The organism is Pseudomonas sp. FG98, assembly GCF_057808595.1.
This window is the reverse complement of the sequence record NZ_JBMDIJ010000033.1, coordinates 1-56190: the sequence shown is the minus strand read 5'-3', so window position 1 is coordinate 56190 and position 56190 is coordinate 1. Positions and strand designations below refer to the sequence as shown.

At 64.1% G+C, this 56190-nt stretch carries 52 protein-coding genes and 2 pseudogenes (1 of these 54 only partly in view); 26 read left to right on the top strand and 28 right to left on the bottom strand.

Annotation, left to right across the window (positions count from 1 at the left end):
* A protein-coding gene (locus ACODSK_RS19030; RefSeq protein WP_489018218.1) for a type I secretion system permease/ATPase crosses the window boundary here: on the top strand, window positions 1–588 show its 3' end. 1566 nt of this gene lie to the left of the window's left edge; 588 of the gene's 2154 nt are visible here — the last part of the coding sequence; the start codon falls outside the window, past its left edge; the stop codon is at window positions 586–588.
* A gap of 123 nt (window positions 589–711) precedes the next feature.
* Complete coding sequence (locus tag ACODSK_RS19025) at window positions 712–2058, top strand: HlyD family type I secretion periplasmic adaptor subunit (protein ID WP_489018217.1); 1347 nt, start codon at window positions 712–714, stop codon at window positions 2056–2058.
* A 110-nt stretch (window positions 2059–2168) separates the two neighbouring features.
* Here ACODSK_RS19025 and ACODSK_RS19020 read toward each other — a convergent pair whose 3' ends face one another.
* From ACODSK_RS19020 to ACODSK_RS19005, 4 genes and pseudogenes are all read right to left on the bottom strand, one after another.
* On the bottom strand, window positions 2169–2768 hold the full coding sequence (locus ACODSK_RS19020; RefSeq protein ID WP_489018216.1) for a tRNA-uridine aminocarboxypropyltransferase: 600 nt from the start codon (window positions 2766–2768) through the stop codon (window positions 2169–2171).
* A gap of 76 nt (window positions 2769–2844) precedes the next feature.
* Window positions 2845–3819, bottom strand: a pseudogene (locus tag ACODSK_RS19015) (methyl-accepting chemotaxis protein); the annotation flags it as partial.
* A gap of 309 nt (window positions 3820–4128) precedes the next feature.
* Window positions 4129–4410: pseudogene (locus ACODSK_RS19010) on the bottom strand (PAS domain-containing protein); the annotation flags it as partial.
* A 136-nt stretch (window positions 4411–4546) separates the two neighbouring features.
* Entirely contained in the window at window positions 4547–5440 is an 894-nt protein-coding gene (locus ACODSK_RS19005; RefSeq protein ID WP_489018215.1) for a LysR family transcriptional regulator, read from the bottom strand.
* Between the two features lie 224 nt (window positions 5441–5664).
* Here ACODSK_RS19005 and speB point away from each other — a divergent pair, with 224 nt between their 5' ends.
* Window positions 5665–6615, top strand: coding sequence for an agmatinase (gene speB / locus ACODSK_RS19000; protein WP_489018214.1), 951 nt, complete (start codon window positions 5665–5667; stop codon window positions 6613–6615).
* Between the two features lie 142 nt (window positions 6616–6757).
* The gene (locus ACODSK_RS18995) at window positions 6758–8137 is read left to right on the top strand and encodes a sodium:solute symporter family protein (protein WP_489018213.1); all 1380 of its coding nucleotides are present in this window, start codon (window positions 6758–6760) and stop codon (window positions 8135–8137) included.
* Between the two features lie 169 nt (window positions 8138–8306).
* On the opposite strand, the gene ACODSK_RS18990 is transcribed toward ACODSK_RS18995, so the two are convergent.
* The gene (locus tag ACODSK_RS18990) at window positions 8307–8429 is read right to left on the bottom strand and encodes a PA1414 family protein (protein WP_489018212.1); all 123 of its coding nucleotides are present in this window, start codon (window positions 8427–8429) and stop codon (window positions 8307–8309) included.
* A gap of 115 nt (window positions 8430–8544) precedes the next feature.
* The gene (ptrR, locus tag ACODSK_RS18985; protein WP_489018211.1) at window positions 8545–9438 is read right to left on the bottom strand and encodes a putrescine utilization regulator PtrR; all 894 of its coding nucleotides are present in this window, start codon (window positions 9436–9438) and stop codon (window positions 8545–8547) included.
* Between the two features lie 109 nt (window positions 9439–9547).
* On the opposite strand from ptrR, the gene ACODSK_RS18980 reads away from it, so the two are divergent.
* Complete coding sequence (locus tag ACODSK_RS18980) at window positions 9548–10729, top strand: MFS transporter (protein WP_489018209.1); 1182 nt, start codon at window positions 9548–9550, stop codon at window positions 10727–10729.
* Here ACODSK_RS18980 and ACODSK_RS18975 read toward each other — a convergent pair.
* Window positions 10674–11606 carry a DMT family transporter gene (locus tag ACODSK_RS18975; protein ID WP_489018207.1) on the bottom strand — a complete coding sequence of 311 codons (933 nt, stop codon included), beginning with the start codon at window positions 11604–11606 and terminating at the stop codon, window positions 10674–10676. The two genes, ACODSK_RS18980 and ACODSK_RS18975, sit on opposite strands and share 56 nt — an antisense overlap.
* Window positions 11607–11715: 109 nt before the next feature.
* Window positions 11716–12111: a transcriptional regulator gene (locus ACODSK_RS18970; RefSeq protein WP_489018206.1), complete on the bottom strand. Its 396-nt coding sequence runs from the start codon at window positions 12109–12111 to the stop codon at window positions 11716–11718.
* 118 nt (window positions 12112–12229) lie between these two features.
* Here ACODSK_RS18970 and ACODSK_RS18965 point away from each other — a divergent pair, with 118 nt between their 5' ends.
* On the top strand, window positions 12230–12499 hold the full coding sequence (locus ACODSK_RS18965) for a hypothetical protein (RefSeq protein WP_489018205.1): 270 nt from the start codon (window positions 12230–12232) through the stop codon (window positions 12497–12499).
* 120 nt (window positions 12500–12619) lie between these two features.
* On the opposite strand, the gene ACODSK_RS18960 is transcribed toward ACODSK_RS18965, so the two are convergent.
* Window positions 12620–13945, bottom strand: coding sequence for a DEAD/DEAH box helicase (locus ACODSK_RS18960; RefSeq protein WP_489018204.1), 1326 nt, complete (start codon window positions 13943–13945; stop codon window positions 12620–12622).
* A gap of 147 nt (window positions 13946–14092) precedes the next feature.
* On the opposite strand from ACODSK_RS18960, the gene ACODSK_RS18955 reads away from it, so the two are divergent.
* Window positions 14093–15403: a mechanosensitive ion channel family protein gene (locus tag ACODSK_RS18955; protein ID WP_489018203.1), complete on the top strand. Its 1311-nt coding sequence runs from the start codon at window positions 14093–14095 to the stop codon at window positions 15401–15403.
* Here ACODSK_RS18955 and ACODSK_RS18950 read toward each other — a convergent pair.
* From ACODSK_RS18950 to ACODSK_RS18940, 3 genes are all read right to left on the bottom strand, one after another.
* Window positions 15341–16219, bottom strand: coding sequence for a carboxylate/amino acid/amine transporter (locus ACODSK_RS18950; RefSeq protein ID WP_489018201.1), 879 nt, complete (start codon window positions 16217–16219; stop codon window positions 15341–15343). The genes ACODSK_RS18955 and ACODSK_RS18950 overlap by 63 nt on opposite strands.
* A 267-nt stretch (window positions 16220–16486) precedes the next feature.
* Window positions 16487–17086, bottom strand: coding sequence for an FMN-dependent NADH-azoreductase (locus ACODSK_RS18945; protein WP_489018200.1), 600 nt, complete (start codon window positions 17084–17086; stop codon window positions 16487–16489).
* A gap of 100 nt (window positions 17087–17186) precedes the next feature.
* Window positions 17187–17516 (bottom strand): 3-phosphoglycerate kinase, encoded by a 330-nt coding sequence (locus tag ACODSK_RS18940; protein WP_489018198.1) that lies wholly within the window; start codon window positions 17514–17516, stop codon window positions 17187–17189.
* A 50-nt stretch (window positions 17517–17566) separates the two neighbouring features.
* Here ACODSK_RS18940 and ACODSK_RS18935 point away from each other — a divergent pair, with 50 nt between their 5' ends.
* From ACODSK_RS18935 to ACODSK_RS18920, 4 genes are all read left to right on the top strand, one after another.
* Complete coding sequence (locus tag ACODSK_RS18935; RefSeq protein ID WP_316918629.1) at window positions 17567–18490, top strand: PA3225 family LysR-type transcriptional regulator; 924 nt, start codon at window positions 17567–17569, stop codon at window positions 18488–18490.
* A 12-nt stretch (window positions 18491–18502) separates the two neighbouring features.
* Window positions 18503–19318: an alpha/beta fold hydrolase gene (locus tag ACODSK_RS18930; RefSeq protein WP_489018196.1), complete on the top strand. Its 816-nt coding sequence runs from the start codon at window positions 18503–18505 to the stop codon at window positions 19316–19318.
* Window positions 19312–19869, top strand: coding sequence for a peptidylprolyl isomerase (locus ACODSK_RS18925; protein WP_489018194.1), 558 nt, complete (start codon window positions 19312–19314; stop codon window positions 19867–19869). The genes ACODSK_RS18930 and ACODSK_RS18925 overlap by 7 nt, the downstream gene beginning before the upstream one ends.
* Window positions 19870–19936: 67 nt before the next feature.
* Window positions 19937–21772, top strand: a complete 1836-nt coding sequence (locus ACODSK_RS18920) for an ABC transporter ATP-binding protein (RefSeq protein WP_489018193.1) — start codon at window positions 19937–19939, stop codon at window positions 21770–21772.
* Window positions 21773–21781: 9 nt separating this feature from the next.
* Here the strand turns inward: ACODSK_RS18920 and ACODSK_RS18915 are convergent, their stop codons facing one another.
* Window positions 21782–22906 carry a GNAT family N-acetyltransferase gene (locus tag ACODSK_RS18915; RefSeq protein ID WP_489018191.1) on the bottom strand — a complete coding sequence of 375 codons (1125 nt, stop codon included), beginning with the start codon at window positions 22904–22906 and terminating at the stop codon, window positions 21782–21784.
* A 324-nt stretch (window positions 22907–23230) separates the two neighbouring features.
* Between ACODSK_RS18915 and ACODSK_RS18910 the strand changes: the two genes are divergently transcribed.
* The gene (locus ACODSK_RS18910) at window positions 23231–24292 is read left to right on the top strand and encodes an Abi family protein (protein ID WP_489018190.1); all 1062 of its coding nucleotides are present in this window, start codon (window positions 23231–23233) and stop codon (window positions 24290–24292) included.
* A gap of 70 nt (window positions 24293–24362) precedes the next feature.
* Here the strand turns inward: ACODSK_RS18910 and ACODSK_RS18905 are convergent, their stop codons facing one another.
* Window positions 24363–25676 (bottom strand): OprO/OprP family phosphate-selective porin, encoded by a 1314-nt coding sequence (locus ACODSK_RS18905; protein ID WP_489018188.1) that lies wholly within the window; start codon window positions 25674–25676, stop codon window positions 24363–24365.
* Window positions 25677–26141: 465 nt separating this feature from the next.
* On the opposite strand from ACODSK_RS18905, the gene ACODSK_RS18900 reads away from it, so the two are divergent.
* The 7 genes from ACODSK_RS18900 to ACODSK_RS18870 all read left to right on the top strand — a co-directional run bounded on the left by ACODSK_RS18900 (window position 26142) and on the right by ACODSK_RS18870 (window position 32065).
* A complete protein-coding gene (locus ACODSK_RS18900) occupies window positions 26142–26882 on the top strand; it encodes an SDR family NAD(P)-dependent oxidoreductase (RefSeq protein ID WP_489018187.1) in 741 nt (246 codons plus the stop codon).
* Window positions 26883–27147: 265 nt separating this feature from the next.
* A complete protein-coding gene (locus ACODSK_RS18895; protein ID WP_489018186.1) occupies window positions 27148–28086 on the top strand; it encodes a hypothetical protein in 939 nt (312 codons plus the stop codon).
* The gene (locus ACODSK_RS18890; protein ID WP_489018185.1) at window positions 28086–29315 is read left to right on the top strand and encodes a hypothetical protein; all 1230 of its coding nucleotides are present in this window, start codon (window positions 28086–28088) and stop codon (window positions 29313–29315) included. Before ACODSK_RS18895 ends, ACODSK_RS18890 begins: the two co-directional genes overlap by 1 nt.
* A 2-nt stretch (window positions 29316–29317) precedes the next feature.
* The gene (locus tag ACODSK_RS18885) at window positions 29318–29941 is read left to right on the top strand and encodes a 2OG-Fe(II) oxygenase (RefSeq protein WP_489018184.1); all 624 of its coding nucleotides are present in this window, start codon (window positions 29318–29320) and stop codon (window positions 29939–29941) included.
* A 65-nt stretch (window positions 29942–30006) separates the two neighbouring features.
* Window positions 30007–30906 carry a DMT family transporter gene (locus ACODSK_RS18880; protein WP_489018182.1) on the top strand — a complete coding sequence of 300 codons (900 nt, stop codon included), beginning with the start codon at window positions 30007–30009 and terminating at the stop codon, window positions 30904–30906.
* Window positions 30907–30970: 64 nt separating this feature from the next.
* Window positions 30971–31732, top strand: a complete 762-nt coding sequence (locus ACODSK_RS18875; protein ID WP_489018181.1) for a class I SAM-dependent methyltransferase — start codon at window positions 30971–30973, stop codon at window positions 31730–31732.
* A gap of 42 nt (window positions 31733–31774) precedes the next feature.
* Entirely contained in the window at window positions 31775–32065 is a 291-nt protein-coding gene (locus ACODSK_RS18870; protein ID WP_489018179.1) for a hypothetical protein, read from the top strand.
* Here the strand turns inward: ACODSK_RS18870 and ACODSK_RS18865 are convergent.
* From ACODSK_RS18865 to hrpA, 3 genes are all read right to left on the bottom strand, one after another.
* Entirely contained in the window at window positions 32016–33428 is a 1413-nt protein-coding gene (locus ACODSK_RS18865; RefSeq protein WP_489018178.1) for an aminotransferase-like domain-containing protein, read from the bottom strand. The two genes, ACODSK_RS18870 and ACODSK_RS18865, sit on opposite strands and share 50 nt — an antisense overlap.
* 232 nt (window positions 33429–33660) lie before the next feature.
* Window positions 33661–34782, bottom strand: a complete 1122-nt coding sequence (locus ACODSK_RS18860; protein WP_489018177.1) for a beta-ketoacyl-ACP synthase III — start codon at window positions 34780–34782, stop codon at window positions 33661–33663.
* 194 nt (window positions 34783–34976) lie between these two features.
* Window positions 34977–38888: an ATP-dependent RNA helicase HrpA gene (hrpA, locus tag ACODSK_RS18855; RefSeq protein WP_489018176.1), complete on the bottom strand. Its 3912-nt coding sequence runs from the start codon at window positions 38886–38888 to the stop codon at window positions 34977–34979.
* A gap of 524 nt (window positions 38889–39412) precedes the next feature.
* On the opposite strand from hrpA, the gene ACODSK_RS18850 reads away from it, so the two are divergent.
* Both ACODSK_RS18850 and ACODSK_RS18845 read left to right on the top strand, forming a co-directional pair.
* Window positions 39413–40777, top strand: coding sequence for a glutamine synthetase family protein (locus ACODSK_RS18850; protein WP_489018175.1), 1365 nt, complete (start codon window positions 39413–39415; stop codon window positions 40775–40777).
* Window positions 40778–40811: 34 nt separating this feature from the next.
* Window positions 40812–42119: an NAD(P)/FAD-dependent oxidoreductase gene (locus ACODSK_RS18845; RefSeq protein WP_489018174.1), complete on the top strand. Its 1308-nt coding sequence runs from the start codon at window positions 40812–40814 to the stop codon at window positions 42117–42119.
* A gap of 102 nt (window positions 42120–42221) precedes the next feature.
* Here the strand turns inward: ACODSK_RS18845 and fadD1 are convergent, their stop codons facing one another.
* Window positions 42222–43919, bottom strand: a complete 1698-nt coding sequence (gene fadD1 / locus ACODSK_RS18840; RefSeq protein WP_489018173.1) for a long-chain-fatty-acid--CoA ligase FadD1 — start codon at window positions 43917–43919, stop codon at window positions 42222–42224.
* A gap of 298 nt (window positions 43920–44217) precedes the next feature.
* Window positions 44218–45906 carry a long-chain-fatty-acid--CoA ligase FadD2 gene (gene fadD2 / locus ACODSK_RS18835; protein WP_489018171.1) on the bottom strand — a complete coding sequence of 563 codons (1689 nt, stop codon included), beginning with the start codon at window positions 45904–45906 and terminating at the stop codon, window positions 44218–44220.
* A 201-nt stretch (window positions 45907–46107) separates the two neighbouring features.
* On the opposite strand from fadD2, the gene ACODSK_RS18830 reads away from it, so the two are divergent.
* Complete coding sequence (locus ACODSK_RS18830; RefSeq protein WP_489018170.1) at window positions 46108–47052, top strand: alpha/beta hydrolase; 945 nt, start codon at window positions 46108–46110, stop codon at window positions 47050–47052.
* Between the two features lie 37 nt (window positions 47053–47089).
* A complete protein-coding gene (locus ACODSK_RS18825) occupies window positions 47090–47560 on the top strand; it encodes a MaoC family dehydratase (RefSeq protein WP_095153881.1) in 471 nt (156 codons plus the stop codon).
* Between the two features lie 3 nt (window positions 47561–47563).
* On the opposite strand, the gene ACODSK_RS18820 is transcribed toward ACODSK_RS18825, so the two are convergent.
* The 5 genes from ACODSK_RS18820 to ACODSK_RS18800 form a co-directional block, all read right to left on the bottom strand.
* A complete protein-coding gene (locus ACODSK_RS18820) occupies window positions 47564–48799 on the bottom strand; it encodes an RNA polymerase sigma factor (protein ID WP_489018168.1) in 1236 nt (411 codons plus the stop codon).
* The gene (locus ACODSK_RS18815; protein WP_489018166.1) at window positions 48799–49290 is read right to left on the bottom strand and encodes an SRPBCC family protein; all 492 of its coding nucleotides are present in this window, start codon (window positions 49288–49290) and stop codon (window positions 48799–48801) included. The genes ACODSK_RS18820 and ACODSK_RS18815 overlap by 1 nt, the downstream gene beginning before the upstream one ends.
* A gap of 18 nt (window positions 49291–49308) precedes the next feature.
* A complete protein-coding gene (locus ACODSK_RS18810; RefSeq protein WP_489018164.1) occupies window positions 49309–49653 on the bottom strand; it encodes a YciI family protein in 345 nt (114 codons plus the stop codon).
* A gap of 19 nt (window positions 49654–49672) precedes the next feature.
* Window positions 49673–50098, bottom strand: a complete 426-nt coding sequence (locus tag ACODSK_RS18805; RefSeq protein WP_489018163.1) for a YybH family protein — start codon at window positions 50096–50098, stop codon at window positions 49673–49675.
* A gap of 100 nt (window positions 50099–50198) precedes the next feature.
* A complete protein-coding gene (locus ACODSK_RS18800) occupies window positions 50199–50687 on the bottom strand; it encodes a GyrI-like domain-containing protein (protein WP_489018161.1) in 489 nt (162 codons plus the stop codon).
* Window positions 50688–50801: 114 nt separating this feature from the next.
* Between ACODSK_RS18800 and ACODSK_RS18795 the strand changes: the two genes are divergently transcribed.
* The gene (locus ACODSK_RS18795) at window positions 50802–51608 is read left to right on the top strand and encodes an AraC family transcriptional regulator (RefSeq protein WP_489018159.1); all 807 of its coding nucleotides are present in this window, start codon (window positions 50802–50804) and stop codon (window positions 51606–51608) included.
* Here ACODSK_RS18795 and ACODSK_RS18790 read toward each other — a convergent pair.
* The 4 genes from ACODSK_RS18790 to ACODSK_RS18775 all read right to left on the bottom strand — a co-directional run bounded on the left by ACODSK_RS18790 (window position 51586) and on the right by ACODSK_RS18775 (window position 53912).
* Window positions 51586–52230, bottom strand: coding sequence for a LysE family translocator (locus tag ACODSK_RS18790; protein WP_489018157.1), 645 nt, complete (start codon window positions 52228–52230; stop codon window positions 51586–51588). The genes ACODSK_RS18795 and ACODSK_RS18790 overlap by 23 nt on opposite strands.
* Before the next feature lie 84 nt (window positions 52231–52314).
* Window positions 52315–52647, bottom strand: a complete 333-nt coding sequence (locus ACODSK_RS18785; RefSeq protein ID WP_489018155.1) for a type II toxin-antitoxin system HicB family antitoxin — start codon at window positions 52645–52647, stop codon at window positions 52315–52317.
* On the bottom strand, window positions 52644–52835 hold the full coding sequence (locus tag ACODSK_RS18780; protein ID WP_489018153.1) for a type II toxin-antitoxin system HicA family toxin: 192 nt from the start codon (window positions 52833–52835) through the stop codon (window positions 52644–52646). The genes ACODSK_RS18785 and ACODSK_RS18780 overlap by 4 nt, the downstream gene beginning before the upstream one ends.
* Before the next feature lie 120 nt (window positions 52836–52955).
* Entirely contained in the window at window positions 52956–53912 is a 957-nt protein-coding gene (locus tag ACODSK_RS18775; RefSeq protein ID WP_489018151.1) for a threonine dehydratase, read from the bottom strand.
* A gap of 90 nt (window positions 53913–54002) precedes the next feature.
* On the opposite strand from ACODSK_RS18775, the gene ACODSK_RS18770 reads away from it, so the two are divergent.
* Window positions 54003–55364 (top strand): aminotransferase-like domain-containing protein, encoded by a 1362-nt coding sequence (locus ACODSK_RS18770; RefSeq protein WP_489018149.1) that lies wholly within the window; start codon window positions 54003–54005, stop codon window positions 55362–55364.
* A gap of 51 nt (window positions 55365–55415) precedes the next feature.
* Window positions 55416–56042 carry a DNA-3-methyladenine glycosylase family protein gene (locus ACODSK_RS18765; RefSeq protein WP_489018148.1) on the top strand — a complete coding sequence of 209 codons (627 nt, stop codon included), beginning with the start codon at window positions 55416–55418 and terminating at the stop codon, window positions 56040–56042.
* The last annotated feature ends 148 nt before the right edge of the window (window positions 56043–56190 follow it).

Genomic DNA, 56190 nt, shown 5'->3' with positions numbered 1-56190 from the left:
AGCACCCTGGCGCGCATGGTCATGGGCTTCTATGAACCGGACGATGGCCAGGTCCTGCTCGACAACCTCGACCTGCGCCAACTGGATATCACCGACCTGCGCCAGCAACTGGGCTACGTTGCCCACGACCTGCCGCTGCTGGCCGGCAGCCTGCGCGACAACCTGACCCTCGGCGCCCGCTATGTCAGCGATACGCGGATGCTCGAAGTCGCCGAACTGACCGGCGTCAGCGAGTTGGCCAAGCAGCACCCACGGGGCTTCGACCGGCCCCTCGGCGAGCGCGGCCAACTGCTCTCGGGCGGTCAACGCCAGGCCGTGCTGCTGGCCCGGGCGATGCTGCTGGAGCCGCCGATCGTGATCCTCGACGAACCCACCAGCCATATGGACAACAGCAGCGAAGAACAACTGCGCCAGCGTCTGCACGGCTGGATCGGAGGCAAGACCCTGCTGCTGGTGACCCACCGCACCTCGATGCTCAGCCTGGTGGACCGCCTGCTGGTGCTGGACAACGGCAAGATCGTTGCCGACGGGGCCAAGGATGCGGTCATCGATGCCCTGCGCAAGGGCCGGATCGGCCAGGCACTCTAAAAAAAGCACGACGCGGTCCCTGTGGGAGCTGGCTTGCAAGCGATTGCAATAGGGGATACACCACCGCTATCGCTGGCAAGCCAGCTCCCACAGGGACCGTGCTAGATGGGAGGCGCAAGCACCATGTCCTCGCTACGCAGCTACTTCAACAGCTTCAACAAGACCGCCGAACGCGACTATCTGCCGGACCTGGCCAAGGCCACCCTGCAGGACTCGCCACGCCTGTCGCGGCTCACCGTGTGGCTGGCAGCAGCGCTGCTGCTGGTGGCGCTGGTGTGGGCCAAATTCGCCGTGCTCGATGAAGTGACCACCGGCGAAGGCAAGGCAATCCCGTCGAGCAAGGTCCAGGTCATCCAGAACCTAGAGGGCGGCATCGTCACCGAGATCTTCGTCCGCGAAGGGCAGATGGTGAACAAGGGCGATACCCTGCTGCGTCTCGACGACACGCGCTTTCGCTCGAACAAGGGCGAGAGCGAAGCCGACCGCTATGCCCTCACCGCCCAGGTCGATCGCCTGGCGGCAGAGGCCGAGGGCAAGCCGTTCCAGGTCTCGGCCGAGGTGCGCAGCAAGGCGCCGCAGGTCGCAGAGGACGAGATGGCCCTGTATCAATCGCGGCAGCGCCGCCTGGGCAGCGAGAAACAGACCCTGAACGAACAACTGCGGCAGAAGACCCAGGAACTGGCGGAGTTCCGCTCCAAGCTGGAGCAGTACCGTTCCGGCCTGGCCCTGCTGCAACAGGAACTGGACATGTCGACCCCGTTGGTCAAGACCGGCGCTATCTCGCCGGTGGAGATCCTCCGTCTCAAGCGCAACGCCGTGGAAGCCCGCGGCTCGATGAACGCCACCAGCCTGGCGATCCCCCGGGCCGAGGCGGCGGTGGCGGAGATCAGGAGCAAGATCGAGGAAACCGACGCCAGCTTCCGCTCCGAAGCGGCCAAGGAACTCAACGAAAAACGCACCGACCTGTCGAAGATCACCGCCACCAGCGTCGCCATCGATGACCGGGTCAACCGCACCACGGTGGTTTCGCCGGTGCACGGCATCATCAAGCTGCTCAAGGTCAACACCATTGGCGGCGTGGTCCAGCCGGGCAGCGACATGGTGGAAATCGTGCCGGTGGAGGACAACCTGCTGATCGAGGCCCGGGTGCGGCCGCAGGACGTGGCCTTCCTGCATCCGGGGCAAAGCGCGATGGTCAAGTTCAGCGCCTACGACTACTCCATCTACGGCGGCCTGAAGGCCAGGCTGGAACTGATCGGCGCCGACACCATCACCGACGACAAGGGCAATGCCTTCTACATGATCCAGGTGCGCACGGAAAAGAATCACCTGGGCGGGGACAACAAGCCGCTGCTGATCATCCCGGGGATGGTGGCGACGGTGGATATCATCACCGGCGAGAAGAGCGTGCTGGACTACCTGCTCAAGCCGGTGCTCAAGGCGCGTACCGAGGCCTTGCGGGAAAGGTGAAGGCTGACGGCCTCATCGCCGGCAACGCCGGCTCCCACAGGTATTGCGTGCACCGCAAACCCTGTGGGAGCTGGCATTGCCAGCGATGAGGCCCGCAAAATCACCACCATTTACCGAAGGTGATTACGCTCGAACGTCTCCCGCCCCATCGCCTCGATCTGCGCCTCGATCAGCCTGTCGAACGGCCGCAACAGCTCATCGAATCGCCCTTCCCCCTCCAGCACATTCAAGGCCTGGGTGACTGCCTCGATGGTCGCCAGAGCTCCTTCTTCCGGCGCCTTGCGCAGCCGGTAGCGCGACGGCCGCACCTCGGCCAGGGTCACCCGCGGCAGCCCCTCCAGCAGCGGATTGAGATAGAGCAGCTTGCGCGCCTTGCGCCAGGTGCCGTCGGGCACGATCAGCAACCAGGGACGCGAATCCGCGTCTTCACCATAGGCCTGCAACGGCTGCGCTTCCTCGCCCGGAAACAGCAAGGCCACCCGGTAGCCGGGCGTGGCGATCAGTTGCGCAAGGTCGTCGAACACCTCCCCCACCCGCAGTTCGGCATTTCGCAGCCCCAGCGCCGCCAGTCGCGCCGTGTTCAGCGCATGACGCACTTCATCGGGATGCTGCAACAGCACCACCCGGGTACGACTTTCCAGCGACGGGATCGACGGGCAAAGGCAATGGCTTTGTGGGCGCAGGCAGCGCTCGCAGTGGATTCTGGACATCGGGTTCTCCTGGGGCGGAGAAGTGTGCCACAGCAGTCCCGGAAAGCACCCACATCCTTGTGGGCCGGCGATGAAGCTAACGGTTGAAGCGTTCGGCGAGGTCGTGCAGGTAACCGGCCATGCGCTCCAGTTCCAGGCTGATCTCAGCACCCTGCCGGGCCTGGCCGGCGCTGTGGTCGCAAAGCTGGGCAATGCGCACGATCTGCTGGTTGATGTCTTCCACCACATGACTCTGCTGCTCGGAGGCCGTGGCGATCTGCTGGCTCATGCCGGTGATGCGACTGACCGCCTCGCTGATCCCGCCAAGCGCCTGCTGCACCGCTTCGACACTGTGCACGCTGTCGCGGGAGATCTGCTCGCCCTTGCTGGCACTGCTCACCGCCCGGTCGGCACCGGCACGCAGCGAGGCGATGATCTGGTGGATCTCCTCGGTCGAGGCCCGGGTGCGCTGTGCCAGGGAACGGACTTCGTCGGCCACCACGGCAAAACCCCGGCCCTGCTCGCCCGCTCGTGCGGCTTCGATAGCCGCGTTGAGGGCCAGCAGGTTGGTCTGCTCGGCAATCGAGGTGATCACGTCCACCACGCTGCCAATGGACTGGGTCTGCTCGGCCAGGGCGTTGACCGCCTGGCCGATCTCGTGCACCGCCTCGGTCATGCTGCCCATCGCCTTCAGGCTCTGCTGCGCCAGGCTGCTGCCCTGGCGGGTCAGCTCATCGGCGTCGGACGCGGCATGGGCGGTGTTCTGCACGTTCTGGGTGACCTGCTGGATGGTCGCCGCCATCTGCGCCACCGCCGTGGCCGACTGGTCGGTTTCGCTGCGCTGGCGGTCAAGCGCCTGGGCCTGGGAGTCGGACAGGTCCGACGACTGCGAAGCCCGTGTCTTGACGCTGACACCGGCGTCCACCAGGCGCGTCAGTGCGGTCTGCAGGCGCGCCTCCTCGCTGATCATCGCCAGGTCCAGGCGCCCTTGCGGGCCGAGGTTGCGGCTGTAGGTCAGGGCCACCAGCGGGCTGGTGAAGGCCTTCGGGTGTTCGGCCAGGGTGCGATGGATGATCCGGTTGTGGCGACTCTCCATAAGAAACCAGGCCGCCAGCAGACTGGCCATGAGCAAGCCAAGGGCAGCGTACTGCGGCAAGGCCAGGTAGCCGAACACCGACACCAGCCCGGCCACCAGCAACGGCCAGCCATGCTCCAGCACATCCATGACCCGCGCAGCCAGGGGCGTCGGCGCACGGCCGGCGCGCAATCGTGCATACAGCGCCGAGGCCCGCCCAACCTGGTCACGGGTCGGCAGCGAGCGCACCGACTCGTAGCCACTGATTCGGCCGTTCTCGTAGATCGCCGTGACATAGGCGCTGACCCAGTAGAAATCACCGTTCTTCGCACGGTTCTTGACCACCCCCATCCACGGCTTGCCTTCCTTGATCGTCTCCCACATATGGCCGAACACCGCAGGCGGCATGTCGGGGTGGCGGACGATGTTGTGCGGTTGGCCGATCAATTCTTCGCGGGTGAAGCCGCTGATGGCGACGAATGCGTCGTTGCAATAGGTGATGCGACTGTTCAGGTCGGTGGTGGAGATCAGTCGCTGTTCCTGGGGGAAGGTTCTTTCATGCTCAGTAACGGGCAAGTTATTGCGCATCTTGCGATCCCTGCTGATGAGATGGATGGAAAGTTCATCACAGCAAGAAAAGGTCTAGCAGAGCATTCAACTGGATGGGGGCAACGGGCCAGTATTTTTACCATAGACACAAAGTATGAATGGCTACTGGCCATCATCAGCTTGGCGTCAACTGCGCACGAAGCAGGTCGCGGAAGGTCTGGATCAACGGTTCGCGGCTGCGCCCACGGCGGATGATCATGGAAAACGGCGCCTGGTAACCGAAGGTCGCCGGCGACAGCACCCGCAGGTCGCCCTTGTCGACCCAGGCCTGGGCATAGTGTTCGGGCAGATAGCCAATGTAAGCGCCGGACAGAACCAGAATCAGCTGCGCTTCCATACTCTCCACGGTTGCGGCGCTGTGCTTGAAACCATGCCGGGCCAGTTCCGCCTGGCTCCAGTAGCCACGGCCGACCATGCGCTGCTGGGTAATCACCTGCTCGGGGATGCGCCGCTCGTGGTACAGCGGGTGGCGATTGCTGCAATACAGCCAATGTTGCTCGCGGTACAGGGGCTGATAGACCAGCCCACTCATTCGCGTGGAGAAGGCGCCGATCGCCAGATCCAGGCGGTTATCCTGCACGCCCAGCTGCAACTCGTAGGGACTCGACACCGACAGGTGCAGGTGCACCGCCGGGTGTTCCAGGCTGTAGGCACCGATGGCTTCGGCCAGGGGCAAGGCACGGTCGCCGACGGTGGAGTCGATCACTCCGAGGTTGAGGGTGCCGCGCAGCTCGCCCTTGAGCGCTGCCGCGTATTGCTCGAAGCCGTCCAGCTCGGCGAGCAGGCGCAGGGTCTCCTGATGGAACAGTTCGCCCTTGCTGGTCAGGCTGAAACCGCCGCGACCGCGATGACAGAGGACGATGCCCAGTGCCCCTTCCAGCTGGCTCATGTAGGTGCTGATCGCCGAAGTGGACAGGTTGAGGTCGCGCTGGGCGTTGGCGAAGCCCTGATGGCGCACCACGCTGGCAAAGATACGCAGCAGCTTCAGATCGGGCAGGTTCGAGGCCATGGCAACGGGCGTCCGCAGGTCGGAAATCGGCACAGTCTAACCGTGCCTGAGAAGATAGTTCAGAAAAACCTGAACTAAGTATTTGCCTGTAGCGATTCTTCTACCGCACTACCTTTCGCAGACTAAGCCGCACAGCAACTGTTCCAGGACAATTGCGGCTGGCTGGCCGCTGTCGAGAACAGATATCAACAACTAGAACAATCGAATCGATGAGGCCCGAAACCGTGGACAAGATTCTTCACCAACCACTGGGCGGCAACGAAATGCCGCGCTTCGGCGGCATCGCTACCATGCTCCGCCTTCCTCACCTGCAAAGCCCTGCCGGTCTGGACGCCGCTTTCATCGGCGTGCCCCTGGACATCGGTACCTCCCTGCGTTCCGGCACCCGCTTCGGCCCGCGGCAGATCCGCGCCGAGTCGGTGATGATCCGCCCGTACAACATGGCCACCGGCGCCGCGCCGTTCGACTCGCTGTCGGTCGCCGATATCGGTGATGTGGCGATCAACACCTTCAACCTGCTCGACGCCGTGCGCATCATCGAAGAAGCCTACGACACCATCGTCGAGCACAATGTGATCCCCCTGACCCTGGGCGGCGACCACACCATCACCCTGCCGATCCTGCGTGCCCTGCACAAAAAGCACGGCAAGATCGGCCTGGTCCACATCGACGCCCACGCCGACGTCAACGACCACATGTTCGGCGAGAAGATCGCCCACGGCACCACCTTCCGCCGCGCCGTGGAAGAAGGCCTGCTCGATTGCGATCGCGTGGTGCAGATCGGCCTGCGCGCCCAGGGCTATACCGCCGAAGACTTCAACTGGAGCCGCAAACAGGGCTTCCGCGTGGTCCAGGCCGAAGAGTGCTGGCACAAGTCGCTGGAGCCGCTGATGGCAGAAGTCCGCGAGAAGGTCGGCGGCGGCCCGGTGTACCTGTCGTTCGACATCGACGGCATCGACCCGGCCTGGGCGCCGGGCACCGGTACTCCGGAAATCGGCGGACTGACCACCATCCAGGCGATGGAAATCATCCGCGGTTGCCAGGGCCTGGACCTGATCGGCTGCGACCTGGTGGAGGTCTCCCCACCCTACGACACCACCGGCAACACCTCGTTGCTCGGCGCCAACCTGCTCTACGAAATGCTCTGCGTGCTGCCCGGCGTAGCCCGTCGCTAAAGCCAAGGCAAGGACGGCAATCCGGCAGGAGCCATGACGGCGGCCCGCTTCACCACGGGCCGCGCTACTACGAAGAAAAGACCCGCGACGGCCTGCCGCGCGCGGGATCGATCTCACATAAAAAAGATAATTGGAGACACCCATGGCCTTGGACATATTCGTTGTACTGATATACGCCGCCGGCATGCTGTTGCTGGGCTGGTACGGCATGCGCCGCGCCAAGACCCACGAAGAATACCTGGTGGCCGGACGCAATCTCGGCCCGAGCCTGTACATGGGCACCATGGCCGCCACCGTGCTGGGCGGCGCTTCCACCGTCGGCACCGTAAAACTGGGCTACGTCCACGGCATTTCCGGCTTCTGGCTGTGCGCCGCGCTGGGCCTGGGCATCATCGCCCTCAACCTGTTCCTCGCCAAACCCCTGCTGCGCCTGCGCATCTTCACCGTGACCCAGGTGCTTGAGCGTCGCTACAACCCGATGGCGCGCCAGGCCAGTGCGGTGATCATGCTCGCCTACGCGCTGATGATCGGCGTCACCTCGACCCTGGCCATCGGTACCGTGCTGCAGGTGCTGTTCGAGCTGCCGTTCTGGGCGGCGATCCTGCTCGGCGGCGGCGTGGTGGTGGTGTACTCGACCATCGGCGGCATGTGGTCGCTGACCCTGACCGACATCGTCCAGTTCATCATCAAGACCGTGGGCCTGATGTTCGTCCTGCTGCCGATCTGCCTGTACCGCGTGGGCGGCTGGGACGAGCTGGTAGCCAAGCTGCCGGCGGCCAGCTTCAGCCTGACCACCATCGGCTGGGACACCATCATCACCTACTTCCTGATCTACTTCTTCGGCATCCTGATCGGCCAGGATATCTGGCAGCGGGTGTTCACCGCCCGTGACGAGAACGTCGCCAAGTACGCCGGCACCACCGCAGGCGTGTACTGCGTGATCTACGGTCTGGTCTGCGCGGTGATCGGCATGGCCGCCCATGTGCTGCTGCCTGACCTGGGCAACGCCAACAACGCCTTCGCCGCCATCGTCAAATCGGCGCTGCCGGACGGTATTCGTGGCCTGGTGATCGCTGCGGCCCTGGCCGCGATGATGTCCACCGCCAGCGCCGGTCTGCTGGCCGCGTCCACCGTACTCACCGAAGACCTGCTGCCGAAACTGCGTGGCGGCAAGCAGTCGAGCCTGGCGATCAACCGTCTGTTCACCCTGCTCACCGGCCTGGTCGTACTGGCCATCGCCCTGGTGGTGGAAGACGTGATCAGCGCCCTGACCCTGGCCTACAACCTGCTGGTGGGCGGCATGCTGGTACCGCTGATCGGTGCGATCTACTGGAAACGCGCGACTACCCGCGGCGCCATCGTCAGCATGACCCTGGGCTTCGTCACTGCCCTGGTGTTCATGATCAAGGACGGCATGGATGCGAACACGCCGATCTACTACAGCCTGGCCATCGGCCTGGTGAGTTTCGTGGTAGTGAGCTTGATGTCGCGTGCGGAAGTGAATGCGGCGAAGCTGGCTTGAGAAGCTGAACTGAAAAGGGCCTGCAGATAGCAGGCCCTTTTTCTTTGGCAGCTCTGGCCTCATCGCTGGCAAGCCAGCTCCCACAGGGACCGCGTGCACCGCTGACCCTGTGGGAGCTGGCTTGCCAGCGATAGAGCCCTACGGGTCAACACATGACCAACTGACCTCCTCAGCGCCGCGGCTGCCGCTTGCGCTTGTCTTCATCGGTCGGAATCGGTACCGGCTGCATCGGCGGGATCAGGCCCAGGGCGACCGCCAGGTCGTGGAGCCAGTTCATCATCAGGTCTTTCATGGCATCTCCCCCTTGAGGGTCATCGTCCAATCCACTTTGGCTACGATGTTTCGTAGCAATCATAGTCGTATGTGCGGACTGCCGCTTGCGAAATTTCCTACACACCTGACCTGCATCAAGCGCTAAGCGCCTGGCCGACGAACGGTGCCTCCCGCCCTTCTTCCTGCAGGTTCACCCAGGCATCCAGGTTGGCCCCACGCATGCCCCGGCGCCACACCAGCCAGGTGGTGGCCTGGTCGAACGGGCTTTGCAGGCGGTGGGCCGCGACATTCTCGCGCCCGGGCAGGCTGTCGAGCATCGATTGCGACATCAACGCCACCCCGGAACCCGCCACTACACAGGCCAGCATGCTCTGGTACGACTCGATCTCCATGGCCCGGCCCATGGCGGCATGGTCGTGGGCATACCAGGCCTCCAGGCGCATGCGGTAGGAACAGCCCTTGCGGAAGGTGAACACCGGACGCCCGGCCACATCCCGCGCGCTGCGCACCGGCGGGTGATCCGGCTCGGTGATCATCACCAGGGTTTCCTCGCACAGCGGCACACCATCCAGCCCGGACAACGACAGCGGCCCGTCCAGCAATGCCGCATCCAGGCGCCCGGCAAGCAGGCCTTCAAGCAATTCGCCGCTGGGGGCGGTCTGCACCTGCAGGTTCACCGCCGGGTAGGTCTTGTGATACCGCGCCAGCAACGCCGGCAGGTGAATCGCCGCCGTGCTGTACATGCTGCCAAGGATGAATTCGCCAGCGGGCTGACCACCCTGCACTGCGGCGAAAGCCTCGTCGTGCAGGGCCAGCATGCGCGCGGCGTAGTCCAGCAGCACCTTGCCGGCGGGCGACAGTTGCAGGCGCTGGCGCTCGCGGTGGAACAGCTCGACGCCGAGCTGTTCTTCAAGCTGGCGCAGGCGGGTCGAGAGATTCGACGGCACCCGGTGCAACAACTCGGCGGCGCGGGTGACCGAACCGGTTTCGGCCACGGCCTGGAAAATGCGCAATTGGCTCAACTCCACAACCGTTCTCCAAAATTGAACAAGTCGCTCATTATTATTCAATTTTTAAGAATGCCAACCACCAGTAGTCTGACGACATCTAACGAATCCTCTGACAGGAGTAACGGACATGTCGCCAACCCTGCGCCTGATGGCCAGCTTCGTCGCCCTGATGATGGCCATGGGCATCGGCCGCTTCGCCCTGACCCCGCAGCTGCCGCACCTGGTCGGCGAAGGCCAGCTCAGCCTGACCACCGCCGGCCTGGTGGCCGCCGCCAACTACCTCGGCTACCTGCTCGGCGCGCTGGATGCGATGTTCGCCCGCAGCCCCCGGCAGATCCGCCTGCGCCTGGATATCGGCCTGTGGCTGTGCGTGCTGCTGACCCTGGTGTCGTTCGAGGCGGACGGCTTCGTCGGCCACGCCCTGCTGCGCTTCGGCACCGGCGTGGCGAGTGCCTGGGTGCTGGTGATGATCACCAGCCTGACCCAGCCGCTGGCCGCCCATCACAATCTGCCACGGCTCGGTGCGCTGATCTTCGCCGGTCCCGGCCTGGGCATCATGCTCACCGGCCTGTTGGCGCTGGTTTCCAACCTGTATGGCCTGGGCTCGGCACCGCTGTGGCTGATCTATGCCGCTGCCGCGCTGATCATGCTGCTGGCGATCCGGCCGCTGCTGCCGCGCCCCGAGCATCTGCCGGCCGCCAGCCAGGCAGCAACCAGCAGCGCACCGACCCGCGGTATCGCTCGCCTGGGGGTGATCTATGGCTTGTACGGGATCGGCTACATCATCCCCGCGACCTTCATGTCGCAGATGGCCAGCGCACGTTTCCACGGCCACTGGCTGGCCGACCTGTTCTGGCCTGGCTTCGGCCTGGCGGCGGCCCTCGGCGTGATGCTGCTCAGCCTGCGCCGGCCGACAACCGGCAGCACACCGCGCTGGCTGATGCTGACCCTGTGGCTGCAAGCGGCCGGGGTGTTCGCCTGCCTGATGGGCGACGGCCTGGGCCTGATGCTGGGCGTGATCCTCTGCGGCGGCCCGTTCCTGGCCTGTATGCAACTGGTCATGCAGCGTTCACGGGAACTGGCGCCCCACGCCACCCAGCGCAATGCCGGCCTGCTCACCGCTTGCTTCGCCATCGGCCAGTTGAGCGGCCCGTTGCTCGCCGCGCTAAGCAATCAGTTCGCCGGCAGCCTGCAACCTGCGCTGCTGGTGGCCGGCAGTGGTTTGCTGCTAGCCGGCCTGCTGACCTTGCGCCCTAACGCTGTCCCAGCAGTGCGCGCAAGCGCCTGCGCACCCACTGTTCCGCGCTGACCAGGACGATGCCCAGTAACACGCACAGGGCGCCGAGGATGAAGTTCAGGCTCAGCGGCTCGTCCAGCAGCAGCACGCCGAAGGTCACGCCGAAGATCGGCGTGACGAAGGAGAACACCGCAAGGTTCGAGGCCAGGTATTTGCGCAGCAGCCAGAACCAGGTCAGGTAACTGAAGAACGACACCACCAGGGCCTGGAACAGAACGCTGCCGATGGCGATCGGGGTCAACGTGACATGGGTGATCTTGCCGCTGAAGGCAGCGATCAGCAGCAGGCCGACAAAGCCCACCGCCAACTGATAGAACAGGGTCAGGGTCGCCGGCGCTTCGGACAGCCGCGAGCAGCGCACCACTACAGTGGTCGCGCCCCAAGCCGCGCCGGCCAGAACGCCGAAGGCATCGCCCAGCAGCATCGGGCCGTTGAGATCATCCAGCGACAGGCCGCCGGCAAAGGCCACCGCGATCCCGCCGAACGACAACAGGATCCCCAGCCACTGCAACGGCCGCAGGCGCTCGCTGGGCAGGCTGAAATGCAGACCGAGGGCGGTGAACACCGGTGCGGTGTAGAGGAACACCGACATATGCGCCGCCGAGGTCAGCAGCAGGCCCTCGGCGATAAACAGGAACTCGATACCAAACAGCGCGCCGGCCAGCAAACCCGCGCGCCAGGTCGTGCCCACCTGCTCCCAGCCGCCGCGCCAGCACATCAGCAGGCCGACCAGCAGCGCGGAAATCCCCGAGCGGGTCGCCGCCTGCATCACCGGGGCAATATCGGCGGCAGCCCATTTCACCGCCACCTGCTGGACACCCCAGATCAGGCACAGGCCGAGCATGACCTGGAAAGCGAAGGCATCGGGATCGCGACGGGGCGTACTCATCGCTCACCCCCACACTCTGGCAACGGCATGACAACCTCTTGGCAGCGAAGAATTGGCGCCAATTATTGATGCGGGCGGTCAGGCATTACCAGATGTGTCTGCACCATTTTCAGGCAATCTGCGCTTTCGCGGCGACTTCCTCGAAGGTGGCCTCGTCCAGCGCGTCGGGTTGGTCATCGAGGACCTGGCGAGGGTGGTCGTTACCGGGGATGCTGCTGTCGATCAGGCTCAGCAGGCGCGAGCCGCGTTCGGTGAGCATGAAGTTCTCGCCATTGCCGCCCTCTTCCGTCGGCCGGCCGACGATATAGCCGCGCAACACCAGCAGTTGTTCGTACTCGCAGGCGCGGGTCTTCAGATGATCCACGTTGCCCACCGGCTGGCCTGTCGCCGCCAACTGCGTGGCGTGCGCCTCGGCGCTGGCGCGCGGTTTGAAGTCTTGTCCGGCGCAGTTCTGCACGTCATGCAGCAGGCGTTCGATCAGGTCCCAGTCATACACAGTGCTCATGGCAAAGGCCTCGGGTGGTGACAGTCAAGGTTGTGACCGGCCCGGGTCGCCGCGGTTCGACTGAACTTTCCCGACGGCACCCGCCTCAACCGGGAACCTGGAACAAGGAGGCTCGACCATGAAGACCCTGATGATGCTGACCGCCACCGCCAGTCTGCTGCTGGCCCTGCCGAGCTGGGCCTGCACCCTGGAGGAGGCGACGGAGAAACGTGAGGAACTGGCCAAGGAAGTGACGCGGCTGACCGAACAGAATCCGCAGAAGGCCAAGGAAATCAATGATGAGCTGCGAGGGATGAAGCTGGGGACGGAGAGCAAGGACCTGCCGGACAAGTGCCAGTTGATCGACAAGCGGATGCAGGAATTGAAGGAGGCCGAGAAAAAGACCTGATCCTGTGGTGAATTCGAGGGCCTCATCGCCGGCAACGCCGGCTCCCACAAGTTTCGGCGGCATGCCCCGATACCTGTGGGAGCCGGCGTTGCCGGCGATAGGGCCCTCAAGAGCGGCTGATTACTCAGCCGCCGGAGCGCGCTTCTTCTTCAGCGGCGCCAGACCATCGGAACTGGTCAGCGGTGCATTCGGCCGTGGCTTGGCGGTCGGCTTGCGCTTGGCTGCGACCTTCTTGTCGCCCTTCTTGTCCGCAGTCTTTTTCTTCTTCGCCCCGGCCGCCTTGCCCGACGCCTTGACCTTCTTCGGCCCGCTGTAGGTGCCCTTCACTTCCTTGATCACGCGGCGCTCGAAGGTCTGCTTCAGGTAGCGCTCGATGCTCGACATCAGGTTCCAGTCGCCGTGGCAGATCAGCGACACCGCCAGGCCATCGGCGCCGGCACGACCGGTACGGCCGATACGGTGCACGTACTCGTCACCGCTGCGTGGCATGTCGAAGTTGATCACCAGGTCCAGCCCATCGACGTCCAGGCCGCGGGCCGCCACATCGGTGGCCACCAGCACTTTCGCGCCGCCGGTCTTGAAGCGCTCGATGGCCAGCTTGCGGTCCTTCTGGTCCTTGTCGCCGTGCAGGACGAAGGCCTTCACGTCCTTGGCCACCAGGTGACCGTAGATGCGGTCGGCCATGACCCGGGTGTTGGTGAAGATGATGGCCTTTTCGTAGGTCTCGTTGGCCAGCAGCCACTGGGCGATCTGCTCTTTGTGCTGGTTGTGGTCGGCAGTGATGATCTGCTGGCGGGTGGTTTCGTTGAGCTGGCTGACCGCGTTGAGCATCAGGTGCTCCGGGTCCTTCAGCACCTTGGCGATCATGTCGCGCAGGCCGGCACCGCCGGTGGTGGCGGAGAACAACAGGGTCTGCTCGCGGTTCGGGCACAGCCCGCACATGCGCTCGACGTCTTCGGCAAAGCCCATGTCGAGCATGCGGTCGGCTTCATCGAGGACCACCACCTGCACGTGCTCGAGGTCCAGGTTGCCGGCGTTGAGGTGTTCGAGCATGCGGCCCGGGGTACCGATGAGGATGTCCGGCACCTTGCGCAGCATCGCTGCCTGTTCCTTGAAGTCTTCGCCGCCGGTGATGATTCCCGACTTGATGAAGGTGAACTGGGCGAAACGCTCGACTTCCTTGAGGGTCTGCTGGGCCAGCTCGCGGGTCGGCAGCAGGACCAGGGCGCGGATCTCGACGCGCTTCTGGTTCAGGTCGACCAAGCGGTTGAGCACCGGCAGGACAAAGGCCGCGGTCTTGCCGCTGCCGGTTTTCGCCGTCACCCGCAGGTCACGCCCTTGCAAGGCCAGGGGAATGGCCGCCGCCTGCACCGGCGTCGGCTCGACAAAGTTGAGTGCGGCGACGGCTTTGAGCAGGCGTTCGTGCAGGGCGAATTGGGAAAACACGGATGTAACCTCGGGCATGTGCAGAAATTCAGCCACATAGGGTAACGTTTTCCGCCGCCGGAGCCGAATTTCTTTTTGCCCGGGGAGCGTCGGTGCGGCTCTAATGACGACCCTGTTTTTCATTGATCCGGAGTTTTTGCGTTACCCATGGCTATCGAACAGTTCTGGCAAGACGCCCTCGACCTCTGGGGCACCCTCGACCAGCATCCCGTGCTGCATGCGGCTATCGGCGTGGTGGCGCTGCTGGTCATCGCCCTGCTGCTGGGGCGCGTGGCGCGCTTCGTCATCCTGCATGCGGTCAAGCTGCTCAGCCGACAGCCGGCGCTGCTGTGGCTCAAGGACCTACTGCACAACAAGGTCTTTCACCGCCTGGCGCAGATCACCCCGTCGCTGGTGGTGCAGTTCGGCCTGAAGCTGGTGCCGGAGCTGAGCGCCACCAGCCAGCATTTCCTCGGCAATGTGGCGCTGGCCTTCACCATCCTGTTCCTGCTACTGGCCCTGGCCGCCCTGCTCGACGCCCTGCTGGACATCTACGCGCGCACCGAACACGCCCGCACCCGCTCGATCAAAGGCTACGTGCAACTGGCGAAGATGGTGCTCTACGTGTTCGGCGCGATCATCATCGTCGCCACCCTGATCGACCGCTCGCCGCTGTTGCTGCTGTCCGGCCTGGGTGCCATGTCGGCGGTGATCCTGTTGGTGTACAAGGACACCCTGCTGTCGTTCGTCGCCAGCGTGCAGCTGACCAGCAACGACATGCTGCGGGTCGGCGACTGGATCGAGATGCCCCAGGTCGGCGCCGATGGCGATGTGGTGGACATCACGTTGCACACGGTCAAGGTGCAGAATTTCGACAAGACCATCGTCTCCATCCCCACCTGGCGCCTGATGAGCGAGTCCTTCCGCAACTGGCGCGGCATGCAGCAATCGGGCGGGCGGCGGATCAAGCGCAGCCTGTTCATCGACGCCGGCGGCGTGCGCTTCCTCACCGCCGAAGAACAGCACCGCCTGACCGACGTGCGCCTGCTCAAGGACTACCTGGCGCAAAAGCGCAACGAACTGCACGACTGGAATGAAGCCCAGGGCCAGGTCGCCGAGCTCTCGGCCAACCGCCGCCGGTTGACCAATATCGGCACCTTCCGCGCCTTCGCCCTCGCCTACCTGAAGAACCACCCCGACGTGCAGCAGGGCATGACCTGCATGGTCCGCCAGATGCAGACCACCGCCGAGGGCGTGCCGCTGGAGATCTACTGCTTCACCCGCACCACGGTGTGGGCCGAGTACGAGCGGATCCAGGGCGATATCTTCGACTACCTGCTGGCGGTGCTGCCGGAGTTCGGCCTGGCCCTGTACCAGCAGCCCAGCGGCAGTGACCTGCGCGCCGGGCTGGATTCGCTAACGACCGGCCTGGCCGGCGAGCGCCGGGCGCTGCGTGCCGAGGCGACTGAGCCAGAGTGACGCCAGGATGATGCTGCCGCCCAGGGCCAGGCGCCCCAACGGCTCGTCCTGATTCCAGATCAGCAGGTTGAGCAGCAGGCCCACCGGGACATGCAGATTGTTCATCACCGCAAGGGTGCCGCCTGAAACCAGGCAGGCACCCTTGTTCCACCAGTACAGCCCCAACGCGGTCGGCACCAGGCCGAGGAACAGCAGCACGCCCCACTGGGCATCGCTGGTGGGCAGGCGCTCGGCATTGCCGAAGGCGAGGAAGGCCGGGAGCACGACGATAAGCGCCCCCAGGTAGAAATAGCCGAAGCGCCGGTAGTGCGGCAGGTCGCTGGGGTGGCGGGCGACCAGGTGCTTGTACAGAACCTGGCCGGCGGCGTAGGTGAAGTTGGCCAGTTGCAGGAGCAGGAAGCCGATGAAGAAGTCCGGGTCGATGCTTTCGAAGCGGATTACTGCGGCGCCCGCCACCGCCACCAGCGCGGCGAGCAGCGCCCAGGGATTGAAGCGGCGGTTCAGCGCATCTTCGATCAGGGTCACGTGCAAGGGGGTGAGGATGGTGAACAGCAGCACTTCCGGCACCGTCAGCACGCGGAAGCTGAGGTACAGGCAGACGTAGGTAATGCCGAACTGCAGCGCGCCGATCACCAGCATCGCCCGCATGAAGCGCGGCTCGACCTGGCGCCAGCGGGTCAGCGGCAGGAACACCAGCAGGGCCAGCACCACCCGGGCCAATACCGCGAAGTAGCTGTCGACATGCCCGGCGAGGTATTCGCCGATCAGGTTGAAGGAATACGCCTGGATCAGCGCGACGATCAGTAGGTAGCCCATGGTTGCCTCTCGGGGATCAAGGCGGCGACCTTAGCGGGTTGGGGTATCCGAGTGCAATTCTCGGGATTTGTTTTGAAGCGGAGGGCCTCATCGCCGGCAACGCCGGCTCCCACAAGGATCGTTTGCACCGCTAAACCTGTGGGAGCCGGCGTGGCCGGCGATGAGGCCTTCAAGAGCAATAAAAAAGCCCGGCCAAGCGCAGGGCTTCGACCGGGCAGTACACCCAAAGGAGCAAAAAGGGGTGTCAGTCAGGGAATGTTCTTTACCTCAAGCCACCGCAGCCAGCTTGGCCTTGGCCTGGTTCAGGCCCTTCTCGTGGAAGTCGCCGCCCATGTTCAGGCCCTCGGCATGGATGAAGGTCACGTCGTGGATGCCGATGAAGGCCAGCACCTGGCGCAGGTAGGGTTCCTGGTGATCGCTGGCGGCGCCGGCATGGATGCCGCCGCGGGCAGTCAGCACGTAGGCGCGCTTGCCGGTGAGCAGGCCTTGCGGGCCGGTCTCGGTGTACTTGAAGGTCACGCCGGCACGCAGCACATGGTCCAGCCAGGCCTTCAGGGTGCTCGGGATGGTGAAGTTGTACATCGGCGCGGCCAGCACCAGCACGTCGGCGGCCAGTACTTCGTCGGTCAGTTCGTTGGAGCGGGTCAGGGCCTGCGCTTCTTCTGCGCTGCGCTGGTCCTGCGGCTTCATCCAGCCACCCAGCAAGGTGCTGTCCAGGTGCGGCAGCGGGTTCAGTGCCACATCGCGCACAGTCACGGTGTCGGCAGGGTTGGCCGCTTGCCATTGGGCGATGAAATCACGGGTCAGTTGACGGGAAGTGGAATCCTGCTGGCGGGCGCTGCTTTCGATGATCAGTACGCGGGACATTGAAGGTTGCCTCCATCGGCAAGGTCGCTAAGTCGATGGAGGTGAGATTAATGATTGACCTATCGATAAAAAAGCGTAAAAACTCGGTCAAATCTATCAGTTAATTTGCTTGTTGCCCTTTGCAGTCCACCGCGATGCGCATCTTGATGATCTGCTTGTTGAACGAAGCATTGACGTCGAGGCTCTTGCCAGCCGGCACGTCCACCCGCCGGACCCGCGGGGTTTCCGGGCCATTGCGGAAGGTCACCCGGCAGGAAGCCGCCGCGTCGCCATAGTTGTTCAGGGTGATGGTGGTCATGTCGTTGGCAGTGTCGTAGGTGGTGGTATCGATCTTGATACCCGTCTCCAGCTTCTTTTCCACCTCGATGGGATAGGCCGCCAGGGCCGTCAACGGCAGCAGGGCCAGCAAAGCAACACAGTATTTCTTCATACGGCGCTCTCCATGGGAAGTGCGCCAGCTTAGGACAACAGGAGCCGAAGATGAAAGCGCCGCGCGTAACCCTCGATCAATGGCGAACCCTGCAGGCCGTGGTCGATCACGGCGGCTTCGCCCAGGCCGCCGAGGCCCTGCACAGGTCGCAATCCTCGGTGAGCTACACCGTGGCGCGCATGCAGGACCAACTGGGCGTGCCACTGCTGCGTATCGATGGGCGCAAGGCCGTGCTCACCGACGCCGGCAGCGTGCTGCTGCGCCGCTCGCGGCAACTGGTCAAGCAGGCCAGTCAGCTGGAAGACCTCGCCCATCACATGGAACAGGGCTGGGAAGCCGAGGTGCGCCTGGTGGTCGACGCCGCCTACCCCAATGCCCGCCTGGTCCGCGCCCTGAGCGCCTTCATGCCGCAGAGCCGCGGCTGCCGGGTGCGTCTGCGCGAAGAAGTGCTGTCCGGCGTCGAGGAGGTGCTGCACGAAGGCATCGCCGACCTGGCCATCAGCAGTTTCAGCATCGCCGGCTACCTGGGCGCCGAACTGAGTGCGGTGGAGTTCGTCGCCGTGGCCCACCCCGAGCACCCGCTGCACCGCCTTGGCCGGGTGCTGAACTTCCAGGACCTGGAAAGCCAGTTGCAAGTGGTGATCCGCGACTCCGGACGCTCCCAGCCGCGCGATGTCGGCTGGCTCGGCGCCGAGCAGCGCTGGACCGTGGGCAGCCTGGCCACCGCCGCCACCTTCGTCAGCAGCGGCCTGGGCTTCGCCTGGCTGCCACGCCACCTGATCGAACGCGAGCTGCGCGAAGGCGTGCTCAAGCCTCTGCCGCTGGACCAGGGTGGCAGCCGTCACCCACTGTTCTACCTTTACTCGAACAAGGACAAACCCCTCGGCCCGGCCACGCAGATCCTCATCGAGTTGCTGCGCAACTTCGACACTGCGCCGCTGGACGTCCCCTTCGCCGCCCCGGCCCAAGCCTGACAGGAACCGCCCATGGCCTACTTCGAACATGAAGGTTACACCCTGCACTACGAAGAATACGGCCGGGGCGAACCCCTGGTACTGGTCCACGGCCTCGGTTCGAGTTGCCAGGACTGGGAATGCCAGGTCCCGGTGCTGGCCGCCCACTATCGCCTGATCCTCCTCGACCTGCGCGGTCATGGACGCTCCGACAAGCCCCGCGAGCGCTACAGCATCGCCGGCTTCAGCGCCGACCTGATGGCCCTGCTGGAACACCTGGACACCGGCCCGGTGCACTACGTCGGGCTGTCCATGGGCGGCATGGTCGGCTTCCAGTTCGCCGTCGACCATCCCGACTGGCTGCGCAGCCTGACCATCGTCAACAGCGCTCCGGCGGTGAAGGTACGCAGCCGCGACGATTACTGGCAGTGGGCCAAGCGCTGGACCCTGGCCCGGGTGCTGAGCCTGAGCACCATCGGCAAGGGCCTGGCGGCGCGGCTGTTTCCCAAGCCGGAACAGGCCGAACTGCGGCGCAAGATGGCCGAGCGCTGGGCCCGGAACGACAAGCGCGCCTACCTGGCCGCCTTCAACGCCATCGTCAACTGGGGCGTGGAGGAACGCCTGGGACGGATCACCTGTCCTACCCTGGTCATCAGTGCCGACCACGACTACACCCCGGTGGCGCTCAAGGAGAAGTACACCGCCCTGATCCCCGGCGCGCGACTGGCGGTGATCGCCGATTCCCGGCACGCTACGCCGCTGGATCAACCGCAGGTTTTCAACCAGACCCTGCTGCAGTTTCTCGCTGCGGCTTCAACCACCTCTCAAGGATCATTGAGTACATGCTGAAGAAAATCCTCATGGCCGCCTGCTCGGTCGCCTTCGCTACCGGTGTAATGGCTTCGGACAAGACCCCGCACGTCGAACTGACCACCAGCTTCGGCAAGATCGAGATCGAGCTGAATGCCGAGAAGGCGCCGGTCAGCACCAAGAACTTCCTGCAGTACGTCGACAGCGGCTTCTACAACAACACCATCTTCCACCGCGTGATTCCGGGCTTCATGGTTCAGGGCGGTGGCTTCACCGAGCAGATGGTGCAGAAGGACACCAAGGACCCGATTGCCAACGAAGCGCGCAACGGCCTGCTGAACACCCGCGGCACCCTGTCCATGGCCCGCACCTCGAACCCGAACTCGGCCACCAGCCAGTTCTTCATCAACGTGGCCGACAATGACTTCCTCAACCCGGGTCGCGACGCCGGCTACGCGGTGTTCGGCAAGGTCACCAAGGGCATGGAAGTGGTCGACCAGATCGTCAATTCCCCTACCACCGTCAAGAAAGGCATGCGCGACGTGCCCGTCGATCCGGTGTTCATCAAGTCGGCCAAGCGCATCGACTGACCGCACTGTCACAAGGACGTGACCCGCGGGCGCGGCGTTGGCCCCTGCAACAGGAGTGAACTTCTAGATGTTGTTCCGTCGTTTCGAGCAGTTGATCGACATCTTCCGCGAGGCGCCCACCGCGGCGCCGCCGTCCCGGGTCCTGCCCTTCTACCTGTATTACCTGCGCCAGGTCTGGCCAGCCTTCGTCGCCCTGATGGTGCTGGGCCTGATCGTCGCCCTGATCGAGGTGGCGCTGTTCAGCTACCTGAGCCGGATCATCGACCTGGCCCAAGGCACGCCGAACGCCAACCTGTTCAGCGAGCATGCCGGCGAACTGATCTGGATGCTGGTGGTGGCACTGCTGCTCAGGCCGCTGTTCGTCGGCCTGCATGACCTGATGGTGCACCAGGCCATCAGCCCGGGCATGACCAGCATGATCCGCTGGCAGAACCACGCCTACGTGCTCAAGCAGAGCCTGAACTTCTTCCAGAGCGACTTCGCCGGGCGCATCGCGCAACGCATCATGCAGACCGGCAACTCGCTGCGCGACTCGCTGGTACAGGCCATGGACGCCCTGTGGCACGTGAGCATCTACGCCATCAGCTCGCTGGTGCTGTTCGCCGAAGCCGACTGGCGCCTGATGATCCCCCTGCTGACCTGGATCGCCTGCTACATCGTCGCCCTGCGCTACTTCGTGCCGCGGGTAAAGGAGCGCTCGGTGGTGTCGTCCGAGGCGCGCTCCAAGCTGATGGGGCGGATCGTCGATGGCTACACCAACATCGCCACCCTCAAGCTGTTCGCCCACACCGATTTCGAGCAGCAATACGCCCGCGAAGCGATCCGCGAGCAGACCGAAAAGACCCAGTTGGCCAGCCGCGTCATCACCAGCATGGACGTGGTCATCACCAGCCTCAACGGCCTGCTGATCGTCACCACCACGGGCCTGGCCCTGTGGCTGTGGACCCAGTCGCTGATCACTACCGGCGCCATCGCCCTGGCCACCGGCCTGGTGATCCGCATCGTCAACATGAGCGGCTGGATCATGTGGGTGGTCAACGGCATCTTCGAGAACATCGGCACCGTGCAGGACGGCCTGGAAAGCATCGCCCAGCCGGTCAGCGTCACCGACAAGCCGAATGCCCCGGCACTCAAGGTGGACCGCGGCGCGGTGCGCTTCGAGAACGTCGATTTCCACTACGGCAAGAGCGGCAGCCGGATCATCAGCAACCTCGACCTGGATATCCGCCCCGGCGAGAAGATCGGCCTGATCGGCCCGTCCGGCGCCGGCAAATCGACCCTGGTCAACCTGCTGCTGCGCCTCTATGACCTGGAAGGCGGGCGCATCCTCATCGATGGCCAGGACATCGCCGAGGTCACCCAGCAAAGCCTGCGCGGGCAGATCGGCATGATCACCCAGGACACCTCCCTGCTGCACCGCTCGATCCGCGACAACCTGCGCTACGGCAAGCCCGATGCCAGCGACGAAGAACTGTGGAACGCCGTATGCCGGGCACGGGCCGAGGAATTCATCCCGGGCCTCAGCGATGCCCAGGGTCGCACCGGCTTCGATGCCCATGTCGGCGAGCGCGGGGTCAAGCTGTCCGGCGGCCAGCGCCAGCGCATCGCCATTGCTCGTGTGCTGCTGAAGAACGCGCCGATCCTGATCATGGACGAAGCCACCTCGGCGCTGGACTCGGAGGTCGAGGCGGCGATCCAGGAGAGCCTGGAAACCCTGATGCAGGGCAAGACGGTGATCGCCATCGCGCACCGCCTCTCGACCATCGCGCGGATGGACCGCCTGGTGGTGCTGGAGAAAGGCCGGATCGCCGAGATGGGCAGCCACAGCGAGCTGCTGGCGCAGCGCGGGCTGTATGCGCGGTTGTGGCACCACCAAACCGGCGGCTTCGTCGGCGTCGACTGACGGCTGTACTCAGCCCTGTCGATACGGCAGGGCCGAGCGAGCATCTTCCGCATAGGCCAGTACCCCGACCCGCTCCTGACGCAGGAAATCCTCCACTGCGGTGCGCAACCCCGGATGCAGCAGGTAATGCCAGGAGCGAGTGATCACCGGCTCGAAACCCCGGATCAGCTTGTGCTCGCCCTGAGCCCCGGCATCGAAACGTTGCAAGCCTTCGGCAATGGCGTAGTCCATGCCCTGGTAGAAGCAGGTCTCGAAATGCAGGCGGTCGAACTCGGCCAGGCAGCCCCAGTAGCGGCCATAGAAGCTGTCACCACCCACCAGGCTGAAAGCCATCGCCACCTCACGGCCGCCCTGAACTGCCATCACCACGCGGATCGCCTCCGGCATGCGCTCGGCCAGCAGGCTGAAGAACTCCCGGGTCAGGTAGGGCGCGCGACGACGCACCGCATAGGTGTTGGCGTAGCAGGCGTAGACGAAGTCCCACTGCACCTCGCTCAGTTCGGCGCCGCCATACCAGCGAAACTCGATACCCTGCCCCGCCACCTGCTCGCGCTCCTTGCGCATCTGCTTGCGCTTGCGTGACGCGAGGCTGTCGAGAAAATCCTGGAAATCCCGGTAGCCCTGGTTGCGCCAGTGGAACTGGCAACCGAGGCGCTCCAGCCAGCCCTCGCGACCACGCAGCAGATCGTCGGCGGCGGGGTCGGTGAAGTTCACATGCAGGCCCGACTGGCCCTGCTCCAGCAGCGATTCCTCCACTTCCTCCAGCAATACGCTGAGCACCTGCGGCTCCCCCAGCAGGCGCGGCCCGCCGACCGGGGAGAACGGCACGGCGCAGAGCAGCTTCGGGTAGTAACCGATCCCGGCCCGCTCGCAGGCATCGGCCCAACCGTGATCGAACACGTATTCGCCAAAGGAGTGGGTCTTGATATAGACCGGCATGGCTGCCCGCAGCTCGCCGTTATCAGCAGTCACCAGCCGATGGGACGGCGTCCAGCCGGTGCGCGGGCTGACACTGCCGCTGTCTTCCAGGCTGCTGAGGAAGGCGTGGCGCAGGAAGGGTTGATCCGCCGGGACCAGGGCGTCCCAACTGGCGGCATCGATGTCGGCGAGGTGGTTCAGGGTGAGAGTCGGCATTGCGGGAGTTTGCCGGGTCGAGCAGGAGAAAAGAAGGTTCTTTATTGCTCGTAAGACTTTTCGAACAAGAGTGCAGCTTTCGAGAAAGCTTTCTGCATGACGCCTAGAGCAGCAACCAAGGCCACCATGGACCAACTGGATATGACTCCAGCAAGCACGGCGAAATGCTATCAGCGTACATCCCGACAGGCACTAGGCTGCACAGATCCCCAAAAAGCGAAACCCCGGGAGAATCTGAGATTGTCCCGGGGCTCTTTCCAGTGCTGAGGGCGCTTGGATAACCAGAGGGGCCACATCAACTGCTAGTGCACGGACTCTACACCCATGGCGGAACGACAACAACCTTTCCTCTACTCGAAGGACCGAATCGACTCCCTGGAGCGCGTGCTCTCTCGCCAACGTTTCAGCACCTACCTGAAAGCCGCTGGATTCCGCGCCGAGCTGGCCTTCGAGCTGTACCTCTACAACGCCAGGCTGGCCAAGGCTTTTCTATTTCCCTTGCATGTGATGGAAGTCCTGCTCAGGAACGCCGTCGACGAAGTGCTCAGTAACCGATTCACTCCAGACTGGCATCTGGATCCACGCTTGCGTCGTACCCTCACTGCCGAAAGCCAGGCCACTCTGATCAAGGCGGTGGCCCGCGCAACAAAAAGTGACAACAGCGTTGCAAAGGATGACGTCGTCTCCCGACTCACCTTCGACTTCTGGTCCAACCTGTTCCGCCCTCACTATGACCGCCCGATCTGGCAAACCGGGATGACCCGCCTTCTACCCAATGCCCAGGCAATGACCCGGGCTCGATTCAAGCCACTGGTCATGAGCATCAACCAGTTCAGAAACCGGATCGCCCATCACGAACCGATTTTCGCCCTGAATGTTTCCAATCAGTACAAGGACATCCTCACCGCCGTCGGCTATCGCTCCGGGATCGCCGCGCAGTGGCTGAAGAACCATGCAACGGTAAACACAGTGATGCGAACCCGGCCGATTGCCGCACATGCGGGAATGCTATCGGTGATCAGCGACAACGACTTTATCTGCCTGCAACAGCACTCGACGCTGTGCGCATTGGTCGGCAGCAAACCGAAGTTCATCATCGGCATGGACGGTCACCTGCCCATGGGAGCCATGGATCAGGCCGATCTCGGCAGGTATTTGCTGGAACACGTCGACGACAGCGGATTGATCGACTTCAGCGAGCATTCGATCAAGGACGTGCTGATAGCGTCGAAGGGGTTAGGCGCATTCCGAACGGCCAATCAATGGCAAAAAATCAATGCGCTTGATGCGATGCTCAAAGGTCCGGCTCGCTTCATTCTGATAGTCGATGATTCGCGAAAGATCCTGGGCGTGGTCGCCAAGGCCGCTGGCTGGCGTTGGATTTGAGCAGATCCAACACAAAAAAAGCCCCACCGAAGTGGGGCTGAAAATCTAACGGATGAAGGAGCGTCGTTGCTTAGAACACGTACTGTGCGCGCAGTACGACGCCGTCGCCTTTGTCGTCGCCGACAGAGTTCTGGGCGTTGTCGACCTTGGCCTTGACGTACTGGCCGGTCAGCTTGATCGACTCGTTGGCATACCAGTTCACACCGAGGTTGTGCACGGCACCTTCGATGTCGCCAACGTTGGCGTAAGCGCCGTTGTCGTCTTCGCCCTTGATGTGGTCGTAGCGGTAGAAGACTTCCCAGGCACCGATCTGCTTGTTCTGAGGCTTGATGGCGTCGAACTTGCCGAGTTTGTAGATGCGCGACTCGCCGGTGATGGTGTAGGCCAGTTGACCGTAGTAACCGGTGGTCTTGATGTCCTGGTAAGCAGCAGCGTCAGCCTGGACCTTGCGCTTGATGTACTCACCCTGGGCGGAGAACGGACCGAATGCGCCGGCCAGTTCCAGACCCCAGGCCTGATCCTTGTCATAGGCGCCAGCCGGGGTGTTGTTGGCACCACCGATGGTCAGACGGTTGCCGTTGGTACCAGCATCCTGGCCGCCGTCGGTGCTCACGCCACGCATGCCCAGACGGCTGCGGATACGGCCATCGAAGGAGGTGTCGGACAGGTCGCGCTGGGCGAAGTTGACGCCGAAGTGCAGGACTTCACCGTCCTTGTGCAGCGGAGCGAAGACACCACGCAGGTTGAACTGCTTGGTGCTGTCGCCGTCCTTGTCGGCGTTGGTTGCGTCCTTGGCGTATACGCCAGCGGAACCGTACAGGGAGTCCATTGCGGTGCCGGAAACCTGGATGCCCAGGCCACCGTTGTGGCTGTTGGTCCAGTCGACGGTATCGTAGGCGGCGTTACGCTCGACAGCGGTGACCCACTTGGAGCTGGTAGCCTTTTCCAGACCGAATTCCGGGTCGAAACGGCCAGCCTTGATCACGATCGGGCTGAAGCCGGTGTAGGCCAGCGAGGCCTCGTCGAAATAACCGTCTTCGCTACGGTTGTCGCCACCGGAGTTGTGCGAGAAGTCGTAGTTGATCTGGTAGGCCCAGTCCTTGTACAGGGTGCCGCCCAGTTCCAGGTAGGCACGACGGAAATAACCGGCGTCAGCCTTGTTGCCGTTGACGGTGTAGAAATTGTCGAAAGTACTGTAGTCAGCCTGGATACGACCGCCCAGCTTGAAGCTGAACTCCTTGTCAGTGGTAGCGACCTCGAGGCCACCTTTGGTCTTGACTACGATATCGGCGCCGTCGGTGGTCACGGTACCCGCGAAAGCCTGGGCGGTAACGGCCATGGCCAAGGCGCTGGCTGCGAAACCTGCGAAGTGCTTACGGATCATCGATGAAGCTCCCCTAACGTTTTATGGTCTTGATTACGTTGAAAAAACACGCGGCCAGGGCCACTTGTGCTGGGGAGGAATCTTGGCGGGGGGTTATTTCAGATCAGTGGCTTTTATATAAATGTTTTATGACAGCGGAACTTTTTTACTCCCATCAGGAATATGGCAAAACGCCCGCCTGTCGGGCCTTGCCACGGCCATGAACCCTCCCGCCACCCTCTGCGCGACAAAACCGCACACGGCGCAATCCTTTGCGCTGGCACCGGTCCGTTCCGCCGCCGAACCGTCCTGATCTTCCTTCGCAAACTGTCATGGTCCGGCGACCAGACAGTTCGGCGCGCAGCCCTCCGGCTGTACCGGTACATCCCCCGACGCTCTTTCTAATCTGCACTCGTTCATCAGGCACGGACGCTTCCAGGTAGCAACACCACCTCACCTAACAGTGCAAGTAAGAAGGAGCATCAATTGAAAACTGATGAAACGGTCGTCGTCACCGGAGTGACGTCTGGCATCGGGCTGGCTTGCGCCAGAATTTTGCTAAAGCAGGGAAGCAAAGTTATCGGAATCGGCCGTCGGGAAGATCGCCTCAATCAATTGACCGATGAATTCCACGGACAGTTCCACGCAGTAACTTGTGATGTTCGCGACAGTCAGTCGTTGAATAAGCAGCTCAATGAACTGCCTGAAGCATTTGCAACTATCAATGCACTTGTAAATGGCGCCGGACTTCTTCAGGGCCAGGGTAGCTTGCTGGATATAACGGACGAGCAGATTGCAACCATGCTCGATACCAATGTCCACGGTTTGATCAACGTGACCCGCGCGCTATTGCCACGACTGATCGCCAGCGGCCACGGGCATGTGGTCAACCTGAGCTCGATCGGGGCCCATGTGCACTACCGGGGCGGGCATGTGTACGCCGCCTCCAAGGCCTTCGTCGACCACTTCGGCCGCTGCCTGCGCACCGAGCTGGTGGGCAGCCGGGTGCGCCTGACCACGGTGGCGCCGGGCAAGACCCGCTCGGAGTTCGCCCTGGTGCAGTGCAACGGCGACCAGGCCAAGGCCGACCAGGTGTACAGCAGCCTGACCCCGCTGGAACCGGAGGATGTCGCCAATGCGGTGGTCTGGGCCCTGCGCCAGCCGCCCCACGTGAATATCAACCTTATCGAACTAACGCCTGCTGACCAGGAACTTTCGTATCGGTGATGCCATGAGCCAATCTCTCGCGAAGTATTACGTCAGAAACAAACTTACCCATAAGTTGATCAGCAAGCGCGTGTTGTCGCCGATCTCGTTGTCACAACAACCACCGGCCGATCTGGTCAAGGCATTGTGTATCGAAGAAGAAGTTTCACGACTGTCCGCCGTGTATGCCCGCTTTCAACAGGCAGATGACGAACAGACCGGACTTCCACGTTATATGCCGTTCTATCGTTTTATCCAGTCGAAGTTTCCGGGTTTTCAGTGGCAAGTGCGTAACAGTGAAGGCCGCAAGACCTTGATCCTGGATAAACCCTATATCAATCAAAGTCGCCCTTCGCTGCTCAACCTGCTGCTCTGCGCGGTCAACGACAACACCGTGACCACTCCGGCACTGAAGGTCCGCTACCCGGCCATGACAGTTCTGCCAGACGCCTTGGTGATCGACCTGGAACGCGCCTTCGAACGCCTCTCCTTCAGCAACTCGGCGCCGCACTTCATGGCCCGTTTCGCCGAAACCCTGGCCAAGGGCCTGGCTGGCGAAACCATCACCCTGGTCTCGCCGGTGTGCCCGGACTACGGCTACGAAAGCAAGAACGGCCGGCTGCGCTACACCTTCGAGCAATTGGGCGAAGGCATCGGCCTGGTGGCCGGGCGGGTGGTCAAGACCCTGCCAGCGCTGCAAGCGGTGTTGAGAAAACACGGTATCGACGCACGCATCGCCATCGGCGCCGGCGATTTCGAGGGTTTCGACGCCTCCACCCTCGACCGTCTCAAGGAAACCCGCGAAGGCTTCGCCCGCAAGCTGCGCATCAGTCAGCAGAAGATCCTCGACCTGCTAGGCCCGGACACCGAGTCGATCATGATCGCCGAGGCCGCCGGTGGCGAAGCGCAGTGGCATGCCCTGACCGCCGAGGCCGAGCAACGCCTGGCCAATCGCGACAACGGCTGCATCGTTGAAAGCGACCTGGACTACGCGTCGATCTTCAACGCGCGCCTGCCGCTGTACCAGGCCTGGCACCAGAACCGCAGCAACGACGAGCTGATGCACATCCTCTACGCCCAGGGCGCGGAGTATGCGGCCATCGGCAAGGTCTTCGCCCGGCAATGGCAGAACCCGATCGTGATCGGCGCCGACCATAACCGCATGCAGCCGTTCTACTGGTTGTACAGCGACATCCCGGTCCTCTACCTGACGCGGGTGTACTGATGAACCAGCCAACCAACACGACCCACTACTGCCAGTACGGGCCCCAGGGCAATCTGCGCGCCGCCTACGCCGGCCTGCCGTTCCAGCCGCTGTGGACCTGGCTGACCGGCAAGGGTCAGGTACAGCCGAACGAGGCCCTGAAGGCACGCATGGAGCAGACCGGCGAGCGTTTCCTGCTGCTGCACCTGCTGTTTACCTGGGCGGTGATGATCGGCCTGGTACTGCTCGGCAAGGCGGTGCTGGACGGGGCTTTCCATCCGCTGCTCGCGGTGCTGCTGGTGATCGGCGCCTGGGTGCTGATGGTCAACCGCCTGCGCAGCATGCAGGCGACCTTCCACTACCTGACCCACGGCGCGGTGCTCAAGGACAAGGCGCGGGCCCAGCGTTACGCCCGCTTCTTCCTGACCACGCCGCTGCTGTACCAGGACTGGGACACCTACAACCAGAGCCATGTCCGCGAGCACCACAACATCCATGTGTTGTGCACCGACATCGATCCGGACCAGCGCTTTATCCAGGCCCAGGGCTTCTACCCGGGCATGCCGGAGCTGGCCTACTGGTGGCGGGTGATCTGCACGCCGTTCCGCCCGGCCTACCTGCTGCGCCAGTGGCGCGCGACCCTGAACGACTGCCTCGTGCGGCCGCCACGGGACGAAGTGCGCTTTCGCCTGGTGTTCTGGGCAGTACTGCTGGTGCTGCTGTGGGCCAGCGACAGCCTGATGGCCTTCGCCCTGATCTACGGGATCCCGCGGGCGGTGCTCTTCGAGCATTCGATGTGGCTGCAACTGTTCACCGAGCACCTGTGGTTCTACCAACGGGAAGAAGGCCGGGCCGACAAGCCGCATTACGGTCGCCTGACCTGGGGTCGCTTCCAGGGTCGCACGCCGCCAAGCGGCGGGATTGGCGCCTGGAGTGCCTGGCTGCTCAAGGCGCTGCTGCTGGATGTACCGGTGCGCCTGTACGTCTACCCGCAGGACCTGCCCAACCACGACGCCCACCACCGTCGGCCGAACGTGCATTACCGGCATATCGCCAACTACCGCGCCAGCATCGAGGGACAACCTTCGAGCTACGGCCCCTTCCTCGAAGTCTGGGGCTTCATGGCCGGCCTGTACCTGATTCGCGACCACATGTGCCGCGGCGTACGCGAGCCCTTCGCTCCACTGCAAACCGCTGCCATCCACCCCCAAGACATGCTGTACCCCACGCCCAGTTCTCAAGGAGCCTGATCATGCAAGAGACGATTCAAGCGGCAAGCCAGCAACTGAACAGCAGCGCCTATGCAGCCCTCAACGCTGCCCAGCTGTTCTCCCGGGAAGACCTGGCCTACATGGAAGAAGCCTGCCAGGTGATCCCCAAGACCATCATCGAGATCGGTGACGTGGGCGAGCAGAACTTCCTTTCGGTCGGCCGCTTCATGGAAGACCAGAAAGGCCAGTTGCCGGTGTACCGCAACGATCCGTGGGGCAAGCGCGTGGTGGAGATCCTCTCCTCCGGCAAGAGCCGCGAGTTCTTCAACGGGATCATGGGCGGCGAAAGCTATATCCGTCGCTGCCAGGCCAACCAGCTGGAAGAAGGCAACTTCATCGGCAAGCACATCGACACCTACAGCAACCTGGAATACCGCTACTCGGTGGTCATCCAGTTCGGCAAGGACTACGGCGGCGGCGAGTTCTTCGTCGACTACGAAGGCAAGGAAAGCCTGCTGAAAACCGGCTACGCCGACGTGCTGATCAACCGCTGCGAGATCCCCCACGGCGTGCGCAAGGTGGAAAGCGGAACCCGCACCTCGCTGGTGTTCTTCCTCAGCACCAGCCCGCTGGACAAACCGAACCTGAACAACAAACAGATCTGACCGGCGTGCGCATCCGCCCATGACGGGCGGATGCCTTACCGGTAAAGCCACAAGGAACCGCTGCAATGACGCAAAGTACAGTCGCCAGTTTTCAAGACACCAAGAACCAGGACGTCCAGGCCTACTTCCTCGGCCTGATCTCCGTCGCCGCCTTCGCCATGACCCTGCCGGCGGCGAAGATGCTCGCCGGTGACCTGAGCGCCCTGCAGGTCGGCTTTTTCCGCTCGGTCCTGGCTGCGTTCGCGGCGATTCCGTTCCTGATCATCGGCCGCGCCAAACTGCCCAACGGCTCCCAGCTCAAGCGCATGCTGCTGACCTCCACCGGCATCGTCTACGGCTTCCCGATTCTTACCGCGCTGGGCATGCAGTACGTGCCGGTCAGCCACGGCGGCGTGGTCCTGGCGGCGCTGCCGCTGTCCACGGCGATCTTCGGCACCCTGATCACCGGCACCCGCCCGTCGAAACTGTTCTGGCTGGTGTCGAGCCTGGGCTTCCTCACCGTGTTCGCCTACACCGTGATCAAGTCCGATGTGCAGGACATCTACATCGGTGACCTGGCCCTGCTTGGCGCCGTGGTCCTGGCCGGCTTCGGCTATGCCCAGGGCGGCGCGCTGTCCAAGGAACTGCCGGGCTGGCAGGTGATGTGCTGGACCCTGGTGGTCAGCCTGCCGGTGCTGCTGCCGGTGAGCCTGTTCCTGTATGACGGCGAGACCATCGCCAACCTGCCGGGCCAGGGCGTTGCCGCGCTGCTGTTCCTGGCCCTGATCAACTCGCTGCTGGGCTTCTTCTCGTGGAACCGCGCCCTGGCCCTGGGCGGTATCCAGCGCATCAGCCAGCTGCAGCTGCTGCAACCCTTCTTCACCTTCGCCTTCTCCATCTGGCTGATGGGCGAAGCCTGGAACTGGCTGACCCCGGCGGTGTGCGCCATCGTCATCGTGCTGGTCTGGCTGTCCAAGCGTCTCTGAACCTTTGCGCGCGTCGGGCGACCGGCGCGCGCTTTTTTATCCCGCAACAAGACGGATACATCAGATGAGTGCTCCGAGTTTTTTCCGCCCCGGCAGCGAACCGCCGGATACCCCCACGCACTGCATCGCGCGCTATGTCGATGGGCTGCTCGGCCTGCTGGCGGTCAAGGCCGGCGAGCAGGTGCTGGACATCGGCTGCGGCGATGGCTGCCTGACGGCGCAACTGGCTAGCCAGGGCGCCGAGGTGGTGGGTTTCGACATCGACCCGCAGCGGGTGGTGGCAGCCCGCGCCCGCGGACTCGATGTAAAACGGGGCAATGCCGAGGAGCTGTATTTCCATCAGGAATTCGACGTGGTGTTCAGCCATGACGCCCTGCATGAGATGCACCAGGCCGACGAAGTCGCCATCGGCGCCTTCATGGCCCTCAAGCCGGGCGGGCGTTTCGTCGGCGAGCTGCCCGGCAGTGCCCATGCCGCGCTGGTGCGTCGGGCCCTGAACGGCGCCCTGGAACGGCGCTCGATCGACTGGACCGAGCTGGAGCGCTGGTACCTGCCCAACGCGCATGAATACCAGCAGGTGCTGGAGCAGGCCGGCTTCCACGTCAGCCATATCAGCTGGTTCGAGCAACCGCTGGTACTGGAGGTGCCGATCGGCCAGTGGATCAAGGATTGCTGTGGCCACTACCTGGAGGCGGTACCTCTGGAAATGCGCGACGCCTTTCTGGAGGAAGTGACCGAGGAACTGGTCCGCGACCTGCTGGACGACAGCGGGCACTGGACCGTGGACGCGACACGCCTGCGTTTCCGCGCGCAAAGGAAGGCCTGAGCCATGGCCAACTCTTCAATCAGTCGAAGCAGGATCAACCCTATGCCCATGCAAACCAATGGATTGGCGCTGAAATCCTTTTATGCCGACAGCCGGATCTGGTCGGGAAAGGACGGCAAGCCGCTGTACTGGATCGACGATCTGAGCCTGGCCGTCAACGGCATGGAGATTCTCGAGGACTCCTTCATCCCCACCCTGCGCGACAACGATGTGGTGCAGATCCTCAACGGCGTCATCTACTCCTACGAGGACCTGGGCCAGGTCAGCACCTTCGCCGACTACTTCAAGCGCTGGCAGTTTCGCTGCATAGATGGTCAGCGACAAATTGTCTGAAACGCATGTCGTTGCAATGACTGACATTCAAACGGATGTACTGGTCGTACCCACGGGTGTTGCTGAACAGCGAACCCGGGGCCAGGAATATCCGGGCATCGTGCGCCTCCTCGATCAGGCGGCGAAGATCCACGTGCGCAGGGAAGCGCGCCCAGATGAACAATCCCTCCACCACTCCCTCGTCGATTTCCACCCCGACCTTGGTCAACCAGTCCCGCGCGCGGATGCGCTCGTGCATCACCCGCTGGCGCAAGGCATCCAGATGGTGCTGATAGCGTCCGGATTCCAGGGTATAGGCCACGATCGTCTCGTCCAGTGACGAACCACACAGCACGTTGTACATCTTCTGCTCCACCAGGCCCTCGACGAACGCTGGCGGCGCTACCACGTAGCCCAGGCGCAGCGCCGGGCTGAGCACCTTGCTGAAACCACTCAGGTAGAAGGTCCGGTTCCACTCGTCCAGGCTGCTCAGGCGCAGGGTCTGCTTGGTGCACAGGGCGCCGAAGATATCGTCCTCGACGATATGGAAGTCGTATTTCTGCGCCAGCGACAGGATGCGGAAGCCCTTGGCTGGCGAGGTATTGCCGCCGGTGGGGTTGTGGATCAGGGTCTGGGTCAGGAACAGCTTGGGCCGGTACTTGGCGACCATCTCTTCCATGACTTCCAGGTCCGGGCCGTCGTGGGTGCGCGGCACGGTGATGATGTTGAAATCACGGTCCTTGATCAGCTTGAGCTGCAGCAGCAGGTAGCTCGGGTCCTCCACCAGCAGGTAATCGCCGGGTTCGAGCATCATGTTGCGAATCAGCGAGAAGGCATGGGTGGCGCCGATGGTCACCACGATCTGGGTGCTGGAGGCGTTGATCTGCAGCTCGCGCAGCTTCTTGGCGATCACCGAGCGCAGCTCCTGGCTGCCGGCGGCGGGAGCCGGGACGCTGCAGGACAGGGTGTTGCGGATCAGCCGGCCGGTGACCGAAGCCGGTACGGCATCAGCCAGCCACGAGGGCGGCAGGTAACCGGAACTGACGGGAAAATCGTATTGCGAAGGGTCCAGGGCGCGGTAGAGAAAGCCGGCATGCAGGCTGGACGGCGGGATCATCCGCTCCGAGTCCTTGCCGGTGTCGGCGGGGCCGGAAGCCAGGATGTAGTAACCGGCGCCGGGGCGGGACTCGATGATCTGCCGGGCGACCAGGTCTTCATAAGCGCTGCTGACCGTGAAAATGCTCACGCCCAGCTGTTTGGACAGGGCTCGGACCGATGGCAGGCGACTGCCGCGAACCCACTGGAAGGCCTCGATGCGGCTGATGATTTCGTTGCGAATCTGGTCCACCAACAGCACTTTGCTGTTGCGATCTATCTCGAACATTTTGCTTAACCCTGCTGAAACCGCTGCCGCTTCGAAAAAGCTTATGGCTTTTTGCTGGCAGATTACACCAGTCCTCCTGGATTCCGGATCAATGACGCTTTATCAGGTGTCCATACCGGCCTCATCGCCGGCAACGCCGGCTCCCACAGGCATTGCATGCACCGCAAACCCTGTGGGTGCCGGCGTTGCCGGCGATGAGGCCAGCAGCAACAACATAAATGTTCGGGAGAGATCAGCGCTTGCGCAGGATCACGCTACCGATCGAATACCCGGCACCGAACGAGCTGAGCACGCCCAGCGCGCCCTTGGGCAGGTCGTCCTGGTGGCTGTGCAGGGAAATCACCGAGCCGGCCGAGCTGGTGTTGGCGTAACGGTCGAGGATCACCGGGGCTTCCTCTTCCAGAGCGTCGCGACCGAGCAGCTTCTTGACGATCAGCTGGTTCATGCTCAGGTTGGCCTGGTGCAGCCAGAAGCGCTTGACGTCGCTGACATTGAGATTGTTTTCCGCCAGGTGCTGGCCGATCAGCTCGGCGACCATCGGGCAGACCTCGCGGAACACCTTGCGGCCTTCCTGGACGAACAGCTTGTCCGGTGCGCCCACGCCCTCTTCCGCCGCGCGGTTGAGGAAGCCGAAGTTGTTGCGGATGTTGTTGGAGAACTGGGTCAGCAGCTTGGTACTGACGATATCGAACTGGTGCTCCGAGGTCGCCAGGTCGGCACGTTCCACCAGCACGGCGGTGGCCGCGTCACCGAAGATGAAGTGGCTGTCACGGTCGCGGAAGTTCAGGTGGCCGGTGCAGATTTCCGGGCTGACCACCAGCACCGAGCGGGCCTGGCCCAGTTGCACGCTGTTGCAGGCAACCTGGATGCCGAAGGTTGCCGAGGAGCAGGCGACGTTCATGTCGAAGCCGAAGCCGTTGATGCCCAGGGCCTGCTGTACCTCGATGGCGATGGCCGGATACGGACGCTGCAGGTTGGAGCAGGCGACGATCACCGCGTCGACATCGGCGGCAGTGCGGCCGGCGCGAGCCAGGGCCTGCTCGGCGGCGGCGACGCCCATCTGGCAGAGGATCGACGGCTCGTCGTTGCTGCGCTCCGGCAGGCGCGGAGTCATGCGCTGCGGATCGAGGATGCCGGCCTTGTCCATGACGAAACGGCTCTTGATCCCCGAGGCCTTTTCGATAAAGGCGGCGCTGGACTCGGCCAGGGCCTGGACCTCGCCACGCTCGATGGCGGTGGCGTTGTCGGCGTTGAACTGCGCGACATAGGTGTTGAAGGATTCCACCAGCTCTTCGTTGGAAATGCTGTTGGCCGGGGTGTACAGGCCAGTGCCGCTGATGACGACGTTATGCACGATCGATCCTCTGTTGGGTTGATTCGAACTGGCACCAAAGTACCAGTTCAGACCTGCAATGATCCCTTGGTCCAGAGCCATTGCAGGCTGTTCGAAAGGGGGTTGCCGTGGCATCCGGCCGCGGTAAATGTTGCCAAGTGTGCCACAACTGCGCCGGGTTGGCCCCTTTCGGAGCACAACCCGGCGCCCGTCTGTCAGGGCTCGACCTGGCTCCACTGCTTGCTCAGGCGCTTGTCGGAAATCGGGGCCTTGGTCCCCAGTTGCTGGGCGAACAGCGAGACCCGGTACTCTTCCAGCCACCAGCGATAGAGCTGCAACTGCTCGTCGCGCTTGCCCTCCTGAGCGTGCTTGTCGGCGCGGGCCTTGTACTGCGCCCAGAGGTTGCCCAGCTCGCCGCTCCAGACCCGGTCCTTCTGCACCTGGGCGCCGAGTTTTTCCAGGCGCAGCTCGATGGCCTTGAGGTAGCGCGGCAGCTCCTTGAGCCACAGGCCCGGGGTCTCGCGGACGAAGCCCGGATAGACCAGGTTGCCCAGTTGCTGCTTGATATCGTTGAGCGCCACCGCCTGGGCCAGGTCGATCTTGCCCTTGAAGCGCTTCTGAAGACCGTGCCACAGCTTGAGGATGTCCAGCACCAGGCGGGCCAGGCGCTCGGCATGCTCAGTCCAGCTGCCACGCTTGCGCTCGGCCAGGGAAGCCAGGGCAGCGCCGTCACGCGGCAGTTCCGCCTCGCCGTCGAGCACGCAGCTGTCGAGGCTGGCCAACAGGATGTCCTCGACCAGCGACTCGACCCGGCCCAGCTCGCGATACAGCAGGCCCAGTTCGGTCAGTCCCGGCAGCTTGCCACGCAGGAACTTGGCCGGCTCGGCCAGTTGTTGCAGGAGCAGGCGCTGCAAGGCGCGGCGGTGCTGGAAGCTGGCTTCGGCCTGAGTCGAGAAGCGCCCTTCCTTGACCGTGCCGCCTTCCTCCACCAGGGCCGGGTAGACCGTCATCGACAACCCGGCGATCTTCTGCTGGGCGGTCTGCTCGACCTTGACGAAGCCCTTGGCTTCCACCGGCTTCTGCGCCTTTTCCGACTGCGGCACGGCCAGCGCCGCCTGGCTGGCGGCAGCGAAGCGCGCGGTCAGCTCGGCCAGGTCGCGGCCTTCGCCGAGGAACTTGCCCTGGCCGTCGACCACTTCGATATTCATTTTCAGATGGCTTTCCACCTGCTCCGCCGCCTCGGCCCAGGCCTCGTCGCTGACCCGCGCGCCGGTCATGCGCAGCAGCTCGCGGCCCAGAGACTGGGGCAGCGAACCCTCGGCGAAGGTCATGCGCGCCAGGGCCGCCTTGACGAAGTCCGGCACCGGCACGAAGTTCTTGCGCAGGGCCTTGGGCAGGTTGCGTACCAGGGCGATGCACTTGGCCTCCAGCAGCCCCGGCACCAGCCACTCCAGGCGCTCGCCCGGCAGGCTCGGCAGCAACGGCGCCGGGACCCGCACGGTGACGCCGTCGCGCGGATGATTCGGCTCGAAGTGGTAGGTCAGCGACAGCTTCAGGTCGCCCAGGCGCAGGGTGTCCGGGTACTGCGCGGCGGTAACCTCGCTGGCCTCGCGGGCCAGCACGTCTTCAGCGCGCATGATCAGCAGTTGCGGGTCTTTCTGGCTGTTGACCCGGTACCAGCTGTCGAAGGTGGCGGTCTGGTGGATCTCGGCCGGCAGGCGCTCCTCGTAGAAGCCGTAGAGGGTTTCCTCGTCGGCGAGGATGTCACGGCGGCGGGCCTTGGCTTCCAGTTCGTCGAGTTCTTCCAGCAGCTTCTTGTTCGCCGCCAGGCACTTGGCCCGGGAGTTGATCTCGCCGCCCACCAGACCCTCGCGGATAAACAGCTCGCGGGAAGTCTGCGGGTCGATCGGGCCGTAATGCACCGGGCGCCGACCGACGATGATCAGGCCGTACAGGGTGACCTGCTCGAAGGCCACCACCTGGCCGCGCTTCTTCTCCCAGTGCGGCTCGAAGTGGTTTTTCTTCAGCAGGTGCCCGGCCAGCGGCTCGATCCAGTCGGAATCGATCTTCGCCACCATGCGCGCGTAGAGCTTGGTGGTTTCCACCAGCTCGGCGGTCATGATCCATTGCGGGCGCTTCTTGCCGATGCCGGAAGACGGATGCACCCAGAAGCGCCGCTGCCGCGCACCGAGGTAATCGCCTTCTTCGGTCTTCTGGCCGATCTGGCTGAGCAGGCCGGAGAGGATCGCCTTGTGCAGTCGCGGGAAGTCCGCCGGCTCCTTGTTCACGCCCAGTTGCAGGTCACGGCAGATCAGCCCGAGCTGGCGATGGGCGTCGCGCCATTCGCGCAGGCGCAGGTAGTTGAGGAAGTTCTTGCGACACCAGTTGCGCAGCGGGCTGGAAGTCAGCGCCTGGCGCTGCTCTTCGAAACCGCGCCACAGATTGACCAGCGCGGCGAAGTCCGAATCGGCGTCCTTCCATTGCGCATGGGCCTGGTCGGCGGCCTGCTGGCGCTCCGGCGGGCGTTCGCGCGGGTCCTGCACCGACAGCGCACTGGCGACGATCAGCACTTCCTGCAGGCTGCCCTGCTTGGCGCCTTCGAGCAGCATGCGGCCGAGGCGCGGGTCCACCGGCAGGCGCGCCAGCTGGCGGCCCAGCGGGGTCAGCTGGTTCTCGCGGTTGACCGCCGAGAGTTCCTGCAACAGGTTGAAGCCGTCGCTGATGGCCTTGCCATCCGGCGGCTCGATAAAGGGGAATTCGTCGATGGCGCCGAGGCGCAGATGGAGCATCTGCAGGATCACCGCGGCGAGGTTGGTGCGCAGGATCTCCGGATCGGTAAAGGCCGGACGGGCGTTGAAGTCTTCTTCGCTGTACAGGCGCACGCAGATGCCCGGCTCGACCCGGCCGCAACGGCCCTTGCGCTGGTTGGCGCTGGCCTGGGACACCGCCTCGATCGGCAGGCGCTGGACCTTGGCCCGGTAGCTGTAGCGGCTGATGCGCGCGGTACCGCTGTCGATCACGTAGCGGATGCCCGGCACGGTCAGCGAGGTCTCGGCGACGTTGGTCGCCAGCACCACCCTGCGCCCCGGATGGGACTGGAAGATGCGCTGCTGCTCGGCCGGCGAGAGGCGCGCGTACAGCGGCAGGATCTCGGTATGGCGCAGTTGCGCCTTGCGCAGCACCTCGGCGGCATCGCGGATCTCGCGCTCGCCGGGGAGGAACACCAGCACATCCCCCGGGCCCTTGCCGACGCTGCGCTCGTGGGCGGCGATCTCGTCAAGGGTGGCGAGGATCGCCTGGTCGACGGTGAGGTCGTCCTCGACCCGGTTGCCCTCCTCGTCCTGCTCGCTGGTCAACGGCCGGTACCAGGTTTCCACCGGGAAGGTACGGCCGGAGACTTCGATGATCGGTGCGTTGCCGAAGTGCTTGGAGAAGCGCTCCAGGTCGATGGTCGCCGAGGTGATGATCACCTTCAGGTCGGGACGGCGTGGCAACAGGGTTTTCAGGTAGCCGAGCAGGAAGTCGATGTTGAGACTGCGCTCGTGGGCCTCGTCGACGATGATGGTGTCGTAGCGTTCGAGGAAGCGGTCGTGCTGGGTTTCGGCCAGGAGGATGCCATCGGTCATCAGCTTGACCAGGGTGTTGGCATCGCTCTGGTCCTCGAAACGCACCTGGTAGCCGACCAGCGCCCCCAATGGCGTGCCCAGTTCCTCCGCGACCCGGGCGCCGACGCTGCGCGCTGCGATCCGCCGCGGCTGGGTATGGGCGATCAGGCCGAACTGGCCGCGGCCCAGCTCCAGGCAGATCTTCGGCAACTGGGTGGTTTTCCCCGAGCCGGTTTCGCCGGCGATGATCACCACCTGGTGCTGCGCCACCAGCTTCTTGATTTCGCCGCGCTTGGCAGCGATCGGCAGGCTGTCGTCGTAGCGGATGGACGGCACGCTGGCCTTGCGCGCGGCGGTCTGGTCGCAGGAGGCCTGGACCCGCTGCGCCCACTGGGCTAGCTTGGCTTCGTCGGGATGCTTGCGCAGTTCGTGCAGTTGCCGGCGCAGGCGATGGCGCTCGGCAACCATGGCGTGATCGAGGTTTTTCAGCAGTTGCCCGATGGCGGCGTTCTGGTCGGTCATGAGGTCTTTGGCGGCACGGGTGAGTCCCGCGCGGAAGTGATCGGCTTGAAGTAGCCGGCGATTGTCGCAGATTTGCCGACCATTAGGCACCGCCACTGACCTTGTGGGAGCTGGCTTGCCAGCGATGAGGCCGGCATGAACATCGATGTTGTCCGGTCGACCGCTATCGCTGGCAAGCCAGCTCCCACAAGGTCGGCGGTGCCTTCTGATTTGTTTAGTGGATCCTTGACTGAGGTTACATAAACAACAATTTAATAACCCTTCGCCAGCATGGGAGTATCAGGGCATGATTTTGCCCAGCGCTGCGCCCCGCCCCCATCAAGCCCCTTCGTTCCCGAAGGTGCGGGCCCGCCGTGGTGAAAACCCTCTGGTCCACGTGATCCTCGCGTTCTGGGCCTTGTGGCATTGCCGCCATGCCCGCCCACCGGATACCACTCTCGCCTGACCGATAACCCTGGCCGTGCTTTTGCATCGGCCGCCTTGTCGATTCCCAGCGCGCCGCCCTGGCGCAAGCGAGAACACCCATGCACTTTGCCCCCATCGAGCAGGCCCGCGCGTTCCTGGACGCCAACCCCGATATCGAAATGATCGAGCTGTTCATCCTCGACGCCAACGGCGTACCGCGCGGCAAACTGTTGCACCGCGAGGAGCTGCTGGCGGTCTATGAAAGCGGCCGGCCCCTGCCCAGTACCATCCTCGGCCTGACCCTGCACGGCGACGACGTGGAAAACTCCGGACTGGTCTGGGAAGTCGGCGATATCGACTGCCGCGCCTACCCGCTGGAGGACAGCCTGGTACGCCTGCCGTGGCGGCAGATCCCGACTGCTGCGGTGCAGGTCAGCATGCACCCGGAACAAGGCCTGCCCGCCGCCAACGCCGACCCGCGCCATGTGCTGCTACGGGTGATCGAGGCGCTCAAGGCCGACGGCTACCACCCGGTGATGGCCTGCGAGCTGGAGTTCTACCTGCTCGACCAGCAGCGCGACAGCACGGGCCGACCGCAACCGGCACGCGACGCCGATGGCGGGCGACCGCGAAGCACGCAGGTCTATGGCCTGCGTGAACTGGAACAGCTCGAACCCTTCCTCGCCGACCTCTACGCCGCCTGCAAGGCCCAGGGCATTCCGGCGCGCACGGCGATTTCCGAGTACGCCCCGGGCCAGGTGGAAATCACCCTGGAACACGGCGACGCCCTGCTGGCCATGGACCAGGCGGTGCGCTACAAGCGCATCGTCAAGGGTGTGGCGCACAAGCACGGCATGCAGGCCTGCTTCATGGCCAAGCCGTTCGCCGACCTGGCCGGGACCGGCATGCATATGCATGTGAGCCTGGCCGACGCCGAGGGCAACAACCTGTTCGCCAGCGAAGACCCGGCCGGCACCCCGCTGCTGCGCCAGGCGGTGGGCGGCATGCTCGACGCGCTGCTCGATTCGCTGCTGCTGTTCTGCCCCAACGCCAACTCTTACCGGCGCTTCCAGGCCAACAGCTACGCGCCGCTGGCACCGACCTGGGGCATCGACAACCGCACCGTGAGCCTGCGGGTGCCCGGCGGCCCGGCGCCAACCCGGCATATCGAGCACCGCATCTGCGGCGCCGACGCCAACCCTTATCTGGCCGCCGCCGCCCTGCTCGGCGCGGTCCACCACGGCCTGCGCCAGCAGCTCGATCCCGGCGCACCGGTGGAAGGCAACGGCTATGCCCAGGCCAGCGAACTGCTGCCCACCGACTGGCTCAGCGCCCTGACCGCCCTGGAGGGCTCGGCCTGGGCCCGCGACACCCTGGGCAGCGAGTTTCTCGGCATCTACCTCAAGGTCAAGCGCGCCGAATACCGTCAGTTCATGGCCGAAGTCGGCGAACAGGACTGGCGCTGGTACCTGACCCAGGCCTGAACCGCTTTCTCTTTTTCTGCCAAGGATTCGCCTCATGAATGCAGCTTTGCACCGTGGCAGCGCCCAGCGCGCCGCCTCCTATTACAGCGCCAGCCTCAACGACAGCACCCAGTACCCGACCCTGGAAGGCACGGTGGAGGTCGACGTGGCGATCATCGGCGGTGGCTTCACCGGCGTGGCTACAGCCGTGGAACTGGCCGAACGCGGCCTGAAGGTGGCGGTGGTCGAGACCAACCGCATCGGCTGGGGCGCCAGCGGCCGCAATGGCGGCCAGGTCACCGGCAGCCTGTCCGGCGACGAAGCCATGCGCAAACAGATGCGCGCCCGCCTCGGCGACGACGTCGACGACTTCATCTGGCATCTGCGCTTTCGCGGGCACCAGATCATCGAGCAGCGGGTCGCCCGCTACAGCATCGACTGCGACCTCAAGCGCGGCCATCTGCATGCGGCGATGAAGCCGTCGCACCTGAGCGAACTGCGCGGCTTCGCCGCAGAAGCCGAACGTCGCGGCATGGGCGACCAGGTGCAACTGCTCGACCAGGCCGGCGTGCGCCAGCACCTGGACTCGCCGCTGTACCTCGGGGCACTGAAGAACCTGCGCAACCTGCACCTGCATCCGCTCAACCTGTGCCTGGGCGAGGCCCGCGCCGCCCACAGCCTTGGCGCGCTGATCTTCGAAAATTCGGAAGTGCTGGAAATCGTCCATGGCCCGCGTCCGGCCGTGGTCACGGCCAAGGGCCGGATCGAGGCGAAGCAGGTGATGCTGGCCGGCGACGTCTATCACAAGCTGGAAAAACGCCAGCTCAAGGGCAAGATCTTTCCGGCCATGGGCGGCATCGTCACCACCGCGCCACTGGGCGACCTGGCGCGCCAGCTCAACCCGCATGACCTGGCGGTGTACGACTGCCGTTTCGTCCTCGATTACTACCGCATGACCGCCGACGGCCGCCTGCTGTTCGGCGGCGGCGCCAACTATTCGGGTCGGGATTCGCGGGATATCGCCGGGGAGCTGCGCCCCTGCATCGAACGCACCTTCCCGGCGCTCAAGGGCGTGGACATCGAGTTCCAGTGGAGCTGCGCCATGGGCATCGTGGTCAACCGCATTCCACAACTGGGCAAGCTGTCGGAGAACGTCTGGTACTGCCAGGGCTACTCAGGCCATGGCATTGCCACCAGCCATATCATGGGCGAGATCATGGCCGAGGCGATCACCGGGACATTGGAGAAGTTCGACACCTTCGCCGGCTGCAGTCATGTGCGGGTGCCGATGGGGGATCTGCTGGGGAATCCGCTGTTGGCGGCGGGGATGTGGTACTACCAGATGCTTGAGAAATTGCGCTGATCCTGAAGGCCTCATCGCCGGCAACGCCGGCTCCCACAGGGTTCGATGGTGTGCACCAAACCTGTGGGAGCCGGCGTTGCCGGCGATGAGGCCCTGAAGGGCTCAGGCGATCTTCTTCAGGCCCTGCTTCTTCAACTCTTCATCACGCAGTTCGCGACGAAGGATCTTGCCGACGTTGGTAGTCGGCAGCGCATCACGGAACTCGACGAAGCGCGGCACCTTGTAGCCGGTGACATTGGCGCGCATGTGCTCCATCACCTGCTCGCGGGTCAGGGTCACCCCTGGCTTGACCACGATGAACACCTTGATCACCTCGCCCGACTTCTCGTCCGGCACGCCGATGGCCGCGCATTGCAGCACGCCCGGCAGGGTCGCGAGCACGTCTTCCAGCTCGTTGGGGTACACGTTGAAACCGGAGACCAGGATCATGTCCTTCTTGCGGTCGACGATACGCATGTAGCCGTCGGCCTGGATCACCGCGATATCGCCGGTCTTCAGCCAGCCCTCGGCATCGAGGATTTCGTCGGTGGCGTCCTGGCGCTGCCAGTAGCCCTTCATCACCTGCGGACCCTTGATGCACAGCTCGCCGATCTCACCCAGAGGCAGCTCGTTGCCGGCGTCGTCGATGACCCGGCACAGGGTCGAGGGCACCGGAATGCCGATGGTGCCGACCTGGATGTTCTGCGCCGGGTTGACCGAGGCCACCGGGCTGGTTTCGGTCATGCCGTAGCCTTCGCAGATGGCGCAACCGGTCACGTCCCTCCAGCGTTCGGCCACCGACAATTGCAGGGCCATGCCGCCGGACAGGGTCACCTTCAAGGCGGAGAAGTCGAGACGGCGGAATTCCTCGTTGTTGCACAGGGCAACGAACAGCGTGTTGAGGCCGACGAAACCGCTGAATTTCCACTTCGACAGCTCCTTGACCATCGCCGGCAGGTCGCGCGGGTTGCTGATCAGGATGTTGTGGTTGCCGATCAGCATCATCGCCATGCAATGGAAGGTGAAGGCGTAGATGTGATAGAGCGGCAGCGGGGTGATGAGGATCTCGCAACCTTCATTGAGGTTGGAACCCATCAGCGCCTTGCATTGCAGCATGTTGGCGATCAGGTTGCGGTGGGTCAGCATGGCGCCCTTGGCCACGCCGGTGGTGCCGCCGGTGTATTGCAGCACGGCGACATCGTCATGGGACGGCGCAGCTTCCTTCACCGCCTTGCCCTGCCCCTTGGCCAGCGCATCGTTGAACTTGACCGCGGTGGGCAGGCTGTAGGCCGGGACCATCTTCTTCACGTACTTGATGACGCTGTTGACCAGCAGGCGCTTGAGCGGCGGCAGCAGGTCGGCGACTTCTGTGACGATGATGTGCTTGACCGACGTCTTAGGTACCACCTTTTCCGCCAGGTGCGCCATGTTGGCCAGGCACACCAGCGCCTTGGCACCGGAGTCGTTGAATTGGTGTTCCATTTCCCGCGCCGTGTAGAGCGGGTTGGTGTTGACCACGATCAGCCCGGCGCGCATGGCACCGAAAACGGCTACGGGATATTGCAGAACGTTTGGCAGTTGAACGGCGATGCGGTCTCCGGGTTGCAGGTCGGTGTGCTGCTGCAGGTACGCAGCGAAGGCACCGGACAACTCGTACAGCTCGCCATAAGTGAGGGTCTTGCCCAGATTGCTGAATGCCGGTTTATCGGCGAAACGCTGGCAGGACTGCTTCAATACCGCCTGGATATTCGGGTACTCGTCCGGGTTGATGTGCGAAGCAACCCCGGCTGGGTACTTATCCTTCCAAAAGTTTTCGATCATGGAAGCCCACTCCTCCAGCAACAGCGAATTCTTCACCGCGTCGATGCGATTATTATTGATATTTGATGTCGATTTATTGCAAACCGACCGATCCGAAGCGCGCCGAGAGTAACAGCTTTACCAGGGGTCGCCTAGAGCTAAAGCGGCCCGAATGGTCACTAAAATGACTCTTGATATGTAACTGGTCATTTTTAGAGTAAAGGGTCTAATGCGCTTGGAAAGCTGCTAAGTCCCAAGCTGCAAGAGAGGCTGCGCAACCGCTCTATCTTGCAGCTTGTGGCTTATAGCTTGTAGCTGGTCAGGCGGGTTCGCGCAATTCGCGACGCAGGATTTTTCCTACAGGAGTCATCGGCAGCGAGTCCCGCAGGACGATGTGCTTGGGCACTTTGTAGCCGGTGAAGTTGGCCTTGCAGTAGGCCTTCAGCTCTTCCAGGGTCACCCCGCCCTCCCGCGCCACCACGAACAGCTTCACCGCCTCGCCGGAGCGTTCGTCCGGCACGCCGATGGCGGCGCAGGCGGCGACCTTCGGGTGGGCCATGACCACGTCCTCGATCTCGTTCGGGTACACGTTGAAACCCGAGACGATGATCATGTCCTTCTTGCGGTCGACGATGCGGGTGAAACCGTCGGGGTCGATCACTGCGATATCGCCGGTCTTGAACCAGCCCTCGCTGTCGAAGGCATCGGCGGTGGCGTCCGGGCGCTGCCAGTAGCCCTTCATCACCTGCGGCCCCTTGATGCACAGCTCGCCGCGCTCGCCCAGGGGCATTTCATTGCCCTCGTCGTCGGTGACCTTGAATGCCGTGCCCGCCACCGGGATACCCACGGTGCCGAGGCGCGCCAGCTCGCCATAGGGGTTGGTGCTGGCCACCGGCGAGGTTTCGGTCAGGCCGTAGCCCTCGACGATATGGTTGCCGGTGACCTGCTTCCAGCGCTCGGCGGTGGCCTTGACCAACGCGGTACCACCGGAGTTGGTGACCTTGAGCGCAGAGAAATCCAGGTCCTTGAAGCCGGGGTTGTCCATCAGCGCGACGAACAGGGTGTTGAGCCCGAGCAGCGCGGAGAAACGCCACTTCTTCAGTTCCTTGACGAAGCCGGGGATGTCCCGCGGGTTGGTGATCAGCACGTTGTGGTTGCCGGTGACCATCATGCACATGCAGTTCGCGGTGAAGGCATAGATGTGATAGAGCGGCAGCGGCGCGATCATCACTTCCTGGCCGTCCTTGAGCAGCTTCTGCCCATCGGGACCGAGCTGGGAGAAACAGGCCACCACCTGGAGCATGTTCGCCACCAGGTTGCCGTGGGTGAGCATCGCCCCCTTGGCCACGCCGGTAGTGCCGCCGGTGTATTGCAGCACGGCGATATCATCGTGGCTGGCAGCCACCGGTTTCAGCGCATGGCCCTTGCCCTGGCGCAACACCTGCTTGAACGACAGCGCCTGGGGCAAGTGGTACGCAGGCACCATCTTCTTCACCTTGGCCACGACGGTGTTGACCAGCCAGCCCTTGGCCGCGGGCAGCATATCGCCCATCTTCGCCTCGATCAGGTAATCCAGGCCGGTATCCGGCAACACCTCCTGGACCAGCTTGCCGAACATGTTCAGGTAGACCAGGGCGCGGGCACCGGAATCCTTGAACTGGTGGCGCATCTCCCGGGCGGTGTACAGCGGGTTGGTGTTGACCACGATCAACCCGGCGCGCAGGGCGCCGAACACGGCGATGGGGTATTGCAGGACGTTGGGCATCTGCACCGCGATGCGCTCGCCGGGCTTGAGGTCGGTGCACTGCTGCAGGTAGGCGGCGAAGGCTGCGGAGTAACGATCCAGTTCGGCGTAGGTCAGGGTCACGCCCAGGTTGCTGAAGGCCGGTCTGTCGGCGAACTTCCTGCAGGAGCGCTCGAATACTTCGATCACCGACTTATAGGTGCTCATGTCGATCTGCGAAGGGACGCCCGGGGGGCGCTTGTCGTTCCAGAAATCGGCGTGCATTTATTATTGTCCTCGGTCCTGAGCCTTTGAGGTCCGGATTGCTGCTTGCAAAACGGCGTTCTGCCGACGTTAGCAGCTCTGCCGCAGGTGGCAAATATGCCAAGGGCCGTCATAGATCCTGTGAATCTCCGCTTACCGCGCTCCCCGATCCGGTATCCGGCTATACACTCAGTGGCATTCATTCCGGGAACCCGTCCGACCATGTCCTACGACGCTTTCTGGCTGCCGGCCAGCAATCATTGCAGCCTGTACGTCCACCAATGGCTGCCGGCCACGCCGGTGCGCGCGGTGGTGCTGCTGGCCCACGGCATGGCCGAGCACGCCGGGCGCTACCAGCGGCTTGGCGAGGCCCTGAGCGCTGCCGGCTTCGCCCTGTATGCCCATGACCAGCGCGGCCACGGGCGTACGGCCGAGCTCGGCACCCTTGGCCTGTTCGCCCGGGAGAATGGCTGGAACACCGTGGTCAACGACCTCGGCCTGCTCAACCAGCACATCGGCCAGCAGCATCCGGGCGTGCCGGTGTTCCTCTTCGGGCACAGCATGGGCAGCTACATCGCCCAGGCCTATCTGCTGCACCACAGCGCCAGCCTGCAGGGCGCGGTGCTCAGCGGCTCGAATTTCCAGCCCCCGGCGCTGTACCGCGCGGCGCGCCAGATCGCCCGCCTGGAAAGCTGGCGCCAGGGCCCGCTGGGGCGCAGCGCGCTGATCGACTTCCTGTCCTTCGGCTCGTTCAACAAGGCCTTCAAGCCGAACCGCACCGCCTTCGACTGGCTCAGCCGCGACCCTGCCGAAGTCGACCGCTACGTGGCCGACCCGCTGTGCGGCTTCCGCTGCTGCAACCGCCTGTGGATCGATCTGCTCAAGGGACTGGAGCAGATCAGCCGTCCGAGCAACCTGGCACAGATCGATCCGAACCTGCCGATCCTGGTGATTGGCGGCGAATGTGATCCGGTCAGTGCCGGCAAGCGTCTGAAAGATCTGACCGGCGCCCTGCGCCTGTCCGGGAACCAGCACGTGCACCTGCGACTCTATGCGCAGGCACGCCACGAGCTGCTCAACGAAACCAACCGTGACGAGGTCACCGCGCAGTTGATCGACTGGCTCGAAAGCACCCTGGCCCTTGGCCGCCCGGTGCGCAGCGAGTGATACTGCCGCCCCGTCGCGACTCGAAGGAATCCCCTGAATGACCCAGGTCACCAACACGCCTTACGAATCCCTTGAAGTGGGCCAGACCGCCAGCTTCAGCAAGACCGTCGAAGAACGTGACATCCAGCTGTTCGCGGCGATGTCCGGTGACCACAACCCGGTTCACCTGGACGCCGAGTTCGCCGCCAAAAGCATGTTCAAGGAGCGCATCGCCCACGGCATGTTCAGCGGTGCGCTGATCAGCGCTGCGGTCGCCTGCGAACTGCCAGGCCCCGGCACCATCTACCTGGGCCAGCAGATGAGCTTCCAGAAGCCGGTGAAGATTGGCGACACCCTGACCGTGCGCCTGGAAATCCTCGAGAAGCTGCCGAAATTCCGCGTCCGTATCGCCACCCGCGTGTTCAACCAGAACGAAGAACTGGTGGTGGACGGCGAAGCCGAGATCCTCGCCCCGCGCAAGCAGCAGACCGTCGATCTGGTCAGCCCGCCGCCGATCACCTTCGGCTGATCGCTACAAGGCCTGGAGGCGGCGTTCGAGAAAACGCCGCTCGGGCTCCTGCCGGGTCAGGTCCAGGGCCATGCGGTAAGCCTCCCGGGCCTGATCCTGCTGCCCCAACTGGCGGCACAGCTCGGCCCGCGCGCAATGCGCCGGCTGGTACTCGCGCAACTCCCCTCTTTGCAGAATCGCCTCGATCAACGCCAGCCCCGCCCGCGGACCATCCCGTTGCGCCAGCGCGACGGCGCGGTTGAGTTCGATCACCGCAGACGGCCAGCCGCGCAGCAGCACATCGTAGAGGCCGACGATCTGCGCCCAATCGGTGTCTTCGGCACGCCCGGCCTCGGCATGCACTGCGGCGATCGCTGCCTGCAGGCTATAAGGCCCGAACCGGCGGCTGCGCAGGGCCTGCTGCACCAGTTCGCAACCTTCGCCGATCTGCGCCCGGTCCCACAGCCCGCGGTCCTGGTGGTCAAGCAACACCAACTCGCCCTGCCCGGCGCCCCGCGCCCTTGAGCGCGAGGCGTGCAACAGCATCAGCGCCAGCAGGCCGAGCACTTCCGGCTCGGGCAGTAACTCGGCGAGCAAGCGGCCCAGACGGATCGCCTCGGCACACAGGTCATCACGCACCACGCTGGCACCGGAAGACGCCGAGTAACCTTCGTTGAACACCAGGTAGATCACCCGCAGCACGCTATCGAGGCGTTCCGGCAGCTCGTCCAGTGCCGGCACCTGGTAGGGAATCTGCGCGTCGCGGATCTTGGCCTTGGCCCGGACGATGCGCTGGGCGATGGTGGTCGGCGCCAGCAGGAAGGCCCGGGCGATTTCCTCGGTGGTCAGGTCGCAGACTTCGCGCAGGGTCAGCGGCACCTGGGCATCGGCGGCCAGCGCCGGGTGGCAGCAGGTGAAGATCAGGCGCAGACGGTCGTCCTCCAGCGCCTCGTCATTCATTTCCTGTGCCTCCAGGCGCTCCAGGGCCTGGCGCAAGGCCTCGGGCGAGCGCTCGAAGCGCGCGCGGCGGCGCAGGCCATCGATGGCCTTGAAGCGTCCGGTGGACACCAGCCACGCCCGCGGACTGGCGGGAATGCCGTCGCGCTGCCAACGCTCGACGGCGATGAAGAAGGCTTCATGCAGCGCCTCCTCGGCCAGGTCGAAATCCCCCAGCAGACGAATCAGGGTCGCGAGGATCCGCCGCGACTCCTCGCGATAGACCACCTCGATCGCGGCCCGCACCGCCTCGGCGGTGGCCATCAATCGTCCAGCGGCCCGGTCACCAGCTCCACCAGGCGATCGAGGCTTTCGCCCCAGCCGCGGTGGAAGCCCATTTCCTCGTGGGCCTGCCGGTCGCTGGCGCTCCAGTGCCAGGCGCGGGCGGTGTAGAGGGTCTTGCCGTGGATATCGTCGAGGGTGATCACCGCCGTCATGAAGGCCTTGGCCGAGGGCCTCCAGCCAGGGACGAAGGCATCGGTGAAGACGATCCGCTCCGGCGCGACGATCTCCAGGAACACCCCCTGGTTGGGGTACTCACTGCCATCGGGCGCCCGCAGCACGGTGCGGAACAGGCCGCCGACCCAGAGCTGCATTTCGCACAGCGGGGTGGTCATGCCACGGGGGCCCCACCAGCGGCTGAGCAGTTGCGGGTCGGTCCAGGCGCGGAACACCCGGGTACGCGGCGCGTCGATCAGACGGGTCAGCGACAGTTCATGCAGTGCCTCTCCCTGGCCGGGTTGCTGAGGATGCATTGTTCTTGTTCTCCTCGTTCAGGGTTGCAGCTCGCGCACCGGCCGGACCTCGACGCTGCCGACCCGCGCCGCCGGAATGCCGCGGGCGATGTTCAGCGCTTCGTTGAGGTCGCGGGCCTCCACCAGGTAGAAGCCGGCCAGTTGCTCCTTGGTTTCGGCGAAGGGGCCGTCGGTCAGGCTCACCTGGCCGCCGCGCACCCGCACCGTGGTAGCGGTCTGCACCGGCTTGAGCGCCTCGGCGGCGAGCATGCGCCCGCTGTCCTGGATCGACAGGGCATAGGCCATGCACTCGGCATCCGCTGGGCTCTCGGGCAGACCGTGCAGCAGGGTTTCATCACAGTAGACCAGGCACAGGTATTTCATGACGTTCTCCGACGCGGGGTCAGGGCTTGAGGTCGAACAGGGCTTTCTGGGTTTCCATGTCGAACGGCGCCGACCAGTGTTCGTGGATCACCCGCCATTGCCCGGCGCTGCGCCGGTAGCCGACGGTCACGCGCATGTAGCCGCACTGGCTGTCGTCATCCGCCGGACCGCAGCGGTTGAGCCAGTGGGCCAGGGCCAGGTCGCCATCAGCCTGCACGGTGAGTTCTGCCACTTCGAAGACCATGGGCCCGGTGCAAAAGCCCATGCACATTTCCCAATGTGCCTGGTAGGCGGCCTTGCCCTTGAATTGCAGGGCCTTGATCGCATCGAAGGCGACGATGTCGTCGGCATAGGGGGCGACGATGGCGGGCAGGTCGCGGTCGCGCACGGCCTGGATCCAGCCTTCGATCAGTTGACGGATTTCGTGTTCGGCTGCGCTGTTCATCGGTACGTCCTCGAATCGCTCGGCGGTGCCGGACAATTCTGGCACCTTCGACACTGGTCGAACGGCAGGACGGGAAATCGACAGCAGCGGAAAAAATCGCTCAGGCAGGTTCCAGCGGAATCCAGATTTCCACCGTGCCGCTGGCCAGGTAGGTATCGAAGGCCTCGCCATAGCGCTCGAACTCGGGCGCATCGGCGGTGCGCTCGCCGGAGGCCGGCAGCCATTGCTTGAAGATCTTTTCGAAGGTGTGGCCAAGGCCACTGACCTTGCCATGGTGCTCGAACACCGCATAGCGCTGCGGCTTCAGGACCTGTCGGGAGAAACCTGGCGGCAGCACGCCGCTGCCATCGACCTCGACCCCGGCGATATAGAGAAACCCGCCGCGGCCGTCGAAGTTGCAACAGACACCATAGGTATCGTCGCCCACCTGTCCCGGAACCTTGCCGACATGCGGGGCGAAACGCTGCCAAAGGGCCGGGATGGTCTTGTTGGTCTGCTGGTTATAGCGCTCACCGAAGCCGGCGATGGTGAACGAACGTCCATTCTCGATTCTGACCGGGGCAAAGCCGGTATCCATCTGGGTCGCCATATCTGCCTCGCAAGGTCAATTCAAAAGAGCCCCGCCAGGCGGCATTTAGCGGTTGCCGCCCTTGCTGGCATTGGGCTAGCGTAACCGCCTTGCGTGCTTCGGGAAACTGGCCAGATGGCATTAATCACTCAGCCCTTGCAAGCCTGCGGCCTGGTCGAATCGTCCTGGGTCAGGGCCAGTGGCGCCGCCAGTTTCGAGCGGCACACCCACGACGAATATGTGCTCGGCGCGAACTTGTGGGGAAATGAGCGGATCTGGCTGGATGGACGCACCCTGGAGGTGCCTGTCGGCGCGATCACGCTGTACAACCCGCTGGCGGTGCAGGCCTCGGAGTTCGCTGCCGAAGGGGTGGAGTACATCAGCCTGCACCTGGCACCGGAGGCCCTGGAGCAGGTAGCGCGCGAAAACAATTTGAAATACTTTTCCAGTGCGCCCTGCTTCGAACAAGGCGTTTTCCAGGATGCCGGGCTCTACCGCGCCATCGTCGACTTCGCCCGCAGCGACGATGCCCTGGCGGCCGATCGCGAAGAAGCCCTGCTCGCCCTGCTTGGTCTATTGCTGGAGCGCCCGAGCGGCCCGCTCGGCGAACAGAGCGACGCCCTGCGCCAGACCGTGCAGTGCATGCGCGACACCCCGCATGCCCGCCTGACCCTGGACGAGCTGTCAGCGCTGGCCGGGCTGAGCAAATACCACTTCGTGCGCTGCTTCAAAAAGGCTACCGGGCTGGCTCCGCTGCAGTACCACATGCAGTTGCGCCTGAGCGAAGCGCGGCGGCGCCTGCGCAGTGGTGTCCATCCCGGCGAGGTGGCACAGGGGCTGGGGTTCTACGACCAGAGCCACTTCATCAATGCCTTCCGCCGGGTCATGGGCATGACACCCCATCATTACTGGCAGGCGTTCAGAGCGCCGGGGCGAGGATGAACTCGCGGTAGCCGGAAACGATCACATAGACCGCGAAGTAGCAGAAGATTGCCGCCGAGGCCAGGTACGACCAGGTCAGCAGGCGATCGCCGAGCAAGCGCCCGCCATGGCTGGCAACGGTGCACACGGCCACGCACCAGAGCACCCCGGCACTGAAGAAACCACCGAGGAACAACCCCGCTTCCACCGGCCCGCCTGCGCCCGAACGGGAAATCAGCACCCCGCCCACGGCAGCGAACCAGAGAATCGCACTGGGCGACGACATGGCCAGGAAAATCCCGCGCAGGAATTCCCGCCACGGCGACTCGCGCACCACCTGCACATTGGTGTCCAGATGCCCATCGCCACGAATGGCCGCCAGCAGCATCTTCACCGCGAACCACACCAGCAACAGCGAACCGCCGACCCACAGCACCCAGCGCACCGACTCGAACTGCAGCAGCACGGTCATCCCGGCCAGCGCGGCCAGGGCATAGAGCAGATCGCCAACACAGGTCCCCAGGCCCAGCCACATGCCCTGCCAGAAGCCCCGCTGCATGGCCAGGGTAAGCATGGCGATATTGGCGATGCCGATATCCAGGCACAGGGAAAGACTGAGGAGAAATCCGTTGGAAAAAGGCATGAAAAGGTCCGCTACCGGCTGCGAAAAAGGCAGCCGGCATTAAAGCGGATTGGTGGGGGGATGTATTGGAAGAAATTGCGCAGTTCAGACCAGTGCAGCTTGCTCGAAGACCTCGTCGGCCCACTGGTTCAAGCTCTTGCCCTGCTTTTGCGCAGCAATGGTGGCCGCGGCATGGATTTCCGGACGAATGCGCAGCATGACCTTGCCTGAAGCCGGCTTGTCCGGCGTGATGCCTTGCTCGGCACAGTCTTCAAGATAATCCTCCAACGCCAGGCGAAACGCCTCATGCAATGCACTGACGGAGCTAGCGTGAAAGCTGATGATGTCCCTCACGCCCAGAACCCGACCGACGAAAATATCGTCGCGGGGATCGTACTCGACCCGGGCCGAATAGCCCTTGTAACTCATGTTGCTCATGTATGAACTCCTGCCCGCAGAAGAAACTCCCGAGCCTCTTCGACCTGGTAACGCTTGGCCTCCTTGCCCGGATGTGGCCGGTGGCAGCGCCAGTGGTGCTGTCCCAGCACGAGCTTGACCCGCGACCCTGCCCGCTCATGCACCGAGCCGCCCAGATAAAGGATCAGGGCTTCGATGTCGGCAAACACCAGAGAAGTCGTGGTGGTGACCGGAACAGGGCTTGGAGGGTTTTGCGATGTCGATTCTGCATCCGCGAATGCTATCAAAATAAGATAGCACTCTTTCCCAGCAGTTCCATACAAGACTTTTCAACCCTCCGCCAACACCCGCGCATACTGCTGCCGATCAATATTCGCTCCACTCAGAATCACCCCCACCCGCCGCCCGCGCTGCTGCTCGCGTTCCTGGTACAGCGCGGCCAGCCCGGCGGCACCGGCGCCTTCGGCGGTGTTGTGGGTGTCTTCGTGATAAATGCGGATGGCCCGGGCGATTTCCTCGTCGCTGACCCGAACGATCCGCGCCGCCCCCGCCCGGATGATCTCGAACGCCTCCGGCTGCGGAATCCGGCAGGCCATGCCGTCGGCGAAGGTGTCGGCCGTGTCGGTGGTAACGATGCGCCCTTCCTCGATACTGCGGGCGAAGGCGTCCGCCGCGCTGGAGACCACGCCGATGATCTGCGTCTGCAGTCCCAGCAGATCCCGGGTGCGGATCAGCCCGCAGATCCCCGAGCCCATGCCGATCGGCACATAGACCGCGTCCAGCCCGGCCACCGCTTCGAGGAACTCCAGCGCATAGGTGGCGACCCCACGGATCAGGTCCGGATGAAACGGCGGCACGCTTTCATAGCCACGCGCCTGGGCGATGCGCGCAGCCTCGGCGCGGGCCTGGTCGAAGTCGGCGCCGTGCTCGATCAGTTCCGCCCCGAGGGCACGCATCGCCGCGTTCTTTTCCGCAGAGTTGCCCTGCGGCACCACGATCACGATCGGCACTCCCGCCTTGCTTGCGGCCAGAGCCATGCTTTGCCCGTGATTGCCACGGGTGGCGGTGACCAGGCCGCGGGTCTGCGGCGCGCGAGCCAGCAGCGACTGCACGTAGAGCAGCCCGCCCCGAACTTTGAAGGCACCGGTGGGCGCATGGTTCTCGTGCTTGACCCAGACCTCGCAGCCAAGCCGCTCGGCCAGGCGCGGCCAGGCATATTGCGGGGTCGCGGGTACCTCGGCATGGACCAGACGGGACGCTTCGCGCAGGGCAGGCAGATCGAACATGGAAACCTCGGATCGGGTTGGATTTGACCTGATCCTGGGCGCCGCGCATTGTATGGGTCAAACCTTATATTGCATGGCCAACAATAAAACATGTGGACCCCTGATCTTGCCGATGACGGCCAACCCCGCTATCTCGCCCTGGTCGATGCCATTGCCCGGGCCATCGAACGTGGCGAACTCAAGGTCGGCCAACGCCTGCCACCACAGCGCCGCCTGGCCTGGGCGCTGGGTCTGAACCCGAGCACCACCCAGCAGGCTTATCGCGAGGCGGCGGCGCGACACCTGGTGTCCGGAGAGGTCGGGCGCGGCACCTATGTGCTGGCCGGCAGCAAGGAAGCAACCCTGTTTCGCCTCAAGCAGCGCGATGACGACAACAGCAGCATCGATCTTTCCACCAATGTGCCCGTGGTGGACGAGCACGGCCAGGATCTCGAACAGGCCCTGCGCCATGTCCTGCACCAGGGCGCTACCCACGGCCTGGAACATTACCTCGGCGCCGAGCAGTTGCTGCTCGGGCGCTTGCAGGGCGCCAGCTGGCTGGCACGCCGTGGGCTGCAACTGAGCGCCAGCCAGGTGCTGCTGTGCGGTGGCGCGCAACAGGGATTGTTCAGCGTGCTGCTGTCGTTCTGTCAGCCCGGCGAGGCGGTAATGGTCGAAGCCCTGACCGCCCCGGGGATCAAGGCCGCCTGCCGGCAACTGCGCCTGCCGCTGCATGGCGTTGCGCTGGACCATGAAGGCATTCTCCCCGACGACCTCGACCGCGTGGCCCGGGCCAGCGGCGCGCGGGTGGTGGTGCTGACCCCGGCGCTGCACAACCCCACCGGAGCAAGCATGGGGGAACAGCGTCGGCGAGAGATCGCCGCAGTGGTCGAACGGCTGGACCTGCTGCTGGTGGAGGACGATGTCTACGGTGCGCTGGGCGACCAGCCGCCGCTGCTGCCTCTGCTCGGCCCCCGCGGTCTGCTGGTCAGCAGCCTGTCGAAGACCGTCTGCGCCGGCCTGCGCCTGGGCTGGATCGCCGGTGACGAAGCGCTGCTGGCGCAGGTCGATCCCCATGCCCAGGCCACTCACTGGCAGATCGCCCCGTTGATGCTGGGCATCGCCGGACGCTGGATCGACGACGGCAGCGCCGCGCGCAAGCTCGCCTGGCAGCGCGAGGAAGTGCAGCAGCGCTGGCGTCTGGCCCAGCGCCTGCTGGGACCGGCGCTGCAGCCCGGCACACCGTCGCCGCATATCTGGCTTGAAGGTCCGCGCCCCGGTGACAAACTGGCAGCGGCCTGCCGGGTCAAGGGTGTGGAAGTGGTGCCGGCGCAGGTGTTCGCGGTCAAGCAGGGGCAGTTGCCGGCTGTGCGCATCAGCCTCACCGCCGCCCGCAGCCGGGCCGAGCTGAAACAGGCGCTGGAACGGATCGCCGAGGTGCTGGAGGAATTCAACGGGCAGGATCCGGGGTGACATGCGCCCGCGCCCTCCTACACTCAGGCGGCCTTGAGGAAACCTATTGCCATGAACCCACATGAATCCTTCTACGCCCAGGCCACCGCGCACCTGCGCCAGCAGGGCCCGGCCTGGGCCGCGCTTATCGATGCCATCGGCCCGTGCCAGCATGCGCCGTTGCCGACCCGCGACCCCTACCAGGCGCTGGTGCGCGCCATCGCCTACCAGCAACTGCACGCCAAGGCGGCGGAGGCGATCCTCGGGCGCTTTCTCGCGCTGTACCCCGGGCAGGACTTTCCCTCCCCCGAGCAACTGCTCGCCACCACCCCGGAGCAACTGCGCGCCTGCGGGTTTTCCCTGCGCAAGATCAGCACGGTGCAGGCAGTCGCGCAGGGGCGACTGGACGGCCTGGTGCCGGATCATGCCGAAGCCCGGGCGCTGGAGCATGAAGTGCTGATTGAACGCCTGACCCGCCTGCCTGGCGTCGGCCGCTGGACCGTGGAAATGCTGCTGATCTACACCCTGGAGCAGATGGACATCCTGCCGGTGGACGATTTCGGTGTGCGCGAGGGCTACCGGCGCCTGCACGGGCTGGAGGCGCAGCCAACGCGCAAGCACCTGGGACAAATCGGGGAAACCTGGAGTCCGTACCGCACGGTGGCGGCGTGGTATTTGTGGCGGGTGCCGGCGAAGTGAATTCGAAAGCAAGAGGCGGAGTTTTCGCGGGGCGGGCGCTTCATAGAATTGCAGCCAGCTACAGACGCCGCCCTTGTGTGAACTTGCCGGCCCTATCGCTGCATGGGTATCTACACATCTCGAGCGAAGGCCGACGCGGTCAAGGTAG

Bases quoted from the DNA above. Each gene is read 5' to 3' on its own strand.
- ACODSK_RS18990 (WP_489018212.1), bottom strand. From the start codon at position 8,429: ATGAAAGACCTGATGATGAACTGGCTCCACGACCTGGCGGTCGCCCTG.
- ACODSK_RS18810 (WP_489018164.1), bottom strand. From the start codon at position 49,653: ATGAAATACCTGTGCCTGGTCTACTGTGATGAAACCCTGCTGCACGGT.
- ACODSK_RS18965 (WP_489018205.1), top strand. From the start codon at position 12,230: ATGAAGACCCTGATGATGCTGACCGCCACCGCCAGTCTGCTGCTGGCC.
- ACODSK_RS18920 (WP_489018193.1), top strand. From the start codon at position 19,937: ATGTTGTTCCGTCGTTTCGAGCAGTTGATCGACATCTTCCGCGAGGCG.
- ACODSK_RS18905 (WP_489018188.1), bottom strand. From the start codon at position 25,676: ATGATCCGTAAGCACTTCGCAGGTTTCGCAGCCAGCGCCTTGGCCATG.
- ACODSK_RS18790 (WP_489018157.1), bottom strand. From the start codon at position 52,230: ATGCCTTTTTCCAACGGATTTCTCCTCAGTCTTTCCCTGTGCCTGGAT.
- ACODSK_RS18930 (WP_489018196.1), top strand. From the start codon at position 18,503: ATGGCCTACTTCGAACATGAAGGTTACACCCTGCACTACGAAGAATAC.
- ACODSK_RS19025 (WP_489018217.1), top strand. From the start codon at position 712: ATGTCCTCGCTACGCAGCTACTTCAACAGCTTCAACAAGACCGCCGAA.
- hrpA (WP_489018176.1), bottom strand. From the start codon at position 38,888: ATGACCGACCAGAACGCCGCCATCGGGCAACTGCTGAAAAACCTCGAT.
- ACODSK_RS18795 (WP_489018159.1), top strand. From the start codon at position 50,802: ATGGCATTAATCACTCAGCCCTTGCAAGCCTGCGGCCTGGTCGAATCG.
- ACODSK_RS18950 (WP_489018201.1), bottom strand. From the start codon at position 16,219: ATGGGCTACCTACTGATCGTCGCGCTGATCCAGGCGTATTCCTTCAAC.
- ACODSK_RS18980 (WP_489018209.1), top strand. From the start codon at position 9,548: ATGTCGCCAACCCTGCGCCTGATGGCCAGCTTCGTCGCCCTGATGATG.
- ACODSK_RS18925 (WP_489018194.1), top strand. From the start codon at position 19,312: ATGCTGAAGAAAATCCTCATGGCCGCCTGCTCGGTCGCCTTCGCTACC.
- ACODSK_RS19020 (WP_489018216.1), bottom strand. From the start codon at position 2,768: ATGTCCAGAATCCACTGCGAGCGCTGCCTGCGCCCACAAAGCCATTGC.
- ACODSK_RS18785 (WP_489018155.1), bottom strand. From the start codon at position 52,647: ATGAGCAACATGAGTTACAAGGGCTATTCGGCCCGGGTCGAGTACGAT.
- ACODSK_RS18945 (WP_489018200.1), bottom strand. From the start codon at position 17,086: ATGTCCCGCGTACTGATCATCGAAAGCAGCGCCCGCCAGCAGGATTCC.
- ACODSK_RS18805 (WP_489018163.1), bottom strand. From the start codon at position 50,098: ATGAACAGCGCAGCCGAACACGAAATCCGTCAACTGATCGAAGGCTGG.
- ACODSK_RS18940 (WP_489018198.1), bottom strand. From the start codon at position 17,516: ATGAAGAAATACTGTGTTGCTTTGCTGGCCCTGCTGCCGTTGACGGCC.
- ACODSK_RS18885 (WP_489018184.1), top strand. From the start codon at position 29,318: ATGCAAGAGACGATTCAAGCGGCAAGCCAGCAACTGAACAGCAGCGCC.
- fadD2 (WP_489018171.1), bottom strand. From the start codon at position 45,906: ATGCACGCCGATTTCTGGAACGACAAGCGCCCCCCGGGCGTCCCTTCG.
- ACODSK_RS18850 (WP_489018175.1), top strand. From the start codon at position 39,413: ATGCACTTTGCCCCCATCGAGCAGGCCCGCGCGTTCCTGGACGCCAAC.
- ACODSK_RS18865 (WP_489018178.1), bottom strand. From the start codon at position 33,428: ATGTTCGAGATAGATCGCAACAGCAAAGTGCTGTTGGTGGACCAGATT.
- ACODSK_RS18935 (WP_316918629.1), top strand. From the start codon at position 17,567: ATGAAAGCGCCGCGCGTAACCCTCGATCAATGGCGAACCCTGCAGGCC.
- ACODSK_RS18775 (WP_489018151.1), bottom strand. From the start codon at position 53,912: ATGTTCGATCTGCCTGCCCTGCGCGAAGCGTCCCGTCTGGTCCATGCC.
- ACODSK_RS18875 (WP_489018181.1), top strand. From the start codon at position 30,971: ATGAGTGCTCCGAGTTTTTTCCGCCCCGGCAGCGAACCGCCGGATACC.
- ACODSK_RS18880 (WP_489018182.1), top strand. From the start codon at position 30,007: ATGACGCAAAGTACAGTCGCCAGTTTTCAAGACACCAAGAACCAGGAC.
- ACODSK_RS18820 (WP_489018168.1), bottom strand. From the start codon at position 48,799: ATGGCCACCGCCGAGGCGGTGCGGGCCGCGATCGAGGTGGTCTATCGC.
- ACODSK_RS18845 (WP_489018174.1), top strand. From the start codon at position 40,812: ATGAATGCAGCTTTGCACCGTGGCAGCGCCCAGCGCGCCGCCTCCTAT.
- ACODSK_RS18765 (WP_489018148.1), top strand. From the start codon at position 55,416: ATGAACCCACATGAATCCTTCTACGCCCAGGCCACCGCGCACCTGCGC.
- ACODSK_RS18815 (WP_489018166.1), bottom strand. From the start codon at position 49,290: ATGCATCCTCAGCAACCCGGCCAGGGAGAGGCACTGCATGAACTGTCG.
- ACODSK_RS18995 (WP_489018213.1), top strand. From the start codon at position 6,758: ATGGCCTTGGACATATTCGTTGTACTGATATACGCCGCCGGCATGCTG.
- ACODSK_RS18890 (WP_489018185.1), top strand. From the start codon at position 28,086: ATGAACCAGCCAACCAACACGACCCACTACTGCCAGTACGGGCCCCAG.
- ACODSK_RS18830 (WP_489018170.1), top strand. From the start codon at position 46,108: ATGTCCTACGACGCTTTCTGGCTGCCGGCCAGCAATCATTGCAGCCTG.
- ACODSK_RS18825 (WP_095153881.1), top strand. From the start codon at position 47,090: ATGACCCAGGTCACCAACACGCCTTACGAATCCCTTGAAGTGGGCCAG.
- ACODSK_RS19005 (WP_489018215.1), bottom strand. From the start codon at position 5,440: ATGGCCTCGAACCTGCCCGATCTGAAGCTGCTGCGTATCTTTGCCAGC.
- ACODSK_RS18770 (WP_489018149.1), top strand. From the start codon at position 54,003: ATGTGGACCCCTGATCTTGCCGATGACGGCCAACCCCGCTATCTCGCC.
- ACODSK_RS18800 (WP_489018161.1), bottom strand. From the start codon at position 50,687: ATGGCGACCCAGATGGATACCGGCTTTGCCCCGGTCAGAATCGAGAAT.
- fadD1 (WP_489018173.1), bottom strand. From the start codon at position 43,919: ATGATCGAAAACTTTTGGAAGGATAAGTACCCAGCCGGGGTTGCTTCG.
- ACODSK_RS18915 (WP_489018191.1), bottom strand. From the start codon at position 22,906: ATGCCGACTCTCACCCTGAACCACCTCGCCGACATCGATGCCGCCAGT.
- ACODSK_RS18910 (WP_489018190.1), top strand. From the start codon at position 23,231: ATGGCGGAACGACAACAACCTTTCCTCTACTCGAAGGACCGAATCGAC.
- ACODSK_RS18870 (WP_489018179.1), top strand. From the start codon at position 31,775: ATGCCCATGCAAACCAATGGATTGGCGCTGAAATCCTTTTATGCCGAC.
- ACODSK_RS18970 (WP_489018206.1), bottom strand. From the start codon at position 12,111: ATGAGCACTGTGTATGACTGGGACCTGATCGAACGCCTGCTGCATGAC.
- ACODSK_RS18975 (WP_489018207.1), bottom strand. From the start codon at position 11,606: ATGAGTACGCCCCGTCGCGATCCCGATGCCTTCGCTTTCCAGGTCATG.
- ACODSK_RS18955 (WP_489018203.1), top strand. From the start codon at position 14,093: ATGGCTATCGAACAGTTCTGGCAAGACGCCCTCGACCTCTGGGGCACC.